The 57,671-nt window shown below is 39.2% G+C and carries 63 protein-coding genes and 3 tRNA genes (2 of these 66 cut by a window edge); 61 read left to right on the top strand and 5 right to left on the bottom strand.

All coding sequences use genetic code 11. The features are described 5' to 3' along the window. The 11 genes from AN619_RS03165 to AN619_RS03110 form a co-directional block, all read left to right on the top strand. Window positions 1–180 carry the 3' end of a M56 family metallopeptidase gene (locus tag AN619_RS03165; protein WP_068555022.1) on the top strand. Its footprint begins 2,370 nt before the window's first position, so only the last 180 of its 2,550 coding nucleotides appear in the window; its start codon lies off the left edge, out of view; its stop codon occupies window positions 178–180. A 593-nt stretch (window positions 181–773) separates the two neighbouring features. Continuing rightward, window positions 774–1,316 carry an RNA polymerase sigma factor gene (locus AN619_RS03155; protein ID WP_068555018.1) on the top strand — a complete coding sequence of 181 codons (543 nt, stop codon included), beginning with the start codon at window positions 774–776 and terminating at the stop codon, window positions 1,314–1,316. Beyond that, a complete protein-coding gene (locus tag AN619_RS03150) occupies window positions 1,306–2,001 on the top strand; it encodes a DUF4367 domain-containing protein (protein ID WP_068555016.1) in 696 nt (231 codons plus the stop codon). The genes AN619_RS03155 and AN619_RS03150 overlap by 11 nt, the downstream gene beginning before the upstream one ends. Before the next feature lie 100 nt (window positions 2,002–2,101). After that, window positions 2,102–2,533 carry a hypothetical protein gene (locus tag AN619_RS03145; protein ID WP_068555015.1) on the top strand — a complete coding sequence of 144 codons (432 nt, stop codon included), beginning with the start codon at window positions 2,102–2,104 and terminating at the stop codon, window positions 2,531–2,533. A gap of 184 nt (window positions 2,534–2,717) precedes the next feature. Continuing rightward, a complete protein-coding gene (locus tag AN619_RS03140) occupies window positions 2,718–3,521 on the top strand; it encodes a thioredoxin family protein (RefSeq protein WP_068555013.1) in 804 nt (267 codons plus the stop codon). A gap of 116 nt (window positions 3,522–3,637) precedes the next feature. Then, complete coding sequence (locus AN619_RS03135; protein WP_198153223.1) at window positions 3,638–4,240, top strand: DUF2599 domain-containing protein; 603 nt, start codon at window positions 3,638–3,640, stop codon at window positions 4,238–4,240. A gap of 289 nt (window positions 4,241–4,529) precedes the next feature. Continuing rightward, entirely contained in the window at window positions 4,530–4,850 is a 321-nt protein-coding gene (locus AN619_RS03130; protein ID WP_242867297.1) for a hypothetical protein, read from the top strand. An 898-nt stretch (window positions 4,851–5,748) separates the two neighbouring features. After that, on the top strand, window positions 5,749–6,147 hold the full coding sequence (locus AN619_RS03125) for an RNA polymerase sigma factor (RefSeq protein ID WP_068555009.1): 399 nt from the start codon (window positions 5,749–5,751) through the stop codon (window positions 6,145–6,147). A 455-nt stretch (window positions 6,148–6,602) separates the two neighbouring features. Continuing rightward, window positions 6,603–7,028 carry a sigma factor-like helix-turn-helix DNA-binding protein gene (locus AN619_RS03120; RefSeq protein ID WP_068555127.1) on the top strand — a complete coding sequence of 142 codons (426 nt, stop codon included), beginning with the start codon at window positions 6,603–6,605 and terminating at the stop codon, window positions 7,026–7,028. Between the two features lie 532 nt (window positions 7,029–7,560). After that, window positions 7,561–7,782, top strand: a complete 222-nt coding sequence (locus tag AN619_RS03115) for a helix-turn-helix domain-containing protein (protein WP_242867295.1) — start codon at window positions 7,561–7,563, stop codon at window positions 7,780–7,782. A gap of 101 nt (window positions 7,783–7,883) precedes the next feature. Continuing rightward, the gene (locus AN619_RS03110) at window positions 7,884–9,359 is read left to right on the top strand and encodes a tyrosine-type recombinase/integrase (RefSeq protein ID WP_068555005.1); all 1,476 of its coding nucleotides are present in this window, start codon (window positions 7,884–7,886) and stop codon (window positions 9,357–9,359) included. Window positions 9,360–9,468: 109 nt separating this feature from the next. Here the strand turns inward: AN619_RS03110 and AN619_RS03105 are convergent. Next, a tRNA-Leu gene (locus AN619_RS03105) sits at window positions 9,469–9,554 on the bottom strand. Window positions 9,555–9,976: 422 nt separating this feature from the next. Between AN619_RS03105 and AN619_RS03100 the strand changes: the two genes are divergently transcribed. The 3 genes from AN619_RS03100 to AN619_RS03090 all read left to right on the top strand — a co-directional run bounded on the left by AN619_RS03100 (window position 9,977) and on the right by AN619_RS03090 (window position 13,084). Beyond that, the gene (locus AN619_RS03100) at window positions 9,977–10,936 is read left to right on the top strand and encodes a metal-dependent hydrolase (RefSeq protein WP_068555003.1); all 960 of its coding nucleotides are present in this window, start codon (window positions 9,977–9,979) and stop codon (window positions 10,934–10,936) included. Window positions 10,937–11,164: 228 nt separating this feature from the next. Further along, complete coding sequence (locus AN619_RS03095) at window positions 11,165–11,755, top strand: RNA polymerase sigma factor (RefSeq protein ID WP_068555001.1); 591 nt, start codon at window positions 11,165–11,167, stop codon at window positions 11,753–11,755. Between the two features lie 21 nt (window positions 11,756–11,776). Beyond that, window positions 11,777–13,084, top strand: a complete 1,308-nt coding sequence (locus tag AN619_RS03090) for a DUF4349 domain-containing protein (protein WP_068554999.1) — start codon at window positions 11,777–11,779, stop codon at window positions 13,082–13,084. A gap of 62 nt (window positions 13,085–13,146) precedes the next feature. Here AN619_RS03090 and AN619_RS03085 read toward each other — a convergent pair whose 3' ends face one another. Continuing rightward, window positions 13,147–13,611 carry an aminoacyl-tRNA deacylase gene (locus AN619_RS03085; RefSeq protein WP_198153222.1) on the bottom strand — a complete coding sequence of 155 codons (465 nt, stop codon included), beginning with the start codon at window positions 13,609–13,611 and terminating at the stop codon, window positions 13,147–13,149. 214 nt (window positions 13,612–13,825) lie between these two features. Between AN619_RS03085 and polA the strand changes: the two genes are divergently transcribed. The 6 genes from polA (at window position 13,826) to AN619_RS03055 (ending at window position 20,661) form a co-directional block, all read left to right on the top strand. Next, a complete protein-coding gene (polA, locus tag AN619_RS03080; protein WP_068554997.1) occupies window positions 13,826–16,492 on the top strand; it encodes a DNA polymerase I in 2,667 nt (888 codons plus the stop codon). 20 nt (window positions 16,493–16,512) lie between these two features. Further along, window positions 16,513–17,109 carry a dephospho-CoA kinase gene (gene coaE, locus AN619_RS03075; RefSeq protein WP_068554995.1) on the top strand — a complete coding sequence of 199 codons (597 nt, stop codon included), beginning with the start codon at window positions 16,513–16,515 and terminating at the stop codon, window positions 17,107–17,109. Between the two features lie 18 nt (window positions 17,110–17,127). Then, the gene (locus tag AN619_RS03070; RefSeq protein WP_242867293.1) at window positions 17,128–17,697 is read left to right on the top strand and encodes a lytic transglycosylase domain-containing protein; all 570 of its coding nucleotides are present in this window, start codon (window positions 17,128–17,130) and stop codon (window positions 17,695–17,697) included. Window positions 17,698–17,745: 48 nt separating this feature from the next. Beyond that, window positions 17,746–18,780: a nicotinate phosphoribosyltransferase gene (locus AN619_RS03065; RefSeq protein WP_068554991.1), complete on the top strand. Its 1,035-nt coding sequence runs from the start codon at window positions 17,746–17,748 to the stop codon at window positions 18,778–18,780. A gap of 57 nt (window positions 18,781–18,837) precedes the next feature. Next, the gene (locus AN619_RS03060; protein ID WP_068554989.1) at window positions 18,838–20,463 is read left to right on the top strand and encodes a peptide ABC transporter substrate-binding protein; all 1,626 of its coding nucleotides are present in this window, start codon (window positions 18,838–18,840) and stop codon (window positions 20,461–20,463) included. 112 nt (window positions 20,464–20,575) lie between these two features. Continuing rightward, window positions 20,576–20,661: transfer RNA gene (locus AN619_RS03055), tRNA-Leu, on the top strand. Between the two features lie 110 nt (window positions 20,662–20,771). Here the strand turns inward: AN619_RS03055 and AN619_RS03050 are convergent. Beyond that, entirely contained in the window at window positions 20,772–20,990 is a 219-nt protein-coding gene (locus AN619_RS03050) for a hypothetical protein (protein WP_068554987.1), read from the bottom strand. Window positions 20,991–21,380: 390 nt separating this feature from the next. Here AN619_RS03050 and AN619_RS03040 point away from each other — a divergent pair, with 390 nt between their 5' ends. The 6 genes from AN619_RS03040 to AN619_RS03020 all read left to right on the top strand — a co-directional run bounded on the left by AN619_RS03040 (window position 21,381) and on the right by AN619_RS03020 (window position 24,634). Further along, window positions 21,381–21,701, top strand: a complete 321-nt coding sequence (locus AN619_RS03040) for a hypothetical protein (protein ID WP_157064888.1) — start codon at window positions 21,381–21,383, stop codon at window positions 21,699–21,701. A 216-nt stretch (window positions 21,702–21,917) separates the two neighbouring features. After that, window positions 21,918–22,199, top strand: a complete 282-nt coding sequence (locus AN619_RS03035) for a hypothetical protein (RefSeq protein ID WP_068554981.1) — start codon at window positions 21,918–21,920, stop codon at window positions 22,197–22,199. A gap of 58 nt (window positions 22,200–22,257) precedes the next feature. Next, window positions 22,258–22,333, top strand: a tRNA-Val gene (locus tag AN619_RS03030). Between the two features lie 173 nt (window positions 22,334–22,506). Next, entirely contained in the window at window positions 22,507–22,920 is a 414-nt protein-coding gene (locus tag AN619_RS03025) for a bacteriohemerythrin (RefSeq protein ID WP_068554979.1), read from the top strand. A 225-nt stretch (window positions 22,921–23,145) separates the two neighbouring features. Then, window positions 23,146–23,292, top strand: coding sequence for a hypothetical protein (locus AN619_RS15820; RefSeq protein ID WP_157064887.1), 147 nt, complete (start codon window positions 23,146–23,148; stop codon window positions 23,290–23,292). 226 nt (window positions 23,293–23,518) lie between these two features. Beyond that, entirely contained in the window at window positions 23,519–24,634 is a 1,116-nt protein-coding gene (locus tag AN619_RS03020; protein WP_068554976.1) for a C40 family peptidase, read from the top strand. A 33-nt stretch (window positions 24,635–24,667) separates the two neighbouring features. Here the strand turns inward: AN619_RS03020 and AN619_RS03015 are convergent, their stop codons facing one another. After that, window positions 24,668–25,222: a lytic transglycosylase domain-containing protein gene (locus AN619_RS03015; RefSeq protein WP_068554975.1), complete on the bottom strand. Its 555-nt coding sequence runs from the start codon at window positions 25,220–25,222 to the stop codon at window positions 24,668–24,670. A 159-nt stretch (window positions 25,223–25,381) separates the two neighbouring features. Here AN619_RS03015 and dinB point away from each other — a divergent pair, with 159 nt between their 5' ends. From dinB to mgsA, 27 genes are all read left to right on the top strand, one after another. After that, a complete protein-coding gene (gene dinB, locus AN619_RS03010) occupies window positions 25,382–26,476 on the top strand; it encodes a DNA polymerase IV (RefSeq protein WP_068554973.1) in 1,095 nt (364 codons plus the stop codon). Continuing rightward, window positions 26,457–27,326, top strand: coding sequence for an SPOR domain-containing protein (locus tag AN619_RS03005; RefSeq protein ID WP_068554971.1), 870 nt, complete (start codon window positions 26,457–26,459; stop codon window positions 27,324–27,326). The genes dinB and AN619_RS03005 overlap by 20 nt, the downstream gene beginning before the upstream one ends. 13 nt (window positions 27,327–27,339) lie before the next feature. Beyond that, window positions 27,340–27,702, top strand: a complete 363-nt coding sequence (locus AN619_RS03000) for a DRTGG domain-containing protein (RefSeq protein WP_198153221.1) — start codon at window positions 27,340–27,342, stop codon at window positions 27,700–27,702. Between the two features lies 1 nt (window position 27,703). Further along, complete coding sequence (locus AN619_RS02995; protein ID WP_068554967.1) at window positions 27,704–28,144, top strand: ATP-binding protein; 441 nt, start codon at window positions 27,704–27,706, stop codon at window positions 28,142–28,144. 85 nt (window positions 28,145–28,229) lie between these two features. Next, complete coding sequence (locus AN619_RS02990; RefSeq protein ID WP_068554964.1) at window positions 28,230–28,565, top strand: DRTGG domain-containing protein; 336 nt, start codon at window positions 28,230–28,232, stop codon at window positions 28,563–28,565. Between the two features lies 1 nt (window position 28,566). Then, window positions 28,567–29,292: a PHP domain-containing protein gene (locus AN619_RS02985; RefSeq protein ID WP_068554962.1), complete on the top strand. Its 726-nt coding sequence runs from the start codon at window positions 28,567–28,569 to the stop codon at window positions 29,290–29,292. A gap of 4 nt (window positions 29,293–29,296) precedes the next feature. Then, entirely contained in the window at window positions 29,297–29,845 is a 549-nt protein-coding gene (locus AN619_RS02980) for an ATP-binding protein (protein WP_068554960.1), read from the top strand. Between the two features lie 560 nt (window positions 29,846–30,405). After that, window positions 30,406–31,728: an electron transport complex subunit RsxC gene (gene rsxC, locus AN619_RS02975; protein ID WP_068554958.1), complete on the top strand. Its 1,323-nt coding sequence runs from the start codon at window positions 30,406–30,408 to the stop codon at window positions 31,726–31,728. Between the two features lie 15 nt (window positions 31,729–31,743). Next, window positions 31,744–32,685 carry an RnfABCDGE type electron transport complex subunit D gene (locus AN619_RS02970; RefSeq protein WP_068554956.1) on the top strand — a complete coding sequence of 314 codons (942 nt, stop codon included), beginning with the start codon at window positions 31,744–31,746 and terminating at the stop codon, window positions 32,683–32,685. A gap of 1 nt (window position 32,686) precedes the next feature. After that, the gene (locus AN619_RS02965; RefSeq protein WP_068554954.1) at window positions 32,687–33,250 is read left to right on the top strand and encodes an RnfABCDGE type electron transport complex subunit G; all 564 of its coding nucleotides are present in this window, start codon (window positions 32,687–32,689) and stop codon (window positions 33,248–33,250) included. Window positions 33,251–33,268: 18 nt separating this feature from the next. Continuing rightward, window positions 33,269–33,871: an electron transport complex subunit RsxE gene (rsxE, locus tag AN619_RS02960; protein ID WP_330382012.1), complete on the top strand. Its 603-nt coding sequence runs from the start codon at window positions 33,269–33,271 to the stop codon at window positions 33,869–33,871. A gap of 14 nt (window positions 33,872–33,885) precedes the next feature. After that, window positions 33,886–34,467, top strand: a complete 582-nt coding sequence (gene rsxA, locus AN619_RS02955) for an electron transport complex subunit RsxA (protein ID WP_068554951.1) — start codon at window positions 33,886–33,888, stop codon at window positions 34,465–34,467. 18 nt (window positions 34,468–34,485) lie between these two features. Beyond that, window positions 34,486–35,469, top strand: a complete 984-nt coding sequence (locus AN619_RS02950; protein WP_068554949.1) for an RnfABCDGE type electron transport complex subunit B — start codon at window positions 34,486–34,488, stop codon at window positions 35,467–35,469. A gap of 236 nt (window positions 35,470–35,705) precedes the next feature. After that, window positions 35,706–36,044: a NusG domain II-containing protein gene (locus AN619_RS02945; protein WP_278279838.1), complete on the top strand. Its 339-nt coding sequence runs from the start codon at window positions 35,706–35,708 to the stop codon at window positions 36,042–36,044. Between the two features lie 15 nt (window positions 36,045–36,059). Further along, entirely contained in the window at window positions 36,060–36,593 is a 534-nt protein-coding gene (locus AN619_RS02940) for a Gx transporter family protein (protein WP_068554945.1), read from the top strand. A gap of 20 nt (window positions 36,594–36,613) precedes the next feature. Continuing rightward, a complete protein-coding gene (locus tag AN619_RS02935; RefSeq protein ID WP_068554943.1) occupies window positions 36,614–36,862 on the top strand; it encodes a DUF4321 domain-containing protein in 249 nt (82 codons plus the stop codon). Between the two features lie 9 nt (window positions 36,863–36,871). After that, window positions 36,872–37,450, top strand: a complete 579-nt coding sequence (locus tag AN619_RS02930; protein ID WP_068554941.1) for a Maf family protein — start codon at window positions 36,872–36,874, stop codon at window positions 37,448–37,450. Window positions 37,451–37,527: 77 nt separating this feature from the next. Further along, window positions 37,528–38,226, top strand: a complete 699-nt coding sequence (radC, locus tag AN619_RS02925) for a RadC family protein (protein ID WP_157064886.1) — start codon at window positions 37,528–37,530, stop codon at window positions 38,224–38,226. Between the two features lie 35 nt (window positions 38,227–38,261). Next, window positions 38,262–39,296 carry a rod shape-determining protein gene (locus tag AN619_RS02920; protein ID WP_068554939.1) on the top strand — a complete coding sequence of 345 codons (1,035 nt, stop codon included), beginning with the start codon at window positions 38,262–38,264 and terminating at the stop codon, window positions 39,294–39,296. A 44-nt stretch (window positions 39,297–39,340) separates the two neighbouring features. Continuing rightward, window positions 39,341–40,138 (top strand): rod shape-determining protein MreC, encoded by a 798-nt coding sequence (gene mreC / locus AN619_RS02915; protein WP_198153219.1) that lies wholly within the window; start codon window positions 39,341–39,343, stop codon window positions 40,136–40,138. 19 nt (window positions 40,139–40,157) lie between these two features. After that, window positions 40,158–40,658 carry a rod shape-determining protein MreD gene (mreD, locus tag AN619_RS02910; RefSeq protein ID WP_068554935.1) on the top strand — a complete coding sequence of 167 codons (501 nt, stop codon included), beginning with the start codon at window positions 40,158–40,160 and terminating at the stop codon, window positions 40,656–40,658. Between the two features lie 4 nt (window positions 40,659–40,662). Next, complete coding sequence (locus AN619_RS02905; RefSeq protein WP_068554933.1) at window positions 40,663–43,416, top strand: penicillin-binding transpeptidase domain-containing protein; 2,754 nt, start codon at window positions 40,663–40,665, stop codon at window positions 43,414–43,416. A 186-nt stretch (window positions 43,417–43,602) separates the two neighbouring features. Beyond that, the gene (minC, locus tag AN619_RS02900; protein WP_068554931.1) at window positions 43,603–44,244 is read left to right on the top strand and encodes a septum site-determining protein MinC; all 642 of its coding nucleotides are present in this window, start codon (window positions 43,603–43,605) and stop codon (window positions 44,242–44,244) included. 32 nt (window positions 44,245–44,276) lie between these two features. Then, window positions 44,277–45,074, top strand: coding sequence for a septum site-determining protein MinD (gene minD, locus AN619_RS02895; RefSeq protein ID WP_068554929.1), 798 nt, complete (start codon window positions 44,277–44,279; stop codon window positions 45,072–45,074). A 23-nt stretch (window positions 45,075–45,097) separates the two neighbouring features. Next, window positions 45,098–45,376, top strand: coding sequence for a cell division topological specificity factor MinE (gene minE, locus AN619_RS02890; protein ID WP_198153218.1), 279 nt, complete (start codon window positions 45,098–45,100; stop codon window positions 45,374–45,376). Window positions 45,377–45,608: 232 nt separating this feature from the next. Next, window positions 45,609–46,715, top strand: a complete 1,107-nt coding sequence (gene rodA, locus AN619_RS02885; protein ID WP_198153217.1) for a rod shape-determining protein RodA — start codon at window positions 45,609–45,611, stop codon at window positions 46,713–46,715. 17 nt (window positions 46,716–46,732) lie between these two features. Further along, window positions 46,733–47,149 (top strand): methylglyoxal synthase, encoded by a 417-nt coding sequence (gene mgsA / locus AN619_RS02880; protein WP_068554927.1) that lies wholly within the window; start codon window positions 46,733–46,735, stop codon window positions 47,147–47,149. 52 nt (window positions 47,150–47,201) lie between these two features. On the opposite strand, the gene AN619_RS02875 is transcribed toward mgsA, so the two are convergent. Continuing rightward, window positions 47,202–49,028, bottom strand: a complete 1,827-nt coding sequence (locus tag AN619_RS02875; protein WP_068554925.1) for an NAD(P)/FAD-dependent oxidoreductase — start codon at window positions 49,026–49,028, stop codon at window positions 47,202–47,204. Between the two features lie 307 nt (window positions 49,029–49,335). On the opposite strand from AN619_RS02875, the gene AN619_RS02870 reads away from it, so the two are divergent. The 8 genes from AN619_RS02870 to AN619_RS02835 all read left to right on the top strand — a co-directional run. After that, on the top strand, window positions 49,336–50,133 hold the full coding sequence (locus AN619_RS02870; RefSeq protein WP_068554923.1) for an FMN-binding protein: 798 nt from the start codon (window positions 49,336–49,338) through the stop codon (window positions 50,131–50,133). 92 nt (window positions 50,134–50,225) lie between these two features. Further along, entirely contained in the window at window positions 50,226–51,266 is a 1,041-nt protein-coding gene (locus AN619_RS02865; RefSeq protein WP_068554921.1) for an FAD:protein FMN transferase, read from the top strand. After that, entirely contained in the window at window positions 51,241–52,260 is a 1,020-nt protein-coding gene (locus AN619_RS02860) for a polyprenyl synthetase family protein (RefSeq protein ID WP_068554919.1), read from the top strand. Before AN619_RS02865 ends, AN619_RS02860 begins: the two co-directional genes overlap by 26 nt. Window positions 52,261–52,622: 362 nt before the next feature. Next, window positions 52,623–53,369 (top strand): M23 family metallopeptidase, encoded by a 747-nt coding sequence (locus AN619_RS02855; protein WP_068554917.1) that lies wholly within the window; start codon window positions 52,623–52,625, stop codon window positions 53,367–53,369. A gap of 19 nt (window positions 53,370–53,388) precedes the next feature. Continuing rightward, the gene (locus tag AN619_RS02850; protein ID WP_068554915.1) at window positions 53,389–54,267 is read left to right on the top strand and encodes a M50 family metallopeptidase; all 879 of its coding nucleotides are present in this window, start codon (window positions 53,389–53,391) and stop codon (window positions 54,265–54,267) included. A gap of 106 nt (window positions 54,268–54,373) precedes the next feature. After that, window positions 54,374–56,212: a TIGR03960 family B12-binding radical SAM protein gene (locus AN619_RS02845; protein ID WP_068554913.1), complete on the top strand. Its 1,839-nt coding sequence runs from the start codon at window positions 54,374–54,376 to the stop codon at window positions 56,210–56,212. After that, the gene (locus AN619_RS02840) at window positions 56,212–56,928 is read left to right on the top strand and encodes a TIGR03936 family radical SAM-associated protein (RefSeq protein ID WP_068554911.1); all 717 of its coding nucleotides are present in this window, start codon (window positions 56,212–56,214) and stop codon (window positions 56,926–56,928) included. Before AN619_RS02845 ends, AN619_RS02840 begins: the two co-directional genes overlap by 1 nt. A 28-nt stretch (window positions 56,929–56,956) precedes the next feature. Then, window positions 56,957–57,671, top strand: the 5' portion of a protein-coding gene (locus AN619_RS02835; protein WP_068554909.1) for an Rne/Rng family ribonuclease. The gene runs 782 nt beyond the window's last position; only the first 715 of its 1,497 coding nucleotides appear in the window; the start codon lies at window positions 56,957–56,959; its stop codon lies off the right edge, out of view.

Below are 57,671 nucleotides of genomic sequence, written 5' to 3'. Positions count from 1 at the left end.
AGAGATCCGCGTTTTTTAGGGGTAGAAAATTCTGAACCGGTTTTAGTATTTAATGTATCAGTTGATATGGAAACTGTAAAAACATCTGCCCAATATCCAGCAACCCAAACCAGTTTCTATGTTGTGCTTATTAAAGGTGATGATGGCAGTTGGCATGTGGATAGCTATACAACCGGATAAAAACAGAACGATTTTAGTATTCATTTGCCGTGTATTATATGACCAACGGCACTGAAAATAGAATTGCAAAATGACGCTTAAAAGAACTGCTGAAAGAAAAATGAAGCAAATTTGCAAGATATGTGGTGGTAAATAGCACTATAATTGCCTGTTGTCGCATTGATTAAAATCTTAAACCTGTCCGTTTTTTCGCGGCAGGTTTTTGCATTTAACATATATTTTTAAGGATACTTATATACTAACATCAGGCATTATGTCTGCTGCAATAATACTGAAATAAGGTTAGGATGCCTTAAAACTTTATGAAACTTGATATTATTCGTTTAGACGTATATAATATGAATTGCTAATAATTGTATGTTTGGGTGAATGTATGGTAACTGATTACATGTCTGTAAATGAAGCTTCAAAAAAGTGGGGCATTTCCGTCAGGCGCATACAAAAGCTGTGTGCGGAAAACAGAATAGACGGCACTGTGCGTTTCAGCCGTGTATGGGCAATACCGAGAGACGCCCAAAAACCCATTGATGGCAGACTTAAGTCACAAAGAGAGAGGAAACAAAACAGAGCATGAAAATGTGGGAGGTGACAAAATGCTTCCAATATATCTGGCGATGATTGACGGCGAAGAGGATAAAAATAAATTTGAATTGCTTTATGTTACATACAGGAAGCTTATGTTCTATGTCGCCAACCGCATCCTAAATGATGAACGGCTCGCCGAGGACGCTGTACATCAGACGTTTTTGAAAATTCTTGAGAATTTCGATAAAGTGGGGGAAATTTCCTGTCACAAAACTAAGAGCTACATTGTTACTATGGTTAGAAACACCGCCATCAATTTATATAACCAAAGAAAAAGGCATACAACAATTCCCCTTGAGGATGTGGAATACTGTATAACGACCGAACCAATAAGCGTTGCGGAGGATTTGGATCATCTTGCAAGGGCGGTATTGAAGTTGCCTGTTATATATAAAGATGTGCTGACACTGAAATATGTTCAAGAATTTTCAAATGAAGAAATAGCAAAGATGTTGGATATATCTGAGGCGACGGTTAGGAAGCGGCTTGAGCGTGCAAAACGCAGGCTCGAGGAAATTCTGGAAATGGAGGAGAGTGCCGATGACAATTAATTTTACAGACGACATGCTGAAGAAAGCCGTCATTAAAGCGGACATATATGAGATAGAAACCCTGCCTACAGACGATGAAATAGAGTATGAGTTCTCAAATGAGTTTAAACGAAAGATGAAAAAGCTTATACGCCAAAGCAAAACAAGAAGCCCGGTTGGAGCAATGGCTTTTTTGCGTAGGCGTGCGGTCGCTTTTGTTGCTGCAATCATTATCCTGTTTGCGTCCGCAATGAGCGTATCGGCTGTGCGTGCCGCGGTATTTGAATTCATAACCGAGGTGTACGAAAAATTCACTCATATATTCTTTAATGAAAGCCGGTCATCTCAGGATGCGGCCGATGGATTTGCCATATATGAACCAGCCTATATACCGGAAGGCTTTAAACTGGTCAACAAAAACACCGACGGCCTTGTTCTGCTTGAATATGAAAAGGAAAATGATTTTATATCCTACAGCCAACAGTGCCTTGAAAACGTCTCAATCAACATAAATACAGAAGGTGTAAAACTGGAAGAACTTGAGTTCAAAGGTTTACCGGCCAAGTATTATTCCAATCAGGGCGTTCAAAACCTGCTCTGGTACGATGATAAGTATATGTATATGGTGTCATCAACACTGGATAGAGACATCGTGTTTAAGATTGCGGAAAGCGTTGAAATTACAGGCACGGACTTAAGTCCATAAAGTTCAGAAAAATTTTCTAAAAAATTTTTTATTTCCTGTCACAAAAGCCTCTTTTGATTTGTCTTATTTTATGAAGACAAAAAACAAAGGAGGTTTTTCAATGAGCAAAAAGAGGTTTTTATCTTTTGCATTAAGTATCCTGCTTATTTTGTCTGTATTAACATCGACAGCATTGGCCACAGGAGAAACAAGTGCAACGCCGGAGTCAGTGGTGTCCATTCAGTATGTTTACATCAACCAGGCAAGCACCTCGCTCACTATTTCAGCAAGCGGAACGGCCACTGTGTATGGGTATGTGCAAAAAACACCGGCCGGAAAAAACATTTATCTCACGTCTACTTTGCAGCGTTATTCTAACGGATCATGGACAGATGTGAAAAGCTGGTCTAAATCTTCAACATCTTCGTCAGCATCCATACTGGAAACATATCAGGTATCCAGTGGGACTTACAGGGTTGAGACATATTACTATGTATCTGGTGATGGCGGCTATGAATCAGATACGATTTACAGTAAAACTGTAACTTATTAAATATTGTATTGTATTTTGAAACATCCAAATCAATAAGGAATAGTGTCACAAGTTTTATGAAAGAATTTGTTTGGGTGAATATTATTTTCATTCTATGACAGAACTAATCTGCGTTCCCAGATTTAAGTTATGCAGCAAAACACACTTTATAGTAATAACTTTTGAGGTTAGGGAGGCTACTATGATGAAGTATATAAAAAAAATAGCCATTGTAGGGTTTTTTATAATTGTAATTATACTTGTGAGCTTTTATCTTAAATCCCTTAGTGACGAATATGTGATAGATATTAAAGATGCAAACACATTTTATGAAATATCTGATGGATATGTTTACTTTGGCAGACCTACATGTCCTAGTTGTGAACTTTTTAAACCTTTACTTACAGAAGTGGCAAACAAGGAAAAAGTTCAAGTTTATTATTTTAATACTGATTATTTTAGGGATAATTCTCTTCTTACCGAAGAAGAATTGCGAGAAATTTTTGAAAAATATAAGATTGAACAAGTACCTATATTGATAAAATTAGTAAACGGCTCGCTTGATAGTAGTTTTGGAGCTAATTTTGTTGAAAATGAAGCAGAAAAAATAAAAAAGGAAATAAGAGATTTTATTACATTTAAAGAATTCCCCGTGGAGTATATACCTCATTATTCGATAGTTATAGTTTTATTTATTATTTCAACATTAATAATTCTAATGCTATTCTTGCTGAGATATAAAATTAAATCAATAAATGCTGTTTTTACTACATCAATGGCTAATATATCCATAATTACTATACTAATACTATCCATAAAACCAATTTTGGATTATATAGAAAATAATCATCTTTCTGGAGACCCTAGGATAGTTGCGCTGTTCTTGATGGCAATAGTTTTTAACCTTGTTTCACTTATAAATCTAATAGTAATGTACAATAAATTTAAAAATAAGAACAAACCTGGAAGTCTAGAGTCAGATTCTATTAGCGAGATTGATAGGATTTGACTCAACTGTAATTAGTATGTAACGAGACGAAAGGAGGATGTGTTATGCATTAAACTAAATAAACGGTCCGGTGGAAACCAATAATGAAATATCAAAATTTGAAAGGAGTCTTTGGAATGAAAAAAATTAAGAAAGTATTTTCACTGTTGCTTGTGGTTATAATGGCTATAACCTCCACATCAACCGCATTCGCTATAAGTGATTCAAGTGAGAATGAACCGCTTAGCGAGCATGATCAACTTCAAGCAGACATAGCAGTAATTGAGAGCGTTGGTCTTGATAATTTGCAAGAGTTTTATAATCAAAATAAGGACTGGATTGAAGATGTAAACAATAGGCTTGAAGCATACCTAGCAAACATTCCTGTAGATCAAAGAGACGCTGTATTGAAAGAATTACGAGATGGTGAATTTTCTGCACGAGCTGCTTCTGATTATTTTACTTCGTATACATATCATTATAGGAGCGGCTGGTGGACATACAGTATGACCCCAAAACTCTCTACTCGTTTATTAAGACCTTATGCTCAGGCTGGTTGGGATGAGTTGGCAGCAATTTATTCTGGCATACGTAATGATAACGGAAGTCTAAGTAATCAATATTGGTGCCATTTTGATTTGTTTGTTGAAGCAGATTGGGATATAGAAGAAGGGAGACCACTTGTAAGTTATGCCGATACTCTTTTAGCTTTATGTAATCCCGGCGGAGGTGGTGATTAAATTTATTTTGATAAGGTGAACTGAAGCGTACTGAAGTATTATAACATGTTATGAGTTGTTGCGCTTGGTAGCATGATCAATTGCTGTATGACGCTACCAATAAGCGCGAACAGATAGCGCCAGCGAGGATATTAATCTTGTTGGCGCTATACATTAACTATAAATTTTGGATTTGACGATAAATGAATTAATATTTGATAACGTCCTAGACCATACAAACTATGACTTGCTATCGTTACAATTTACCATATAATTACTATTGAAATAAATTTAATTAGGAGGGATATAAATGCCTACACTACTTATTATGGGATTAATATTAATGGTATTATGCATTTGTTTTGTTGTGTTCTACATAAAAAAGACAGGGAAAGACGTCGAACTTGAAAAAAAGGGCCTTGGCCTTAATATAGTAATCTTTACCTTGAGCTTAATCTCTTTAATCATTTCTTTGAAGCTGTTTTGGAATCTGGGTGAGTATGCAGATGAATATGGCTCATCCCCTGTCCTTGTGTCTGGCGGGGAGTTTTGGCTTTGCATGGATTGGATCAGGCAGGGGTTACTTTTCATTCTCTGTGTAATTTCCGGATTAAAATTATTTAAGCGGTAAAATTAAGTATATACAGGGTAAGCGAAGGATTAATGTAATATCTGAACAAATGCAATTTTTCAAAGCATAGCGAAACATACCAGCTATGATGGATAAAGAACTGGGCGGCAACAGTTGACATAATATTTAATCTCGCAAAACAAGCACAGCAGTAATAAACACAGTCATTGTAATTTTCACTAATTATAACAGTAAATATATGCAGTAGTACTTTAGGACAAGGAAGTACCGCTGCTTTTTATTTTGTATTGATACCGTATTAATTGCAAGGAAAAGCCTGAGGCATTGTAATAAGTGTGTTAATTGTCACAAAATAGCCCTCCATATTGTTTTTATTGATAATTGTTTTTATTGATAGAGAGAAATATCTGGTTGTTAGCTTATGGAAAAGCCTCAAGGTTTTTTCTTCCGAATATTTTAATAAAACGCGACAATGCCAGTTAAATCGAAGGGCGGTAATCACGTTGCACTACATAAAGGCGGGAGTGTTCTTGATAAAAAACAAAATAAACAACCAAAAGAAAAATTCGGCATGACAACACCTGCCGAACTTAAATAGAAGCTGAGCGTATGGCGGGTGCTGACGTGTAGGTTGGAGCTGACGAGGTTGATATTGTATGGTCCGGACTTCATACAATATCAAGCGGTTCTCTGCCAATATACATAAGGCAAAAGCTATACGCCGGAAAAGATACCATCACCGTATAAAAAAGCAATACAGCGCAAAAAGCGATGACGACCCTACTGGCAGGGCGCTGCTTGATAGAATAGTTTTTGCGGCCGAGTTTACGAATTTCAGTAAACTCGGCCGCTTTTGTCTTTGCGCTATTTTGCCTTGGTGCCGCGGTCCTCCATTCCCTCCTTTCCCATGAGTTTTCGGGAAAGGAGGTGAAATTGGATGGACAAGGAGTATAACATCAAGCTCAACGGAAAGTTGATCCCCGTTACTGAAGAGGTCTACTATGCCTTCAAGCGCCCTGCTTGGAAAGAACGCAAGCGCAGGCAGGTTCGCGCGGAAAAGGAGCTGTCGCTTGAGGCGTTTGCGGACGCAGGGTTTGAGATTCCTTCCGGTCAGGCGCTTGTTGACGAGATCGTCGAGGACAAGCTGTTATTGGACATGCTGTTCAGGGCACTTTCGGAGCTGACCGAGGATGAGCGTTTTTTGATTAACGAGCTATTCTTTAACGATAAGTCAGAGCGTGAAGTCGCTAAAGAAATTGGCCGGTCAAAAACAGGCATTCACAAGCAAAAAGAAAAAATTCTATCCAAGTTAAGGAATTTATTAAAAATATGGTGACCACCTGTCCCTTAACTTTCCTTTGGATTGTGAGGGGGTTTTTCTTTTCCCCCGGTAGTGAGGTGCTTATAGATGAAAAACGAATTTGTGTTAAAGAAGCTAAAATAGCAGAAATAAAGGATTATAGAAGCTATATCTATGCTGATATTGATTTCTCCAAAATGGATATTTATGCTCCATCCTTTTGTGATAAATTACGTCCTCCAATTATCCCTCAATCCAATACGTGCCAAATAATCCGGAAAACCGCAATTTGTAAAAAGCAAATTGCGGTTTTCTTATTGACAAAAAAACTATATTTTCGACTGATATGTCGAAAAATCTATTTCTTTTATAAGCAACTTTTTGAATTGGATAAGCCCGGCTTTTTTACATATTTGAGATATACATCAGGGTGCCGCTCCCCTCCCTCTGTTTTGGTTTTTTCACAAAAAAATCAAAGCGGAGGTTCATATATGGTAAGGATCAATTTGCGGGATTACTACCCGTTCTATAAATCTGACTTTTTCGTTGAAGTGACAAATGAAATTTTAGAACTATTTAAACAGCTTAGCCGAAAGGAACATGCAGACTTTGAGCGCAGACGTGTCTACAAAGCATACTATTCCCTTGACGCTGACGACGGTATTGAAAAGGATGTCATCTTGTTGGTTTTATCCCCGGAAGAAATCTATGAGTGCAAAATGAGTAAGCAGGAGTTGTATGCCGCTATCAACAGCATGCCGGAAAAACAGGCGAAGCGCATCTATGCCCATTTCTTCCTTGATATGAGCAAAGCAGAAATAGCCAGGATTGAAGGCGTGAGTAAATCTGCTGTTACACATTCCATTGAACAAGGCTTAAAAAGCATAGAAAAATTTTTAAAAAATAATTCCTGGTAGGGTTAACTTTTGCCCAAAAAATCTGCTGATTAATAGAGGGACATGCTCTACCCCCCCTCAACAGAACCTTGACAATTGAATAGGTGTTTTATCCGGTACGTTCCCCGTATGTCCTGTGAAGGAAAGCCAGATTGCAGGTACGCCAGGACCACCTGTTCGGCATTATGCCGGATTGTAAGCGAAGGATCAATGCTATCTACGGATTGAATGAAGTAAAGGTGCGAGCGATCGATACCCGTGCAATAAATAAATGCTGGTTGCAATTAAGGCGATGACACATACGGAGGGATAATGATACTTGCGCATAGTCGAGGTTAGGTCCCAGAGTGCGCCCCGGTCGCTGACGGGGAGGTGAAATTCCTATGAGGACGGTCAACCGCTGCCCGCCGGATAAACCCATAATTATATATAAAAACCAAAACAGAGATGCAGACTAAGGGTGCGCCACATTGTACGAGCGTATATGCGCACCCAAATAATGGCGTACCCTTAATTCTGCATGTTTAACATTGCGTGGAAAGGGGCTGATACTTTGTTAAAGAGTAATGAGGCATATAAACTGGTCTTTCGGGAATATCCGGATGTTGTGAACGTAGAACAGATGTGCGAAATGCTTGGAGGTATCAGCACAAAAACCGGATACCGTCTTTTGAAACAAAATAAAATCAAGCATTTTAAGATAGGCAGATCCTATAAAATTCCGAAGCTCCATATTTTTGAATACTTAGACGTCGTACAGGAATCTAATGCGTAAAATTTTGTTTGCACATTTGAACTATATTATAAAGCCTGCTACACTCTAATCGTCAGTGGTAGGTGAATTTAAACTGTTACTTTTCAAGGAGGTTAATTATTATGGTAGCAGGACATCTACGGGAAAAAAACGGGTATTTCCATATTATCCTCAACTATAAAGATATTTATGGAAAACGCCAAACAAAGTCCATCAGCACAGGACTTCCCATAAAGGGTAACAAAAAACGTGCGGAAGCGATGCTTTTGAAAATCAGGAAAGAGTTTAACCCCGATACTGCAATGAGTGACAAAAACGCTTTGTTTGCAGACTTCCTATCAAAGTGGCTGAAAGATGTTATAAACAAAGTGGATGCTGAAACATATGCACTCTACTCATACGATGTTAAAAACTGTATCATCCCTTACTTTAAGAATACCTCCATTAGGCTATCAGAAATGAAGCCAAGGGATATAGAAAGCTACTATCAGTATGAGAAAACAGAAAACAGTGTATCAAACAGTACCCTTCTCCAATATCACGAAGCCATCAAAGAAGCCTTGCAATACGCTGTGGAGCTTGAATTGATTCGGGATAATCCGGCGGATAGAGTGAACCCGACCTCTGGTGAAGTACAGATATTGTTTACCGACTTCCTGCTGGAATGGCTGGAGATGATGAAAAACAGTGTTGAGATGACTACATTTGCGTCTTATTCCTACTGTATTAAGAGCAGCATTATTCCTTATTTTGAAGGGAAAAAGATAAAACTGAAAGACCTGACCCCAAAGCACATACAGGATTATTACCGGTATGAGCTTAATGAAAAAGGATTGAGCGCCAACACAGTTATTCATCGTCATGCAAACATCCGCAAGGCTTTGCAGTACGCTTTCAAGATTGGACTGATTAATTTCAATCCTGCCGACAGGATTGAGCGGCCCAGAAAGGAAAAATTCGTAGGCAGTGTTTACGATGCAAGCGAACTGGAAACCTTATTCGCTATCGTAAAAAATAAACGGATTGAACTGGCCGTGATTTTAGGCGCGTTTTATGGACTGCGCCGGAGTGAGATCGTAGGGCTAAAGTGGGACGCTATTGATTTTGAAAAAAAGACATTGACGATTAAACATACGGTAACCGAGGTAACACTGGATGGGAAAATTACTACCATAGCAAAAGACCGTACAAAGACAAAATCAAGCTACCGTACACTGCCGCTGGTTGCGCCCTTTGAAGAATTACTCCACAGGCTGAAAGCAGAACAGGAGCTAAATCAAAAGGTTTGCGGAAAAGCATATTGCAAAGATTACATGGATTACATTTATGTGAATGAAATCGGAGAAAGAATCAAGCCAGGTTACATTACACAGCACTTTGCAATTGTCATTAAAAACAACGGATTGAAGAAAATCCGTTTCCATGATCTGCGCCACAGTTGCGCCAGCTTATTATACGCCAATGGGGTCAGTCTTAAGGAAATTCAGGAATGGCTTGGGCACAGTGATATTTCAACAACGTCGAATATTTACACCCACCTGGATTTTAGCTCGAAGGTCGCTTCGGCCAATGCAATTATCGGCGTATATCCCACTTAAGCGGGAGGTACGCCAATACGGCAAGGAGGCGAAAGGCAAGTATGAATGAAACTAAAGAAAAAAGCTCTCAAATCGGCCTGGACAGCGTTTTAAGAGCTATTGGTTTCTATGGTGCCGAAGGCCGGACTCGAACCGGCATGGGGAGTACCCAACGGTTTTTGAGACCGCCGCGTCTGCCAATTCCGCCACTTCGGCAAGTTTATTTTAATTTCCCTGCCTTTAATCCGCCTTTAGAATTAGGAGGGACATTTAGGAGGGATATTAAAACCAAAACAATTATTCTGTTTTCAAGAACCCCGTATTATCAGGGTTTGCACACACCGACGGGTGAAAGCACGAAGTAGATTTTGAGTCCGGTGCGTCTGCCAATTCCACCACTTCGGCGCGTTACAAATAATATATTAGCATAAAGCAAAATGGATTGCAAGCATTTTTTATAAATTTTTTAATACAAAAAATTTGCAAATAGAAATCATTTTTTTATAGTTATTGCGATTTGTTGCAACAAAAATTTATCTGAAATTTTAGTCTGATAAAATTGTCGAAAAATATTGATGCAGATAAAGCATTATGGTAAACTAAAAAAGTGCATAAAATATATCACGGTGGTGAATAAAATGGATCCAGTTACCCATGGTGTTATTGGATTGGCCATATCTGCTTTTAGTGGCAGTCCGGTAACACTGAACAATCCTGTAAGCTTGGGTTGTGCCATTGGGGCAATGTCTCCGGATATAGATATTGTAGCCAAAATTTGGGGAGATTATGTATATCTGAAGCATCATAGAGGAATTACCCATTCTATACCGGCTTTACTGGGGCTTGCCGGCATTATCACAGGGGGGTTATCCCTGCTCTATACGGATTTTCCTTTGATACAGGTATTCCTATGGACCTTTATCGGATGCTTGTCCCATACGCTCTTTGATATACTAAACTCCTACGGAGCCAAACTCTTCATGCCTTTTACAAAGAAGAAAAGCATGATAGGTATTTTGATGCTCTATGACCCCGTTATTACTATACTGGCGTTTCTGCTGATATTTGTAAAATATAAAACCATTGGATTCTATACCATGATTACTGTGTCCTTTGTTCTATACCTTATGGCAAGATGGTTGATGAAGAAAAAAGCGGGGCAAATCGTAGTGCAGCATTATTCCCACGGTTACAAAATCAACAATATTGAGATTTTGCCATCCTTAATGGCATTCCATAAGTGGGATTTCATTATCAATACCAATAGTCACAATATTGTTGGGCAAGTGAATATGATCAACAAAAAAGTCATAGAACGAAAAAAATTTAAAAAACCTGATCAAGAGAGTATTTATTTATTTGAAGATACCAATATAGGTAAATATTTTAAAGAATTTACGCCGAATTATCATATTGTCCGATTTGAAGAGATGGAAAAGATTATCCTAAAATCCATTGATTTACGATATTATTTGCGGGACAATTTTATGCATCATGCCACGGCTGTTTATGACCGGGAGAAGAATGTCATCATCTCCTTCTTCCATCCATATAAAATCCATAGAAGTATACCGATAACGGAAGCAGAGCCCATGTAATCTTATGTAATCTACTGGAAACAGTAGATTATTTTTCATTTATTTGATATTCAAACAGCATTCCTATGTATCAGTATGATCGGTTGTTCTTCTTTCTTGTTTATGGTTCATCCATCAAGGTATATTATAATTAAATTGCAATTTAAAAAAGATAGCAATTGTGGAACTTTACGAAGAAATGATACGTCTAAATATTTACGAATTTTTTGGGGAAGGGAGTGAATCCGCGTGCATGACCATGAAAACAATCTTATTGAAAAAAGCAAACAAGGGGATGTTGAAAGTTTTGAAACACTCATAAGGGAGTATCAGACTGTGGCTTTCAATATTGCTTTTAGAATGCTGGGCAATATGGAGGATGCAAATGATGTAACCCAGGAGGCCCTGATAAAGGTATACAAATCTATAAAAACTTTTCATGGACAATCAAGCTTTTCAACTTGGCTCTATAGGATTGTTACGAATACCTGCCTAGATGAATTAAGAAAAAGAAAAAGGCAGAAAGCCTATTCCTATCATCACCCGATAGAAACGGAAGATGGGGAGATAGAAAGGGATATGGAGGATTACGGGAACAGTACGGAGGAGATCGTTGAAAGAAAAGAAACGATCAAAAGTATTCAGGATGCAATCAATGCCTTACCGGAACAGCATAAAACGGTTATTGTTCTACGGGATATCCGCGGTTTCAATTACGAACAAATTGCAGAAATACTGGATTGCCCCCAGGGAACGATTAAGTCAAGAATCAGTCGGGCGAGGATATCACTAAAGGAGATTATAGAGAAGAAGGAACTTTACAAAAATCCATACGTCTAAATCGTAGAAAGGAGGGATCATATGAGGTGCGCAGAAATCACAGAGTTAATATCTCTTTATATAGATAATATGCTGGACGAACATACGACCCATATATTGGAAGGCCATTTTAAGGAATGCGAAGTTTGCAGGCAGGAGTATGAGGAAATGCTTTCTATACAAAACATGTGTCGTGAACTTCCTTTAATGGAATTGCCTGTCGATTTTGAAAGCAGTTTGCATGAAAAATTGCAGAGAGTCCTGAAAGATGAACAAAATTCAAATGTTGCAAATATTTCTTCTGATGGAGAAGGAAGAAAGAAAATTCACTGGAAAAACTGGAAGGTCTTTATATCGGCAGCAGCCGTGTTGGTCCTATTGGTGTTTTCGGTTTCTATGAACGATTTCAACATCATCAATGACCTGTCAAAATCACAAATGTCTATGGAATCGGCAGATATGAGACAATCGGAGGGGAGTTTCCCGCTGATGGCACCAGAGCTGGCGAAGGATTCGGTTGAGAATAGAGGCGTAGCTGTTGAGGGAAATAATACTGAAGGGGCCAAGTTTCAATACAGCGGTGATAATGTAGCGGTAAATGGCAAAGAAGTGCAGGATGTGCAGGCACAACAGGGTAGAAAAGTAATCAAAAATGGGTATATAGATTTGGATGTGGAAAATTATGATGAAAAATTTAGCCGAGTTGCACAAATTGCCTTCGACAACGGAGGATTTGTTGAAAATACCAATACCCAATATAAACATTATAATGACCAAAATCCGAAGGAATCTCTCAAAGTGGGAAATATTTCGATTCGTATCCCTGAGGACCGATTTTTAGCTGTGATTGAGCAGATTAAGGCTTTAGGCAGGGTTACCAACTTTGGTATCAATGGTCAGGACATTACAAAGGAATATAGAGATACGGCAAATGAAATTGAGAATCTAAAAATACAGGAAAAACGGTTAAGGGAGATTATGGAAAAGGCGAACAATGTAAGGGACATACTAGAGATAGAAAGGGAGTTGTCTAGAGTTCGCGGGGATATTCACCGGTTGTCAGGGGATATTCAGCGATGGGATGAGTTGGTAAGCTTATCCACGATCTATGTGAATTTGAATGAGGTAGAACCAAAAGATAAGCAAATTCAACCCATTAGCCATAATATATGGGAAAAGGCGAAGAAGGAATTTATAAAAACCATCAATGGGATGATTCAATTTTTAGAAAACCTGTTTATTGCTGTGGCAAGCAAGCTGCCCATTGTCTTGACCCTTAGTATGATTGGTATTCCCATGGGATGGTACTTCGTAAAACGGATAAAAAAAGAAAATCATAAAAATGAATAAATGATGAAAATAGAGAATTCTCTTTTCTTGCATGAGAATTCTCTTTCTTTTTCCTTTTTCCATTATTTTCTTATGTCTGCAACTTTTCCGCCATTTGCCCGCAAAAGTTCTTGAGGAGATATTTTCACCAATGAATTCTGGGAGCCACCACCGGAGTAGACGATATCTTTTTCCATAACCATGGCATCGATGAGATAGACAGCCGCATATCCAAAAGAGGGTACCCCGCCGCAAATATATCCTGTTTTTTCAAGGATTTCTTCAGGCTTGGCTGTTCTAGGTTTTTTGATATTTAAAAGTTTGCTGATCTTTGCAGGATCCACTTTGTCCTCGCCTTTGACGATGGCCACAATTAAATTGTCATGTTCATCGATCAAACAAATATTTTTTACAAGATCTTCAGGAAGAGCATTTGCGGCCCTGGCCGCTTCTTCCACGGAATGACAGGATTCTTGGAATGTCAGATGCTTAGCTGCGATATGATGATGGCACATATATTGAATTAGTTTTTCTTCAAAATTTCCCATTGGTGGACCTCCTTTTTCAGATGATTTTGTGTTATTTATTATTATACACCAAGTCGGCTAAAAATTTATAGTTTTGTTAATCCCGTCTTTGCACGGAAAAGAAGGAATTTGAGAATGAGTTCAGAATATAGTAAGGTGGATTGTTGGGGACATATTTTGGGCAGTATAAGGATAGGCTGTTTGAGAAGGGTATGGTAAAAAAGGAGAGGATTGTATGGAATCTAAAAAAATTGTTATTATAGATGGAAACAGTTTAATTCATCGGGCTTACTACGCATTGCCACTGCTGTCTAATAAAAGCGGTGAATATACCAATGCTGTCTATGGGTTTGTAAACATGCTCTACAAAATATTAGATGATTATGCACCTGATTACATCAGTGTTGCTTTTGATCGAAAGGCACCGACTTTCAGGCATTTGGAATACGATGACTATAAAGCTGGAAGAAAAAAAATGCCTGATGAATTGGCGCAGCAATTGCCGGTTCTGAAGGAGGTTTTAGATGCTTTTCGGATTCACAGGATGGAACTGGACGGATTTGAAGCTGACGACCTGATTGGAACACTAGTGAAATTCTGTGAAGGACAAGGCATCGATGTGATCGTCGTAACAGGAGATAAAGATGCCCTACAATTGGCTTCTCGAAAAACAAAAGTCCTGATAACGAAGAAGGGCATTAGTTCTTTGGAAGAGTATAATGCCGACGGGGTAATGGAAAAATATGAAATTACACCGGAACAATTTATTGATTTGAAAGGGCTTATGGGAGATCCATCAGATAATATTCCGGGAGTACCGGGCGTGGGCGAAAAGACAGCCATTAAGCTTATCAAGGAATTTGGCAGCATAGAGGAATTAATTCGCAATACAGACAAAATTTCAAGTACAAAACTAAGGGAAAAAATTGAAGCATATGCACAGCAGGCAGTACTCAGCAAGCGGTTGGCTACTATCATGGTGGATGTGCCTTTGGAAATATCCTTAGAGGAATTAAAAAGAGAAGAGCCTGACAGGGAAACATTGCTGGCGCTCTTTAAAAAACTAGAGTTTCACAGCCTAATGGGCAAAGTTGTGTCGAAAGTAACCGGTGAAGAAAAAGAAAATAAGGATGGACAAAAAGATATTTCCGCCATTCAATATGAATGGGGAGATCTTAAAAATAAAATCAAGAAAAAAGGTGCCTTTTGTCTGAAAACTTTTACTGATGGATTGGATATCATCAATGATGAGATGGTTGCCCTTTCTATTTTGTGCGATGGAGAAAATTATTTTATAGAAAATCCAGGAAAATCCGGGGTATTGGAAGAATTCAGGGAGGTTTTTGAGGATCCGGACATCAAAAAATATGGCCATTATCTGAAAAAGGATAGGACGGCCTTAAGAAAATATAATATTTTGCTCAACGGCTTAGCCTTCGATTCTGCCATTGCCTTATATCTGATAGATCCCACAAGGTCAGCCTATGAAATCCATGATATTTCTTTAGAATATTTAAATAGAAAAATCGCTGCCGAAGAGGAAATCCTCGGAAAAGGAAAAAATCGAAACAAGTACAGTGAACTAGCATTGGAACAGCTTGCAGAATTCGGACGAAACTGGTGCAGAACTGTCATGGATGTGAAGGATCTATTGATGAAACAAATACAGGAATACAATTTGACAAAATTATTTAATGAAGTAGAAATGCCTTTGGTGGAAGTACTGGCAGATATGGAATTTCATGGATTTAAGATAGACCGGAATATTTTAGAGGAATTAGGACTGCAGTTGGATGAAAAGATCGATCATATTACAAAATTGATTTATGATGCAGCGGGTGAAACTTTTAATATTAATTCCCCAAAACAGCTGGGAGAGATATTGTTTGAAAAACTGGGGCTTCCTTCTGTAAAGAAAACAAAGACAGGCCATTCCACCAATATTGAAGTCCTAGAGAAACTGCAAAAAAAACATCCCATGATTCCCTTGATCATGGAGTATAGGCAGTTGGTAAAATTGAAATCTACTTATATAGACGGATTGAAGGCGGTCATCAATGAAACGACCCATAAGATTCATTCCAACTTTCATCAGACGGTTACATCTACGGGAAGAATCAGTAGTACAGAGCCTAATTTGCAGAATATACCCATTAAACTTCCTATGGGCAGGGAAATACGCAAGGTATTTATTCCCTCTAGCGAAGAATATTTGCTTCTGGATGCCGATTACTCCCAAATTGAATTACGGGTATTGGCCCATATTTCCAAAGACAGCAATTTAATGGAGGCATTTCACAAGGATTTAGATATTCATACTACTACGGCGTCCAAGGTGTTCCATGTTCCTATGGAGGAGGTTACACCGTTGCAGCGGAGCAGGGCAAAGGCCGTAAATTTTGGAATTGTCTATGGTATTAGCGATTACGGGCTGGCGGAAAACCTTCAAATTACCAGAAAAGAGGCCCAAAAGTATATTGATGAGTATTTCAGCAAGTATACGGGGGTAAAAAAATACATGGAGCAAATCATAAAAGAGGGAAGAGAAAGGGGATATGTCACTACGATTCTAAATCGGAGGAGGTATATTCCTGAAATTAATTCCAGTAATTTTAATTTGCGTTCCTTTGGTGAAAGAACGGCTATGAATACCCCGATTCAGGGGAGTGCCGCCGACATTATAAAGCTTGCCATGATCAAAGTAGATAGAGAATTGAAAGATAAAAATTTAAGATCAAGATTAATTTTACAGGTGCATGATGAATTGATTGTAGAAGTACACAAGGATGAATTGGAACACGTACAGGAAATTGTCAGGATACAAATGGAAAATGCATTGAAGCTGGATGTTCCTTTGAAGGTGGACATGCATGTAGGAAAAAGCTGGTATGATACGAAATAGGGAAAGGATGTTATAATGAGATGAAGGTAATTGGTCTTACGGGAGGGATTGCTTCCGGGAAAAGCACCGCATCTGCTATCATTAAAAAATTTGGTATTCCGGTGATTGATGCGGATCTGATTGCCCGAGAGATTGTTGATGTGGGACAGCCTGCCTTGGACGAAATTGTAGGATACTTTGGGAAAGAAGTATTGAATCCAGACGGAACCTTGAATAGAAAATTGCTAGGGAGCATTGTTTTTTCGGATTCCAAGAAATTAGAAATTCTAAATCATATTACCCATAGGAGAATAATTGAAAGAATAGAGAATAAAATAGCTATGTGTAAAGAAAGGGGAGACCATCCGATAGTATTCCTAGATGCTGCTTTACTTATTGAAATGAATATGAGAAAATTAGTAGATGAAATATGGCTTATATCTGTTGAACATGATATTCAGTTAAAGAGATTAATGAAAAGGGATGGGCTCAGCATTACAGAAGCAGAAAACAGAATCCATTCGCAAATGCCTTTAGAAGAAAAGAAAAAATATGCGGATGTAATTATAGATAACAGCAAGGATTACCATCATCTGGAAAAACAGATAGAAGGGCACTTGATGGGGATACATAGTTGAATTTGCGGAGGGATGGCATTGGCGGTTCTGAATCTGAGAAAATATAGAAGACTCATCATTGTAATGCTTGTGGTAATGGTCCTGGGTGTTGCAGCAAACAGCACCCATTGGCTTTTAAGAATATTGTATCCTATCCATTATAGACAGCTGATTGAGAAGTATTCGGCAGAATACAATTTAGATCCTTATTTGGTTGCAGCAATTATAAGGACTGAAAGCAGATTTAATGAAAAGGCTCGTTCCAGGAAGGATGCAAAGGGACTCATGCAAATAGCGCCCATAACGGGAGCGTGGGCAGCAAAGGATTTAAGTTTGGAAAACTATAGTGAGGAAATGTTGTATGTCCCTGAAATAAATATTAGGATAGGCTGCTGGTATATAGATAAATTAAGGACAGAGTTTAACGGCAGATTGCAGTTGATGCTGGCGGCGTATAATGGGGGAAGCGGAAATGTAAATAAGTGGCTGAAAGACCCTAAATATAGTGCCGATGGGGTGACATTAAAAGAAATACCTTTTGGGGAAACAAAACTGTATGTGGAAAAAGTGTTAAAAAGCTATAAGATTTATAGTATTATATATAGGTAATAACAATTCCCGGCGGAATGACTGAAGTAAAGAAAGGAAAGTGATTTCATGAAACATATGACAAGCCTTGAAGATATTAAGGATATTACCATAGACCAGGATCGTCGGCTTCATTCCAGTACCCATGAGGAAATATTACAAGGTTTGACGACAGATGTTTATTTTTTAAGAACGATGGATATTTTGAGGCATATGCATTTGGACTCTCAAATGGTTACGGCGGAAATATTCGCAAGAAAACCCGGTGTACTTGCGGGGATGCAAGAGGTAGTCAATATGCTCAAGGATAAAAATGTAAAGGTCTGGGCAGTTGATGAGGGAGAATCCTTTGCACCCAAAGAAACCCTAGTAAGAATTCAAGGACCTTATAATGAATTTGGGGTATTTGAAACAGCCATCTTAGGAAGTCTAGCTAGTGCCAGCGGTTGGGCGACGGCGGCAAGGGAAGTGAAAGAAGCTTGTGGAAATAAAACTTTTCTTTGTTTTGGAGCCAGACATGTTCATCCGGCCGTGGCACCTGTCATGGAACGGGCTGCGGTCATTGGAGGAGCCACGGGGGCAAGTTGTGTCTTGGCAGCCAAACTGATGAATATCGAAGCATCAGGGACACTGCCCCATGCGGCGATGTTAATTGCGGGGGATACATTGGAAGTAGCAAAAGTTTACGATAAAGTAATGCCCGAAAGCCATAGGAGAATTGTTTTGGTAGATACTTTCAAGGATGAAGTGGAGGAGAGCCTTCGAATTGCTGAAGTATTAGGAGACAAATTGTATGGTGTACGATTGGATACACCCAGCGAACGGGGAGGCGTAACGCCCCATTTGGTTAAGGAATTACGTTCTAAGTTGGACATCCATGGTTTCAGCCATGTAAAAATATTTGTTTCTGGGGGATTAACACCAGAAAAAATAAGGATATTGGCTGAAGCAGGAGCCGACGCCTTTGGCGTGGGCAGTTACATTTCTGGAGCATCTGCCATTGATATGACCATGGACATTAAAGAAGTGAATGGCAAAGCCGTTGCCAAGAGAGGAAGACTGCCCGGTCTTGTTGAAAATGAAAAGCTCAAAAAAGTGCTATAGCAACCAATTCCTTTAGAAACGAATCCTGTGACAACGGGAGTAGATGGGGGTATTTTGTTGATTTGTAGAAAAAAGAACATATGTATAATCTTGATTTTCCTATTGTCCATGGTCATCGCTGGTTGTAATCAGCTAAAGGGAGAAGGGGGAAATCCGGAGCAAGTGCCGGAGGAAAAAAGAAAGCCCGTTGTGGGAGGGGAATTGGCTTTGCCGATAACCCAGTTTGATATCCTAAACCCTATTCTAAATAAGAATGAAAGTGTCTATTTTTTCAACACCCTTATTTATGACAGTTTGATTCAATTGGATGGCAAGCTGCAGGCCCAACCGGCATTGGCAACGGAGTGGACGCCTACAGAGGATGGTGCCGGATGGATTTTTCAGTTGCGAAGCAACGTGTTTTGGCATGATGGGCAGCCTTTTACGGCAGAAGATGTGAAATTTACCATTGATACCTTAAAACTTAGCACAACCGGTACCAATAGATCCATTTATAGCGGATTTGCAAAAGGTATAAAAAATACAAAAATTTTGAGTGAAAATAGGATTCTCATTGAGATGGATTCGCCTGTCAACAGTGCCATTGAGATATTCCAATTTCCCATTATCCCAAAGCATAAATTTAGAAACAGCGAAGAGGTTTATAAAGCGCCGAAAGATCTATTGGTTGGGACAGGGAGATATAAAGTCGCTGCCTATATGGGATCTCAATATATAAAATTGGCTATTAATGAAGGCTATTGGGAGAAAAAGCCTTATGTTCCTACAATCATAGGAAAAATTGTGCCGGATTATGCCGCTGCCTTGACTTCCGTAGAGGCCAATGAAGCATCAGTGGCAAAGGCAACAGACTTTGACTGGGAAAAATATAGTGAAGACAAAACTTTAAAAATTTATGAATATACTACTTTAGAGTATGAATTTTTAAGCTTTAATTTCAACAAGGAACTGTTGGCAGATAAAAATATTAGAACTGCTATTGCCTACAGCATTGACAGGCCTGCGCTTGTCAATGAGGCGTATTTGGGACATGCAACGATTACCGATACGCCGGTTCATCCCCATTCATGGTTATATGATGAGAGTGCAAAGAAATATGGTAAGGAAATTGAGAAGGCTAAGAAAATTTTAGAGGACGCTAACTGGCGGGATGAGAATAAGGATGGAATACTTGAAAATGAAGGGGGTAAACGGTTAACCCTTCATCTACTCGTGAATCATGAGAATCCTCAGCGGGTTGAGACAGCGGATCTGATTGCTTCCCAGTTAAAAGAAATAGGAATGGAAGTAATTGTTGAAAAGGTGAACTGGGAGGAATACCAATATAGACTTTTTGCCAATAGATTTGATATGGCTCTAGGAGGATGGAAACTGTCAACGGTTCCAGATCTTAGTTTTGCCTTGCATTCAGCCTATAAAGGCAGTACAAACTTTACGGGGTATGCCCATCCGGAAATGGATCGTTTGCTGGTGGAGGCGGCGATGGCAAAGTCTCCGGAGGTACGGAAACAAAAATATAGGGAAATTCAAAAGAGATTTATAGAAGACTTGCCGTACTTTAGCTTGTTTTTCAAAAATAGTGCCTTAATTGTCAAGGATTATGTCAAAGGGAATGTGGATCCGAGGCCATACAATATTTATTATTCTATAGATCAATGGTATGTGCTGGATGAGGCGGAATAGGTTCTTTAAGAAAATTCATAGATAGAAAACTAGCGATTTTTGAAACATTATGAATATGTGAGAGGTATTGACACCAGAAAAAAAAAGTGTTATTATATAAAAGTCGCTAAATGCGGATGTGGTGGAATTGGCAGACACACTATCTTGAGGGGGTAGCGGTCCACGGCCGTGCGGGTTCAAATCCCGCCATCCGCACCAATGGAAATTAGAGGGCTGCAAAGCCCTTTTTGTGTTTTTAGATGAAAAGATATTTTCTGACAATTCCCTATGTACTTTGGATTGGGATATAATTCCCAATCCAAAGATTACTAGTAAGTGCCGCCATAGCAGCCAGTAAAATATGGATAGCAGAATAGGATTACTAGTAATAGGAAGAAGAACAACAGCTCATCACCTGTGCCGAATAAACCGCCGAATGGACCCTGGAACAGAATCACTAGCAGCAGGAAGAAGAATAACAATGAGGCTTCTTCTCCAGGAGTACAACCAAATAAATTGCCCCAGAATGATTTTTTAGCTTCTGACATACCAGCCACCCCCTTCCCCATATTATACTTTAGGAGTTTTTACCTTGAAAAATTTTTATTTTTTGATTTTCTGTCTTTGGTAGGTATGGCCAAAGCTTTTTTTCTAATACAAATTATGCAATCTAAGGACAAGTGTTACCAATTGCGGAATGAAACTTTTCATTTCTTCATGGGATTCATCACTTTATATGTCCTTCTCCAGATGAAGGGGAAAGCTAAGGGTGCCAGTTGTCATGTATTCCAAAAAATATCCGTTATAAAACCAACGAATTGCTTGCTTGATTAAAAGTCAATCATGGGGATATAAAATAGCGTATAAACTGAAATATGGACTATATGTTTGCAATGGATATAGTTTTCAATATCATGGGAAAGGAGAGATTGAGCGCCATGGATGAGCGTATTTATTTAAGTCATTGCGATACGATTAAAAATTTTGTGAAAAACTTAGGGATAGATTCTACGGATGATTATTTGCAGCAAGAATTGAGCAGTCTTATGAAAGACGTTGTATTTCTCAGAGAAAAAATTGATGGGATGAGAAAACTTATGGAAAAAAGCACAAACTATGACGAGATGCTGCATCTTCAATATGACATAGACGATGCCCAGTGCTTGTTAGATAATTTATTGCAGAAACTAAAAACAGCAGATGAAAGATATATATGTTTTAAACAATATATTGCAAAGATAAAATCAGGACTGGTATAAAAACGCCCAAAGGAAATCTTCTTGTTTTGTAAGGTGTAGAGATTTTATGAAATATGGAGGAGACAATGTGCATCTGAATAGAAAGAAGATAGCATATAAACTATTTTCCCAGTTTAAAATTATTCAATGGGTGGTATATCTAGAGGAGATTTTGAAAAACTAAACTATGGAAATGGCTATGGGATATCTCCTATAGAATTGAGGGAATAAAGCAATATGAAGCTGATTGACCGATTAAATCAAAGAGTATCAAAATTAAACCGGGCGATAGATGACTACATGGCAATTTTGGTCCGTGAAGAGGTGCAGCATCGGCAGGAAGTCATAGAATACGTTCAGTCTAAGATCGGCAGTCTGCAGGAAAAGCGAATGGAGTATTTAAAATGCATAAAGGCTTTAAGGTACTTGGAAAATCATCTAGATGAAAAAGAGATAGAAGAAATTTTAAAGATTGAAGAATTTATCATGGCGAGGGATAAGGATATTGACAGCCTGTGAAAAATATAATAAAATAAAAAATGCAAAGAGATGGATCAAAGCGTGATCACGATCATTTGCGAGATTAACTCAGCTGGTAGAGTACTTCCTTGACGTGGAAGGAGTCAGGGGTTCGAGTCCCTTATCTCGCACCATTCATCAACGACTACTCATAGAAAATGGGTAGTTTTTTTATGCCTATTTTGGCGAAAAATATTAGATAAAAAAGAACAGAAAAAAAATTGAAAAGAAGGACAAAAATAGTATAATTTTGTTAGGAAACATTTGGACAGATATCGTTTTATTTTATGGCTGGAGGGAAATTATTATGTTTAAGTGGAAGGATATTTTTAGCTGCAATGTGGCGGAAATTGACAAGCAACACCAAAAACTGTTTGAATTGGGAACAAAATTGTATCAAATCATATCAATAAAAGACGGATCTGATCATTATGATGAAATCATGGAAGTATTAGAAGAGTTAAAAAATTATACGATTTATCATTTTCAATATGAAGAACAACTTATGGAGCAGTATGGGTATGAAGAATTAGCATTGCATAAAGAAGAGCACAAGGCATTTATAAATAAGATTCTGGCCCTTGAAGCACAGGATATCGATGAGGAACAGCGGAAAGTGACGATGGATTTAATTGTATTTATATCAAATTGGATCGAACAGCACATTTTAAAATCGGATTTTCGCTACAAGGATTGCTTGAATCGTCAAGGAGTGTTCTAGGAGGCATAATCATCCAAACACTGATGCATACATATAAAATGCTCATTTTGCAAACAATGAGCCTATGAAACTATAAATGCTTTCATGCTAAGAATAAATTTAGATTTGTTCTTAGTATGAAAGCTTATTAAAAGAAAAATTTACGATTACTTTTTGAAAAAGGAAGGATTTTTCTTTTTTTTGAAGAAAATATACAGAAAATTAAGAAAACAGGAGTGGATCAGTGTGGACAAAATGGCGGATAAGCTGGAAAGGTTCGAAGAAGAACTGGAAGCGTTAAGAGAAATATATGCTGCCTTAGATGAATTAAATCAAAAAAGATTGGAGGAAGCAATCATTATGCTTAAGACAAAATTCTCAGACCGGATTTAAATAAAAACTTTTTAAAAATTGGTGAAGGTTTTTTAAATTTTATGTAGAATTATATCATTTGTGATCCGACGGAATTGTCAAGAAAAAGCATAGGGTTTCAATGGGACCTATGTACACTATAATTCCAGTGGGTGAGAAGCAAAAACATTGCAAGGGTAATATGGTGTATCAAGAGGATGTACTATTTTTAGGGTTTTATAAGATCTATAACTGAGGAGGTTAACAAATGTTTAAAGGAATCAGGATGAGCATGTTTTTACTGATGATGCTGCTTTGTGTTTTTTTCATGGCGGCAATCTCCTATGCAGAGGAATCTACAAAAGGAGTAACCATTGCAAAGGATGTAAATGTAAGAAGTGAGCCCAATATGGGAGCATCAGTTATAGATACTTTATCTCTTGGAGAATATGTTCAGATTATAGATAGTGAAGATGACTGGTATTTGATTCAATTAAGCAACGGTAGCAAAGGATGGGTGTATAATGATTTGATTGTTCCCATGGAGGAGAATAAGGATCTTACCAAAAGAGGTATTGTAAGCGGTGAAAATGTGAATGTCAGGGAACACGCAAACGTCAATTCGAATATTGTAAGAACCTTAAACAAGGGTACTGAAGTGAAGATTGTAGGGGAAGAATCAGGTTGGTATCAAATATTATTTGATAATCAGACAAAAGGTTGGATGCATTCAGACTATGTACAAATTATGCCCAACTATTCTACCGGCAAAGTAAAAGGATCGAATGTCAACGTAAGGATAAATCCTGCTTTAGACGGCGATATTGTGACAACTCTAGGATTGGATAGTTATGTATCTATTAAATCTTATAAGGACGGATGGTACAATATTATCACCGCAAATGGGCAGGAAGGTTGGATCTATCAGGATTATGTTGCTGTAGTTCTAGACGGAAGTGCAAGTCTCAAAACAGAAATATCAAGATCTGCCAACAGGTTGACTGGCGTGAGCCGAGTAATTGAGTTTGCAAAAAATTATTTAGGGACGCCATACAAATATGGTACAAGCGGCCCCAACAGTTTTGATTGTTCAGGATTTACTTCTTTTGTATTTAAAAATGCAGGCATCGTCATATCCAGATCTTCTAAAGACCAAGCCCATGACGGAGAAAAGGTGGGCAAGGATGACTTAAGGATAGGGGATTTAGTGTTCTTTGACACCGTAGGAAAGGTGGATGGGAATATTACCCATGTTGGAATCTATATAGGAGACGGGAAATTTATTCACGCTTCCTCCGGGAAGAATGCAAAAAAAGTTGTAATTTCTGATCTGAACGAAGGTTATTATAAAGATAGGTTTGTTACGGCAAGAAGATTATTTTAATAAAAATCAACCCCCTGCGAAAAAGGCAGGGGGTTATTTGTTGGAGTCATGATAAACGGACTGCTTGGCTAAAACTTTCTGTACATAATTTTGTGTCTCGGAAAAAGGCGGAATCCCATGATATTTGTCCACATTGGCAGGACCTGCGTTATAAGCAGCTAATGCAAGCTCAATGTTCCCTCGATAACGGTTTAACATGTCCCGAAGATAGCTTACACCACCCTCTATGTTTTCTTTCGGGTTCCAAGGGTTTATAACGCCTACCGCCCGTGCTGTCTGAGGCATAAGCTGCATCAAACCTTGGGCTCCTGCCTTTGATAGGGCCTGGGGATTAAATCCCGATTCTACGTCCATGACGGCTTTAATCAAATTTTTATCAATGTTATATTTGTTTGCAGCAGCTTCAATCAAATGTTCATAGGCTGCAAGGGAAGAACCTTGGTTTTCTTTTTTTTCAATTTCTTGCTCAAAAATGTCTTGAAAGGGTGCAGAGGGCTTTTCTTTGATTAGGTCAACACCGGTGGGAAGCCTGCTCTGAATCTCTGAAAGTTTTTGCCTAAATATATCGCGAACATGGATAGAATTCATAAAAACGACTCCTTTTGCATATATAAACTTGTACATATTTATCTTAACATAATGATTATCGTCAAATCTATCGATTTTGTTTATGGTATAATAAAAGAAAGTTTTTATGAATTTATCTCAATTTCTATAGGAATTGTCTCTGTTTGAGGTGATATAAAAGTGAAGCGGCAGATTATTCATGTGGATATGGATGCTTTTTATGCTTCCATAGAGCAAAAGGACCATCCGGAATTGAGGAACAAACCGATTGCCGTTGGAGGTAGGCCTGAAGGGAGAGGAGTGATTTGTACTGCTTCTTATGAGGCAAGAAAATATGGCGTTCGTTCTGCCATGCCTTCCAAAAAAGCACAGCAACTATGCCCCAATCTAATTTTCGTTCCGGTGAGAATGGAAAGATATGTTGAAATATCTCAGAGAATATTAGAGATTTTTGAAGAATATACAGATTGCATTGAACCTTTATCAATTGATGAGGCTTTTTTGGATGTTACGGGAAAAGATGGAATCCAAATAGGAAAAGATATAAAGAAAAGAATAAAAAAAGAATTGGGCTTAACGGCCTCTGTGGGTTTATCGGTCAATAAATACTTGGCAAAGCTGGCTTCTGACAGTCAAAAGCCCGATGGATTTGCAGTGATCACGGAGGCGGAAGCAGAAAATTTTTTATTGCCATTGCCTGTGAGAAAGTTATGGGGAGTAGGTCCCAAGACGGAACAAGAATTAAATAATTTAGGAATATATTGTATAAAAGATTTGATACACTATGATCAAAGGGTGATCATAGAAAAATTTGGGAAAAGAGGTTTAGAATTATTACACTTTGCAAAAGGAAAAGATGAACGGCCTGTAGAAAATAAACATAGGAGAAAGTCTATCGGAGAAGAAAATACCTTTGAAGAAGATATTGATGATGTAAATATTTTAATTCAGTATATTGATTCTTATTGCAGCGTGCTGGCACATAGGTTGCAAAAGAATGGACTGCAGATAAGGACGATTACGGTAAAAGCAAAATATGAAGATTTTGAAAATATAACAAGAAGTATTACATTGCCTTATTTTACAAATAGCCATCAGGATATTTACAATAGTGCAGTAAATATTCTGCTCACCAAAATACGGCTTGTCAAAAAAGTGAGGTTACTGGGAGTGCAGGTATCAAATATATTATATCCGGATGAGCCGGTTCAGTTGCAGTTAGATCTGGATGGGATGTTTGCGAGGGGGAAGGAAAATGCGGTTGACAAGGAATAAAATGAGACAAGAATATAGAAAAAGAAAAATAGGTTTTTTGATGATATTTGCCATTGTGCTGCCAAGTCTATCGATTTATTTGGGATATATAGCAACAAAATTTTATATTATGCCCAATTTGCAATCCAAGGAAATTTCACAGCCGCCTGAGGGTGGGCCATCTCTTCAGTCAGTGAAAAAAGATGAAGAAAAAGGGGAGGCCATCCCTACAGGTCAAATAAGTCAAGAAGCTTTCGCAAATACATTTGAGCTGCAAGGATTAGATCTCTATTGTGTGCAGGTTGGCAAATTTACTGCTATAGAAAATGCACAGACATTGCTAAAGGAGTTGAAAAACAAAGGAATGGAGGGATACATTCATGAGCAGGACGGCTACAAGGTGATTGCGGCCGCTTTATTGGACAGGGAAGGTGCCGATCAAGCAATCCAATCCATAAGAATTCATTATCCCGATGCCTATGTAGCTAGGATGAATATACCTGTTCGTGCAGTAAAATACACAAAGGAAGATGTAAAATATGTGCTGGTGCTGCAACAACAAAATAAAAGATTGATTCATGTGTTTGATAAACTGTCAACGAGCATCAAAGAATTTAAGGGATCAAAGGAACAGATTAATCCCTTGATTAAGGAAAATGTACTTGAATTAAAAAGTATAAAGGAAGAAATAAACAAAATTACTCCATCCAAAAGCATGGAAAAAATTACAGCAGGATTCCTGAAAACAATTGATGCAACTCTGTCCACTTTGGAGGAGATGCAGCAAGACGGTCAGGCGGTACAATTGCAAAATTCTTTAAATCGGGGATTGTATGAATATTTTGTCTTTGCGACGAGCAATACGTATTAGTGGAGGGATTCTATTGAAACTGAAAGAGATTGCGGCACTGGTAGATGCAGAATGTTTGACGGGGCAATGTTTCCTGGAAGATGAGGTGGAGGCTGCTTTCGGATGTGATCTGATGAGTGATGTATTGGCCTTCATCAAAGGAAAGACGTTATTGCTGACGGGTTTGACAAATCCACAGGTGATTCGTACAGCGGAAATGTTAGATATTCATGCAATTCTGTTTGTACGAGGAAAGAAGCCGGATGAAGAGGTAATTAGAATGGCCAGGGAAAACAATATGGTTTTAATGACTACGAAACATATCCTCTATACAGCTTGTGGCATTTTACACAGAAACGGACTTCCAGGTGTTCCCATAAGCGAGGTGAAGAAATGAAATGGAAAAGAAAGAAAGATCGGAGAGCCTAAAACTGGAGTATGAGGTTTTAAAGGATGATTTTGCAAGGGCGGGAGAAGCTTCTAGCAATATTAAAAAAGTCCTTCGACAGTTAGGCATTGATGCCCAAATTATTCGCAGGGTTGCCATTGCTACTTATGAAGCGGAAATCAATATCGTTATCCATTCAGAAGGCGGAAAAATCACCCTATACATTTATCCCGATTGTATTCAAATCATTGCCAAGGACGCTGGACCGGGCATAGAAAATATTGAATTGGCCATGAAAGAGGGATATTCAACAGCTTCCCATAAAGTGCGGGAACTGGGTTTTGGAGCAGGTATGGGTTTGCCCAATATGAAAAAGTGCAGCGATGAGTTTTATATTGACTCAAAAAAAGGTGATTCTACTACTGTAACCATGGTGATCTATATGAACTGACAGAATTAGTATCACAAGCATTGTAAAAACCAAGATGAGGAAAATCAAAAAAACACCCGTTTATTTTTAAGGAGGTATGGATGATATGATAATCAAAGATTTAATTGATCAGCATGAATTCACAGTGGTTTCCGGGGAAAAGCTGATAGACCGAGAGATAAAAGGGCTATACTGCTGTGATTTATTAAGTTGGGTAATGTCCCACGGCAAACAACATGATGCGTGGATTACGGTCCAGACCCACACCAATATTGTTGCGGTGGCATCCCTTTTGGATTTAAGCTGTATCATTATTCCTGAGAGTATTGCTGTAGAGCAGGAAACAGTAGAAAAGGCTATGGAAGAAAATGTGATCATCTTGAGTACACCACTGGACAGCTATAAAATATTTTGCAAGATGTACGAGTTGGGACTTCGCTAGTATGAAAATCGCCGTAGATCTTCATATTCATTCTGCTTTGTCTCCCTGTGGAGATGAAGATATGACGCCTAACAATATCATCAATATGTGTTTGTTAAAGGGTTTGGATGCCATAGCTATTACCGATCATAACAGTGTGGAAAATTGTGAGGCTTGCATAGAGGCCGCACAAAACAGGGGTATTGTGGTGATTCCCGGAATGGAAATTCAGACGAAAGAAGAAGTCCATCTATTGTGCTTATTTCAAGATTTGTCTTCAGCCTATGCTTTTCAGGAAATCGTTTATGAAAGACTGGGGAAAGAAAATAATCTGCCGGAGTTATTTGGAAGACAGATGGTTTATGACAGCAGGGATCAGATGGTGAGGGAAAATATAAGACGATTGATTACCTCGGCAAATATCACGATAAAGGAGGTTATAAAGGAATTAGACCGTCTCCACGGGGTTGCTGTTCCGGCCCACGTGGACAAAGGTGCTTATAGCATAATAGCAAACTTGGGTTTTATACCACCGGATATGCCCATTGCTACGCTGGAGATATCAAAAAAAGCAGATGTTGCTTCCCTTTTGGCAAAATATGAATATTTGAAGCAGTACAGACTCATCAGAAATTCCGATGCCCATTATTTGTGGGATATATTAGAAAGAGAAAATTTTATTGAGGTGCAGGAAAAAAGCATAGAGGCCATATTGACTGTATTAAAAAAGAATCCTTTGGAGGCATAGATCTATGAGAGAATTATCCCTTCATGTATTGGACATTGTACAAAATAGTATTGCCGCTGAGGCAACATTTGTTGAAATTTACATTGAGGAACGAACAAAGGACGATGTACTTATCATCAAGATTATGGATAATGGTAGGGGTATGGATAAAGAGTTTTTGAAAAAGGTGACAGACCCCTTTGTAACTACCCGGAAAACTCGAAAGGTAGGCCTGGGCATTTCTTTGTTTAAGGCAGCAGCAGAGAGGTGCAACGGATGTTTTGCCATTGAATCTGAATTGAATGTAGGGACAACGATTGAAGCTGCCTTTGAGAGAAGCCACATTGACAGAGCGCCTTTGGGGAATATGGCAGAGACGATGGTTAGTTTGATTATAGCCCAAGATCAGGTGGATTACCTTTATAAACATGTTCTTGATCATAAAGAGTTTGTATTTGATACAAGAGAGATCCGTAAAATCCTAGGGCAGGTACCCCTTAGCCAGTGGGAGGTGCTGGATTGGGTGAAAAATTATATTCAAGAAGGCTTGGCAGCGATCAAAAAAGATCAATAAAATTCTCGATAGACAGCGACTGCCATCTAGAAAGTCAATTTTCTCATAAGATTTGTATATATTTTACATTTATCTTCATTTATTGACAGGATTCGCGGTACGCGATATGATATTATTATAATATTTAAAAGATAGGAAATTTTGATGGGAAGATTTTTAGCAGATATAAGGGGAAGTTAGTTTTTATGTGTTTTTACAAGTATACTGTATACAGTTTATCCCATAGAAGTGTTGTGAAAATTAGTTAGTTATTTAACAATGAAGGAAATTAAAAAAAATTATAGAACTTCTATAATTTGTTGAAATCATTGATTTTTTATTTTTGTGAAAGGTCATAGGTATGCCATGCTAAAGTTTGATTTATGCCTTTGATGGCGATAATCTTTTTTGTGCATCCAATGCTTTGTTGACAGGGCAACTGTCAGATACCAGCGCAGATGACTGGTGATTGGCAACTGGCGACTGGCAGCTATTCAAAAAATATAACCTTTCAAATAAAGTTAACTTTAAAGTTGCAAATCTATTTTCATAATTTATTTTAAAATGAGGGGTGAAAATCAATGGGTTTCTTATCCTTTAGGGGTGGAGTTCATCCGCCGCATTTTAAGGAAGCAACAGCAAGGCTAAAAGTAGAAAAAGCCAAGGAACCGCAAATTGTTACAATACCTCTTCAACAGCACATAGGGGCACCATGTGAACCGATCGTAAAAGTTGGAGATAAGGTAAAGGTAGGACAAAAAATTGGCGAGGCAACTGGGTTTGTATCTGTGCCTGTGCACAGCAGCGTGTCGGGCGAGGTAAAACAGGTAACACGTCTGCTTACACCTACGGGGGAGACAACTTGTGTAGTGATTGAATCCGATGGATTGAATACAGTTCACGAAAACGTTGTCCCAAAAGGTGACATTGGAAGTTTATCAGGAAAAGAAATTTTGGACATTATAAAGGAGGCAGGTATTGTGGGGATGGGTGGTGCTGCATTCCCTACCCATGTAAAACTTTCACCGCCACCGGAGAAGAAGATTGAAACCGTTATTTTAAACGGTGCTGAATGTGAGCCCTATTTAACGGCTGACCACCGATTGATGCTGGAAAATCCCGGAGATATTGTATACGGCTTGAAAGCAATGATGAAAGTACTCAATGTGTCGAAGGCTTATATTGGCATAGAAGACAATAAGCCCGATGCCATAGAAAACATGAAGAAAGCTGTAGAGAAAGAGAAAGGCATTGAAGTAGTAGGACTTCATACAAAATATCCTCAAGGAGCAGAAAAGCAGCTGATCTATGCATGTACAAAAAAAGAAGTTCCATCCGGCGGTTTGCCAATGGATGTAGGGGTAGTGGTAAACAATGTAGGAACAGCGGCAGCCATAGCCACTGCAATCAAAACGGGAATGCCATTGATCGAAAGGATAGCCACCATTACCGGAAAGGGAGTAAAGGAACCGAAAAATTTGTTGGTGAAAATCGGTACTTCCTTCAAAGAAATTATTGAACAATGCGGTGGATATAATGGAAATCCTGGAAAAATCATCATGGGCGGACCTATGATGGGATTAGCTCAATATACAGATGAGATTCCAGTGGTGAAGGGTACTTCTGGCATTTTAGTTTTGACACCGGAAGAAGCACGACTGCCTGAACCTAAGCCGTGTATCCGATGTGGAAAATGCGTTGAAATCTGCCCGGCATTTTTGCAACCTTTATATATTAGCGCATATGCGTTGCAAAATATGCATGAAACAGCAGAAAAATACAATGCCCTTGACTGTATTGAGTGTGGTTCTTGTTCATTTATATGTCCTTCCAAGAGGCCATTACTACAGTCAATTAGAGTATCGAAGCGTGAAATTATCGCTAAGAAAAGAAAGACGAAGTAGTGGGAGGGAATTCATATGCAGAACAGATTGATTGTATCTTCATCTCCCCATTTACGGGCAGATGAATCTATTAGCCGCATCATGAGAGATGTGGTGATTGCATTACTTCCGGCAACATTGGCAGGGATATATTTTTTTAGGATGGGAGCAGTAAAAGTGATTCTTGCGGCGGTACTTGCCGCAGTGGTTACAGAGGCTGCCGTTCAAAAAATCCGCAAGCAGCCTGTTACCATCCATGACTGGAGTGCCGTTGTTACAGGCCTGTTGTTAGCTTTTAATATTCCTGCTACGGCACCATGGTGGCTTCCGGTGATCGGTTCGATTTTTGCTATTGCAATTGTAAAACATACTTTTGGGGGGTTAGGGCATAATTTTATGAACCCTGCTTTGGCAGCCCGTGCGATGTTGCTGGCTTCTTGGCCGGTGCAAATGACCAACTGGGTAAAGCCCGGGGCAGATGCGGTAAGTACAGCAACTCCTTTGGCTATTGTTGGTGGAATGGAAGCGACAGGACAACCTTTGCCATCCTTGTTTGATTTGCTCATAGGGAATGTTGGAGGATGTATTGGTGAGACTTCGGCTATTCTATTGATTCTGGGAGGAGTTTATTTAGTTTACAGGGGTGTGATTACTCCTCGGATTCCTGTGATCTATATTGCCACTGTGGCGGTGATTACCTTTGCATTGGGTGGCTTCGACCTGCACTACATGATGTATCAGGTATTGGCGGGAGGACTGATGCTTGGTGCAATTTATATGGCTACAGACTATGCTTCTTCACCGGTAACGCCAAAGGGACAGATAATCTATGCATTGGGTTGCGGTATCATTACCAGTGTGATCCGGCTCTATGGCGGATATCCGGAAGGAGTTTCCTATTCTATACTGTTAATGAATGTGGCTGCGCCACTGATTGATAAGTATACAAGCCCGAGAGTGTTTGGGGAGGTGAAATAACATGCAAGAGGTAGTGAAATTAGGATTGATTTTGCTGATTATTACAGCTATAGCAGCATCTGTTTTAGGATGGACCAATGAAATCACGAAGGAGCCGATTGCAAACCAGATTCTCCAAGCCAATATTGCCGCCAGACAAAGTGTATTGCCTGAGGCCAAGGATTTTGCAGAGGTGCCGAAGGATCAGTTTCAAGGATACAGTAATGTTTTGGAAGTCTATAAAGGGATGAAAGATGGACAAGTGGTAGGGTATACAATTAAAACAAATCCCAGCGGATATGGCGGGCCTATTGAGGTGATGATTGGCATTACAGCGGAGGGTATTGTCAGTGGCGTGAGTGTTGGAAATCATACAGAAACCCCGGGTTTAGGCGCAAAAGCTGCAGAAGATGCTTTCAAGGGTCAATACAACGGAAAAAAAGCTGAAGGACAGCTTCAGGTGATTAAATCCGGCACACCGAAGGAAAATGAAATTATGGCGATATCCGGAGCAACAATTACGTCTAAAGCAGTTACTTCAGGTGTGAACATGGCAATACAGCTATTTCATGAGAAGTTGAAATAAATTGTGGGGGTGATGGAATTGAAGTTAGGAAATACTTTTATGCGGGGTATTCTACATGAAAACCCGACTTTTATACAGTTGCTTGGGATGTGTCCAACCCTTGCCGTAACAACTTCAGCAATCAACGGCATTGGTATGGGTTTGGCAACTATGGCCGTATTGATAGGTTCCAATGTAGTAATTGCCCTTCTTAAGAAATTTATACCCAACAAAATACGCATACCTGCGTTTATCGTGGTTATTGCCACTTTTGTTACAGTGGTGGGACTTATGATGAAGGCCTTTGTCCCTGCATTAGATAGAGCTTTGGGCCTTTTTATACCCCTTATTGTAGTGAATTGTATTATTTTGGCAAGAGCTGAAGCCTTTGCTTCGAAGAATTCAGTGGTTCAATCGGCTGTGGATGGAATTGGAATGGGATTAGGTTTTACGATTTCTTTGACAATTTTAGGTGCAGTTAGAGAAATCCTTGGCGCAGGTTCTGTATTCGGAAAGCTTGTACTTGGTACTGCCTATCAGCCTGCATTGATCATGATCCTTCCACCGGGCGCATTTTTAGCTTTAGGTTTATTGCTGGCATTGTACAATTGGATTGTATCAAGGAAAGCAAATCAATTCTAGGGAGGGATAGATGAATGTCGATAGGAGGACTATTTGTAATACTCGTGAGCGGTATTTTGGTAAATAACTTTGTATTGTCAAGATTCTTGGGGATTTGTCCATTTTTGGGTGTTTCAAAGCAGGTTGAAACGGCCATGGGCATGGGAATGGCTGTTACCTTTGTTATGACCTTGGCATCTATCATCACTTATCTTGTACAGGTATTCATATTAGATCCTTTGGGGTTGGGCTATTTGCAGACCATTGCCTTTATCCTGGTAATTGCGGCGCTGGTTCAATTTGTAGAGATGGTGATACAAAAGGTCAGTCCTACCCTTTATCAAGCATTGGGTGTGTACTTGCCATTAATTACAACAAACTGTGCGGTATTGGGTCTGACATTGCTGAATATTCAATTTCAGTACAATTTAATTGAAACTGTTGTCAATGCTATTGCCGCTGCCGTCGGATTTACATTGGCCATCGTGTTGTTTGCCGGTATTCGGGAAAGATTGGCAATTGCAGATGTGCCGGAGGTTTTTAAAGGATTCCCTATCGCACTGATTACAGCAAGTTTAATGTCTATCGCATTTTTAGGATTTACCGGACTGGTTTAGATGGGAGGGAAAATTAGGATGGATATAAATACGATACTTCTACCCGTTGTCAGTTTAGGGGGGATGGGGCTGCTGTTTGGAGCCGGATTGGCTTATGCTTCGCAAAAGTTTGCAGTAGAAGTAGACCCAAGGGTCATTGCCATCAGAGATGTTTTGCCCGGCGCAAACTGTGGCGGCTGTGGATACCCAGGATGTGATGGATTTGCGAATGCAGTGGTTGCAGGAAATGCTCCTGTAAATGGCTGTCCTGTAGGGGGGCCCGATTGTGCAAAAAATATTGCTGAAATTATGGGTGTTGAGGCAGGAGATGCCGTCAGAAAGGTAGCCAGAGTCATCTGTAAAGGCGATACGAAGAATTGCAAAGAAAAATTTGATTATTTCGGAATTCAGGATTGCAAAGCGGCTGCTATGATTTCAGGTGGAAGCAAAAGCTGTGCCTATGGATGTTTGGGCTTGGGCACATGTGTAAATGCTTGCCAATTTGATGCCATTGAAATTACCGATGGAAGAATAGCAAGCATCATACCGGAAAGATGTACTGCTTGTGGAAAGTGTATTGAAGTCTGCCCGAAACAGGTGATTCATTTTGTTCCCTTCGAACAGGAGGTAGTTGTGGACTGCAATAATGAAGAGCCGGGCAAAGTGGTGCGCCAGAAGTGCAACGTGGGCTGCATAGCATGTCAAATCTGTGTAAAAGCATGTCCCTTTGACGCCATGGAATTTTCAAATAATCTTGCAAAAATTAATTATGAAAAATGTACGAATTGCATGATCTGTGCAGAAAAATGCCCCACAAAGGCAATTTATGCAAATTTTGAAAAGAGAAGAAAAGCAGAGATTATCGCAGAAAACTGTGTAGGTTGTACCATATGCAAAAAGCAGTGCCCTGTGGATGCAATTCAAGGTGAACTCAAACAGGTTCATACTGTGATTGAAGAAAAATGCATCGGCTGTGGTGCATGCGAAGTGAAATGTCCAAAAAAGACCATAAGAATGAAATAAGATAAAATAAATAAGATAAGGAGCATACTTCTTTTCGGGAGTATGTTCTTTATTTGTTTTCCATGAAAAAAATACTACTTGTAATGCCCATATCAAAATGTTAAACTTAAACTGTATTGAAAAGACCAAGAATCATAGGAAATACTTATAACTTAAGAGGATTTTGGAAAGATTATTATAGTAAATGAGAGTTGGTTAACGTGACGAGATGGGATAAAATTTTTATAGGGAGCATTATGGTTTTCAGTATTATAGGGATTTTTTTTGTGAAAGGAATAACCGTGAATAGCCAAAATTTGTATTTGGTTATTGAGGTAGATGGGAAACCTTATAAAAAAATTTCATTGGATGAAGCATTCCCAAAGCAAGTGATTGAGATTAAAACGGCTCATGGTCATAACAAAGTGGAAATTGAAGGATTGCGGGTAAGGATTGTTGAAGCAGACTGTCAGGATCAGCTCTGCGTAAAGATGGGATGGCTTCACAAGGCAAATCAAACCAGTATCTGCTTGCCTAATAGGGTTTCCATCAAACTGGTTGCCAATACGTCGGAAGTGGACATCATCAGCTATTGAAGTGTGGGGATATCTATGAAGAGAAAAAAAATTTTATACTTATCGATGATTGTTTCTATTGGTATTGCGCTGCATATCATTGAGTCTTTTATTCCTATGCCATTTATCGCACCGGGTGCAAAGTTAGGGCTGGCCAATATTGTGAGTTTAATAACCCTTGTTGTCTTTGGTTACAAATATGCATTGGCTGTTGCGGTTGTCCGGTGTTTGGTTGCGGCTCTGGGAACCGGTGCTGTCACAGGGCTCATATATAGCTTGGCGGGAGCATTATTCAGCACTTTGATTATGGCGCTTGTGCATAAAAATTTCTCGTCTTATTTCAGTTTGATCGGTGTAAGTGTATTTGGAGCTGTTGCCCATAATATTGCTCAATTGGCAGTAGCCAGTGTGATGATCAGCAATATTTTAATTTTTACTTATTTGCCCTTGATGATGCTTGTCAGCCTTTTTACCGGTTATTTTGTAGGCTTGGCGTCTATTTATGCATCGAACCATTTGAAAAAAATCATATTATTGAATGGAAATAATTCGATGAACCTCATTATGTAATGATAAAGGAGGGAAATGTCATGAAGACAAGGACCCGAAATCCATGGCTGCTATTTGTGTTATTAGCTACAGGCGTGGTTATTGGGGGTGTGCTAGGGGAGATATTTAGGGATAGTATAAAAATATTGAGTTATGGCAAAAGCATCGGTTTTCAACCGTTTACCTTAGATCTCAGTGTTATAAAGCTTACCCTTGGGTTTATTTTACATCTGAACTTGGCCAGTGTAATAGGAATCATTTTAGCAATTCTTATTTTCAGCAGACTGTAGGTGGATCATATGCAGAGAATTATTCTGGCTTCAGCATCCCCCCGAAGGGGAGAAATTCTACAAAACTTTAATATTTCTTTTGAAATTATGCCTTCCGGCATCGTTGAAAAAATTCATGCAGGAGAAGAGGCAGAGCAAATTGCCATGGCTTTGGCTTTTGAAAAAGCGATGGATATTGCCAATCAATGCAAGGAAGGAGATATTGTCATTGCTGCCGATACAGTTGTGGTAAAGGGAGATATTCTTGGAAAACCTCAAAATTATGACGATGCATTCCGTATGTTAAAGCTTTTGGAAAATGATATACACGATGTCATTACAGGATTGGCCGTTGTTCAGGCCCATACCTTCAACCGAATTGTTGCCTATGAAAAAACAAAAGTGAAAATGAAACCTTTAACAGATGAAAAAATCAACAGGTATATAGAATCAGGGGAAGTGTGGGATAAGGCAGGCGCATATGCCATACAGGGCAAAGGGGCTGCTATTATAGAATGGATAGAGGGAGACTACTTTAATGTCGTAGGTTTGCCTGTCAATAAGTTGGAGAGCATATTGAGCAAGAAATTTGGCATTGAATTGATTTAATCGTGATTAGCTTGCGCCATAAACTGCGGATGGATATTTTATGCTGAAGGATGAATCATGTTTAGGATGTGATGGAGATGACGATAGGGAATCGTCATGTATTAATTAAAGAGATGGCGGAGAGTGAAAGGCCTAGGGAGAAAATGATTCAATTTGGAATTAAAGCCCTATCGAATGCGGAGCTGTTGGCCGTATTAATCCGTACTGGCACCAAAGAAACTTCTGCCATCGAATTGTCTCAAAGAATATTGTCCTATGATCAGGCCGGGATTCACTTCCTTGCAAATTGCACCATAGAGGAACTAAGTCAAATGAAAGGGATAGGGCCTGCAAAGGCTTGTCAGATTATGGCTGCAGTGGAATTGGGGAAAAGAATTGCAGCGGCCGGATTAAGAACGAAGCCTTGTGTAAAATCGCCAAGGGATGTAGCGAATATTTTCATGGAGGAAATGCGATATTACAAAAAGGAGCATTTTGTGACGATCCTTCTGAATACAAAAAATGAAATTATTTCATCGGAAAATGTATCTGTGGGAAGCTTGAATGCATCCTTAGTGCATCCGAGGGAAGTATTTGTCAATGCAATTAAAAAGAGTGCCGCATCGATGATTCTTTTGCACAATCATCCCAGCGGAAATCCACAGCCCAGCAAAGAAGACATTGCCATAACGGAAAGATTGGTTGAAGCAGGGAAAATTATAGGCATTGAGGTATTGGATCATATCATTATTGGTGATGGTATTTATACAAGTTTCAAGGAGCTTTCTATCATATAACATATAAGGCAAGATCAACAGGAAGGAGTATTTGTATGGGATTATTCAACTTTTTATCAAAAGACATGGGAATAGATTTAGGAACAGCCAATACATTAGTATATGTTAGAGGCAAAGGGATTGTTGTCCGTGAACCATCGGTGGTAGCAATTCAGGAAGATACTAGACAAGTTTTGGCAGTTGGGCAGGAAGCAAAGCAAATGATCGGAAGAACACCCGGCAATATAGTTGCTATTCGGCCTTTAAAAGACGGTGTGATTGCCGATTTTGATGTAACCCAAAGCATGTTAAAATATTTTATAAAAAGAGCATATCCTAAAAAATCTTTATTCTTCCAACCTCGTGTAGTGGTGGGGGTTCCATCGGGTGTCACAGAGGTTGAAAAAAGAGCCGTGGAAGAAGCGGCACTGCAGGCAGGGGCAAAGGAAGCATATCTGATCGAAGAACCAATGGCTGCTGCCATTGGAGCGGGGTTGCCTGTAGAAGAACCTACGGGAAGCATGGTGGTTGACATCGGAGGAGGTACTACGGAAATCGCCATTATATCTTTAGGGGGTATCGTAACAAGCAAATCCGTCAGAATCGGTGGAGACGAATTAGATGAATCTATTGTTCAATATATCAAGAAGGAATACAGTCTGATGATTGGGGAGAGGACAGCCGAGGAAATCAAGCTAAATATCGGATCTGCTTATCCGAGGAGTACAGAAACAAAAATGGCAGTTCGGGGTAGGGATTTGGTTTCGGGGCTGCCAAAGACATTGGAGATTTCTTCTACGGAAATATTGGAGGCACTCCATGAGCCTGTGAATGCTATTGTGGATGCGATCAAATATACCCTTGAGAAAACACCTCCTGAATTGGCTGCTGATATCATGGAGTATGGCATCATGCTCACTGGTGGAGGAGCATTGTTGGATGGACTTGATAAACTGGTTCGTAAGGAAACAGGCATGCCTGTTCGAATTGCTGAAGAACCGTTGGATTGTGTTGCCTTAGGAACCGGTAAAACCATAGAAGAAATAGAGACTTTACGAAGAGTTTTAATTTCTCCAAAAAGATTGGGATAAAGTGGTGAGTTTGGATGGGAAGATGGATAAAAAGGGGAGTGCTTATGATAGTAACGGCTGTTACTATCATTCTCATTATTTTGATGGGAATCAGTTTGGGTGGGAGGATGAAGGTTACTGCTCCGGAGAACATGGTAGGCAATATGTTTACGCCCATTCAGAAGATTTTTTACAAGGCAGGACAAGGAATAGAAAATACAATCGGTCCAATTTTTCGCTTTCGCGCCATAGATAAGGAAAACAAAAAGTTGAGGGAAGAAATAGAAAAACTTCAAAAAGAAGTAATTCAATATAAATTAACTGCCGATGAGTTAGAAGAATTGAGAAATTTATCGGGAGCCCTGGATTATACAAGAAACTATGATTACTTTAAATATACCTCGGCCAGTGTATCGGCGAAAGATCCAGGGAATTGGTACAATATCTTTACGATTGATAAAGGGAGTAGTGATGGAATCCAGAAGGACAGTACCGTGTTAAACGGTAGCGGATTAGTCGGAAAAGTATTTGAAGTAGGAGATCATTGGGCGAAGGTCATAACCATTATTGATAACAAAAGCTCTGTAAGCTTTGAAATTTTGAGAAATAATGCATATATGGGTGTGATAAGGGGCAGCGTAAAGGCCGATTTGTCAGGATATCTTATTGATCCCCAGGCGGAGGTGCTGGTAGGAGATAAATTAATAACCTCGGGGCTAAGCACATATCCTAAAGGGATTTTGATTGGAGAAGTCAAAGAAGTAGTAAAGAAGAAGGATGAGCTATTGAAGACGATCATTGTGGAACCCGCCGTTAATTTTAAAAAAATTGATAAAGTGTTGGTAATTCTATCGGACAAGTAAAGAAAAAGGAGTTATAGGTATGGGCATTGTATCGATCCTGTTGGTGATCATCATAAACTTTATATTTCAAACAACACTTTTCCAACACTTTCGCATCTTCGGGGTTTTACCCAATACAACCCTGATCATAGTGATTGTGTTTGCAATACTGTGGGGAAGAAAACGGGGAGCGATGGTCGGCTTCTTTTCAGGTGCTCTCCAGGATATTTTGTTTGGCACGATTCTGGGCCTGAATGCATTGATCTATATGTTGTTAGGCTTCTCTGTAGGTTCTTTTGAAAACAAGATATTTAAAGACAATGCCATTACTCCTATTTTTTTTACCGTTTTAGGAACGATATTTTACCATTTGCTGTACTATTTGATTATCTATGCAACCCAAAACAAAATTGACTTTGCTGTAATTTTTGGCAAAATCATTGCGATAGAAACCGTATGTAATTCTATTCTGTCCGGTTTTGCTTACAACAAATTATTTCATTATCTTTATCAATCCAAGATAAAAATAAAGATTAGGTGATAGCATGCTTGAAAAATTAAAGGATCGCTACAATCAAACAATTCTTTTTTTTGCAATATTTATTTTTGTTCTTTTTTTCAGATTATTCACCCTTACCATTGTAGAAGGAGAAAAATACAAAGAATTGTCAGATAATATTCGGATAAAGAAAATCCCTATTTCCGCTCCCCGCGGTGAAATCAGGGATCGATATGGACGTTTGCTTGCGGGCAATAAACCGAGTTTTACGGTGCAAATCATGAAAAATGAATTAATTGATGGAAAAATTAATGAAGTTGCCGTAAATTTGCTGAACATTTTGATCAATAATGGAGAAAAATATGTGGACAACTTTCCCATTGCCGTAGAAAATGGACAGTTTTATTTTACCTATGACAAAGAAATTGAAACTTGGCTTTTGGAGCAGGGCATTCAGGAAAAAAGCACTGCAGAAGAGGCCTTTAACATACTGCGGGAGAAGTTGGAAATAGATGGAAATCTCGATATTTTTGAAGTACAAACGATCATGCAGCAGGATTATGGTATTTATCCTCCTATCTCCGTCAAGACGATGAAATATATTCCTCAAATGCAGAAGGAAAATTTTTTGCAAAAATATAATCTTGGACAAGATTTGAATGCAGAGGCTGCTTTTCGTGCTTTGCGGGAAAAATTCAAGATACCGGAAGAATTTTCCGATGAAGATGCCAGAAAGATTTTGATTATTCGCCATGAATTGAGGGAACAAGGGTATAGGCAATATCATCCCGTCAAAATTGCTTTCAATGTGACGGCCAAAACCGTTGCAGAAGTAGAAGAAAAAATCATGGATATGCCGGGGGTGAACATAGAGGTAGAACCCATACGGTTTTATCCCAATGGGAATCTTGCCTCCCACCTACTAGGCTATCTCAGCAAAATATCCGACAGTGAAAAGGAAAAATACGTAAAGGAGCTAGGATATAACCCCAATGATCTTATCGGGAAAGATGGCATTGAAAGGATATTGGAGAGAAATCTAAAGGGAAAAGATGGTGCAAAATATGTAGAGGTAGATGTATATGGTCGTTTGATTAATATTTTGAGGGAGGAGAAACCAGAAAAAGGGCAGACGGTCTATCTGACCATTGATGGGAAACTGCAAAAGGTTGCCGAGGATGCTTTGGCCCATGCGTTGGAACAGATCCAGGTGGGAGGAACATTTCAGAGCAAATGGGGCAATTATAAATACAGTGAACCCTTCCGAAATGCCACTACAGGGGCTGTAGTGGCTCTAGATGCAAAAACGGGAGAGGTATTGGCCTTGGCCAATTATCCCAGTTTTAATCCCAATCTTTTTTCAACGGGTATTTCCTCAAAGGATTGGAAGGAGCTACAGGATAAAAATCCAAGGGATCCATTGTCTCCTATTCCTCTCTACAACCTCGCTACAAGGGCAGCTATTCAGCCGGGCTCTACTTTTAAAATGATTACTGGACTTGCGGCCCTTGAACAGGGAATGGATCCAAACAAAAAGTTATACGATGACGGGTATATCCGATATGGGGGCAGGAATTTTGGCTGCTGGCTGTGGAATACAAAAAAAGCCCGCCATGGATGGGTTGATTTGTATAAAGCTTTGGAAGTGTCCTGCAACTATTATTTTTATAACGTATCTACGGGCTGGGATCACTTTAAAAATCAGCCGCTGGGCATATCCATGAACGTCAATAAGCTTTTGGAATATGCCAAAATGTTTGGCTTGGATGAGCCTACGGGCATTGAAATCAGCGAAAATGCTTATGGTGTACCCAATCCTCAGAAAAAGACAGGGGCTGTAAAAGCCATGTTGAGAAATCACATCAAAGCCAGGGCAAAAGAATATTTTGAAACTGAAATTTACTCAGACAAAACGGCATTGGAAGACAAAATCAATGAAATTGTAAGCTGGGCGGAAGAAAATCCTTCAAGGGGAGAACTTATCAACCGAATCAGCAAGCTTGGTGTAAAGAAAGATAAGGTGGAAACCTTGGCGGATACGGCAAAGTTTAGCTACTTCAATCAGGCAAAATGGTCGAAGGGTGATACCTTCAACCTGTCCATAGGACAGGGAGAACACGCTTATACACCTGTGCAGATGGCCCGATATATTGCCGCCATTGCCAATGGAGGGTATTTGAATAAGGTAAGTGTTGTCAAGAAGGTTGGAAGCCAACATTCTAATGAAGAAAAAGAAAAAGGAGAACGGGTACCATTGAAGGACTATAACAACTTAAAACATATCAAACGCGGTATGTCCAATGTTACGCAAGAAGAAGGCGGTACAGGGAGGGCCGTATTTGGGAACTTTCCTGTGAAGGTTGCTGCAAAGACAGGTACCGCCCAGCGGGCAGGAAAAATTCAACCTAAGGATGAGGTTGAATATTTGAAGAAGTATGCCCGTTGGATTGCACCTTCTCTGAGGATGGAAGATATTGAAGCAAAGACAAAACAATTGATGTCAGAACATAGGGATAAATATAAAGACGAAGGGGATGCCATGAGAGATGCCATCAAACTTCTTAGCAACCATAGAATTACCAATGAACAGCTAGATCAGTTTAAAGATAATTATGATAACTTTGCATGGTTTGTCTCTTATGCGCCCTATGAAGATCCTCAAATTGTTGTGGTCAGTCTGATTTTTCAAGGGGGACATGGCGGATATGCAGCGCCTATTGCTCGGGAAATTATTGCAGAGTATTTAGGCTTAAATAAAACTTATGATCCGGTGAGTTTGGAAAATACACTTACAAGATAATATATGCTTGTAAGTTTTTTTTAAAAAAAGATAAAATTTGAGGAACTATTTAGGCTTTTTAGTGTTTTTTCATGCTGAAAATGTTTTCAAGGGACTTTTTTCAGAAAAAAAAAAGGATTTATTTTCGTGATGAAGAATAAATATAATGTCGCAGATTTATTCGTGTTCAGTGGAGGTAATCCTATAATGTCTAAAAATACTTCTGTATCCTTCAAGGGCAATAGGGATGGCATATGCATCCATTTCAATCCCCTGATGGAGTATCAAGATTTGAAGCAACAGCTCTTAGACAAGTTGGAATCCGCTAGGCAATTTTTTTTAGGTGCAAAGGTAATAGGGATTGAGGGAAAAGCACTAACGGAAGAGGAAAAAAATGAAATTAAAGAAATCATCCATGCAGCGTATGGCATGATTTTGGTGGAGGAAGCTGAGGCAACCTCGCAGAACGAAAGCGAGGAAAAGGAAGGTCAAGTATTTGAAGGAATTGAAGAGGGCTGTACAAAATTTATACGGGCAACCATTCGATCAGGCCAAAGAATTATTTACAAAGGCAATGTTGTTATTGTGGGAGATGTAAACCCCGGTGCAGAGATTATTGCAGAAGGAAATATCCTGGTCATGGGAGCATTGAGAGGACTTGCCCATGCCGGCGCCAGCGGAAATGAAAAGGCTTTTGTGGCAGCCTATAGCTTGCAGCCTACACAATTGAGAATTGCTGATGTCATTGCGAGATCTCCGGATAATGAAAAAATCAGGCCAATGACTCCGGAACTGGCTGTGATAAAGGATGATGTCCTGATGATAGAGCCTTACTTGCCAAATAAATAACAAAAAGATATCGTATGTTGGGGGGAAAAAATATGGGTGAAGTTCTTGTAGTGACTTCTGGAAAAGGTGGAGTTGGGAAGACAACAACAACTGCAAATATAGGGACTGGATTGGCACTTTCTGGGAAAAAAGTTGTGGTGGTAGATGCCGATATCGGTCTTAGAAATTTAGATGTAGTGATGGGATTGGAAAACAGAATCGTATATGATATTGTAGATGTAGTAGAGGGAGTTTGCAGGTTAAGACAAGCTCTAATTAAAGATAAGCGATTTGAGAATTTATACCTTTTGCCGGCCGCCCAGACAAAGGATAAGAATGCAGTAAACCCACAGCAGATGCAGGATTTGTGCAATGAATTAAAAGAGATGTTTGACTATGTGATTGTAGACTGTCCGGCTGGTATTGAGCAGGGATTTAAAAATGCAATTGCCGGTGCTGACAAAGCAATTGTGGTCACTACACCGGAAATTTCTGCCGTTAGGGATGCCGACAGAATCATTGGTTTGCTAGAAGCTGCGGAATTGAGAAACCCACAGCTTATCATCAACAGGATCAGGGTAGACATGGTAAAAAGAGGAGATATGATGAATATCGAGGACATGATTGATATTTTGGCCATTGATTTGCTTGGGGTTGTACCTGACGATGAGGCAATCGTCATATCCACCAATAAAGGAGAACCAGCCGTGACTGACGAAAAATCTATGGCGGGACGAGCTTATCGAAATATTACAAAGAGAATTTTAGGAGAAGAGGTACCTTTCTTGCAGTTAGAAGGGGAAGAGAGTTTTATGACAAAGCTGAGAAAGCTTTTTGGTATTGGCAAATAAGTTGTTAAAGGGGGATAGCAATCATGATGGACTTATTTAAGCTTTTTAGTAAAGAAGACGCCTCCAGTAAGAATGTTGCAAAGGAAAGACTAAAGTTGGTACTTGTTCATGATCGAACAAATTGCTCACCCAATTTTCTTGAAATGATAAAAGGAGATCTATTGAATGTCATTTCCGACTATATGGAAATAGATGAAGACGGATTAGATATCAAGATTACGAAGACAAAGAAAAACACAGGTGATGCCATGGTACCAGCATTGATTGCAAATATTCCGATAAAAAAAATGAAGACAAGATAAGAGGGAAAATGGGCGAAAAACCAATAAAAAGGTTTTTCGTTTTTTTTATATGCCGAATATGATATAATTTTATTTAGGAATATTGTAGACATACAATGCTGAAGTTTGATGTATGCTTTTAGGAAGATAAGCTTTTTATGCAGCAAATGTTTTGTTGCCAGTCACCAGCCACCAGTACCGGCAACTGGTGACTGACAACTTAAAGTTGCAAATCTATAGAAGAGGTGCATACATGATTGATAAAAAATTAATAAAAAATATAGATTTCGGTTTAGTGATAACGATTGTCCTTATTTTTTGTATTGGCCTGATCATGATTAGCAGTGCAACCCATGTAACTCAAGAAGGACTGACCCGGCAGGTGAAAGTGCAAGGAATAGCTTTTTTTCTTGGCCTTATGGTGATGGCGGTCATTTTATTGATTGATTATAATCTATATGCCAATTTTGACAAAGCAATTTATGTTGTATCTATTCTGATGCTCTTGGCAGTATATATCCCGGGGCTCGGGAAAGTGCAAGCCGGTGCCAGAAGCTGGATTAACCTGGGACCTGTAGATTTTCAGCCGTCAGAAATCGTGAAAATTGGTTTTATTCTGTCCTTTGCCAAATTTCTTGAATCCAGGCAAAATCAATTAAGCACCATTCGGGATCTAATACCGGTTGGAATCTATGGGGGGCTTCCGATTCTATTAATATTAAAAGAGCCTGATTTAGGTACAGCCCTTGTGTTTGTGGTGATTGTGCTTGGAATGACCTTTGCATCCGGGTTAAGCTACAAAATTTTAGGGATGGGATTCTTGTCTGGAATCATTTCTTTGCCTATTGTATATAAGTTCCTGGCTCCTCACCAACGGATAAGGATTGATGCTTTTTTAAATCCCTCGGATCCCAGTTTGCCCGGCAACTACCATGTAATGCAATCGAAAATAGCCATTGGTTCCGGCCGACTGTTGGGAAAAGGGTTATACAAAGGGACACAAAACAATTTTGATTTCCTGCCGGTACAGGAAACGGACTTTATTTTTGCCGTTCTCGGCGAAGAATTTGGTTTTATTGGTGGAGCGATTGTGCTGTTGCTATACTTTGTATTTCTTTACAAAATGATGAAGATTGCAAAGGTATCGAAGGATATCTATGGTTCTTTGGTTGTGGTTGGCATTACCTCCATGTTTGCTTTTCAGATATTTGAAAATATAGGAATGACCATGGGGGTTATGCCGGTCACAGGGGTTACCCTGCCCTTCTTGAGTTATGGAGGGAGTTCATTGCTGACAAGTATGATGGCTGTAGGGATTGTGCTGAATATTGGCATGAGAAGACAGAAGATTAAATTTTAGAGAGGGAGGGGCTTTGGTTGAATATTGCCTTAATTGCCCATGATAAGAAAAAGGAAACGATGATTCATTTTGCCATAGCTTATAAGCATATATTGGAAAATCATACCATCATCGCCACCGGTACTACAGGAAGAATGATCCAGGAAGCTACGGGACTTGCTGTGATAAGGGTTCAATCGGGACCCTTGGGAGGAGATCAACAAATTGGGGCTGAAATTGCCAAAAATAATATGGATTTGGTGATTTTTCTAAGAGATCCTCTGACGGCTCAACCCCATGAACCGGATATTTTAGCGTTACTAAGACTGTGTGATGTTTATAAGATACCTGTGGCGACGAATATTGCTACGGCCGAAATTTTGATTCGTGCCATGGAAAAAGGAGAATTTCACTGGCGGGAAATCGTTAGGAGTTGTAATAGTTGTAATAAATAACCATCGGGGATTTATCCCCGATGGTTATTTATTGTAAAAGTTTCAATTTTTATTAGACATTTATCTTCATGCTTTTATTTCTGCTAAAATATCTCCATTGCCGCATCAACCAAGGAATGAGATAATGATCTACCCCAAAAGCACGTCCGGCCCCGCCAAGGCAAGCGATGGAGGTGACGAGATACCAATAGTCATATAGGCCTGTGGAGAGGAGGAAGTTGATGTTCATGCCAATGGATATGATTGCAGCAATAAAGGTAAAAGTACCCGTGATAAATGCAATGCCCAAACCGAGTTCTGTTAGAACGATAAGCGTTTGGAAGAACATGGCATTTGGTACAATGATATTTTCACAAATCCAAGCATACCAATCGGGCGTATGCTGACCAATAAGATTCATACCCTTTGCAATGACCTCTGCAGCCCCTTCAACCGCTTGGGAGGCCGATGCGGTGGCGTCGGCTGCCTGGGAGGCGGACGCAGTGGCATTTGCTGCAGCACCGGTGATTCTCTCGGCATAGATAGAAACCTTTGAAAGCCAGCCGTCATTATATTTATGAATGCCCTGCATGAGCCACATATAACCTAAATAGACCCTCATAATCACCATCCAGAAGGTAAAGTTTTCTGTGGTGAGGTGTTTTTTGATAATGCTGTCATCCTTGCGGCGATGTACAAACTGGTGTTTCAAATAGCGAATGACCTGTTCAAAACCGGCTACCTCAAACTGATAATGGATATTCACCATATGCTTCAACAATAAAGCCATCCAGCCGGAGGTGCGTATGCCCATAGTGTCGGCAACGGCATACTTGCGGCCAATGGATACCATTGTACCGTGGAGCTTTGGTTTGCATTTCTCCAGGGGTTTGTTGCGGATGAGGTTCACCACATTTTTTGCGGCGGCTCTACCGGTTTGTATTGCAGATTCTACCAGCAGGGGGAGAGGTTTGCCATCTTCTTCCACAAAATAGGAGTTATCTCCTACCAAGAATACATTGGGGTATTTGGTGGATTGGGCATATTCATTTACCTCAACTCTGCCCCTTCCTCTCTGGGCAGCAGGAAGTCCCAATTTTTCCACAAAACTGTTCACCTTGATGCCGCCGGTCCAAATCACTGTATGGGTTTTGATAAGGGCTCCGTCTTTTAATTCTAAATGATCGGGGGCAACTTTGGTGATAGGGGAATTGGTGAATACTTCCACCTTGTTTTTTGCTAAATATTTCATTGCTTTATCTATTAAGCTTTGGTGGTAGACGGCTAAGATTTTGTCCATGGCTTCCACCACAATCAAACGTACTTCGTTTCTTGAAATATTGTATTCTTTGCAAAGAACGTCCCGCCATTGAATCAGTTCCCCAACCATTTCAATACCTGTAAAACCGCCGCCACCCACTACAAAAGTCAGATATTCTTTTCGTTTTTCGAAATTTTTCTCCTGGGAAGCCAGTTGGAACATGGTGCGAATATGACGGTTGATTTTTTTAGCATCTTCTAAAGACCAAAGAGTGAAAGCGTTTTCTTCCATCCCTTCAATGCCGAAATAAGCAGGTTCGCTGCCGCACCCAATGATAAGATAATCATAGGGATAGGCGTTGTTATCAGAAATGAGCGTCTGTGATTCAAAGTCAATGGATTGGATTTCATCTTGAATGACGTGGACTTTTGTGTATTGAAATATATCCTTGAGATATATTTTTACACTTTCCTCGTCGACCCTATTGCCTGCCACCTCGTGGAGCTCTGTCAATAGGGTATGGCGATCATTTTTGTCAATAATTGCAATGGAAACATCTTCTTTCTTCAATTTCTTATGCAGTGTCAATGCAGCATCGATGCCGGCATATCCGGCACCTAATACGATTACACGTTTCACCGATAGTCCCCCCTTTTAAAATCATGATAAATTCAATTGCTGTTTCATTTTAAAATTTTAAATTAGATGTTAAAAATGCTGTTATTGGTATTATAGCAAAGATGTCAATGGATGCATAATAAAACAATGTATAGCATATAAAAGAATTATGGCGATATTAAGGGATAATATTCGATAATGCCAAATATCAAATAATTTTTTGGAAAAAATGAAAAGAATTCACTTTATGAAAAAATTGACAAGGCTAAAATAAAATTATAAAATAATTTTATAATGTGATTAAGAATCAAATAAAGGGGGAAACGATGTGAAAAGAATCTTGTCATTGGTTGTAGCAGTATTGCTGATTTTAGCATTAGCCGTGGGATGCGCAAAGCCTGCGCAGCAACCAGCACAGGAGCAACCGGCTGCAGAATCTAAGTATAAGGATGGAACATACAAAGCTACCTATGATTTTATTGATGGGAACGGTTGGAAGCCTCAGGTTGAGCTTGTGATTGAAAGCGGAAAAATTACGAAAGCAAATTTTGATTATGTAAATCCTGAAGGCAAGTTGAAGAGTCAAGATACGGCTTATGCTGAGAGAATGAAAGCAAAGACAGGCATAACGCCTGCAGAAGCTGCTGCAAAGATGAATGAAGGGTTAGTGGCGGCCCAAGATATCGAGAAAGTGGATGTGGTAACGGGAGCTACCGGTTCCTTTGAGCATTTTGTGGAGTTGAGTAAAGCCGCTTTAGCCAATGCAGCAAAAGGTGATACCGCTGTTGTAGTCTTGCCGATGAACGCTACATATAAGGCTGCCGAGGCTGCTCCTGATGAAAGAGGATGGAAAGCAGAGATTGCGGTGACTTATGAAAATGGAAAAATCGTAAAGGTTGTCTACAATGAAGTGAAAGAAGATGGAACCAAGAAAAGAGAAGATGCGGAATACAACAAAAGTTTCAAGGAGAAGTCAGGTATTTCAGCAGAGGAAGCTCATGCTGCTTTAGAGAAGGCTTTAATTGAAAAGCAAGATCCCAGTGCCGTTGACGTTGTCACAGGGGCCACAGGAACTTCTAATAAATTTAAAGCTTTAGCAGCAGAGGCAATTGGAAAAAGAAAATAATCACCGGTAAGTCCCAATACAACATGTATTGGGACTTATAGTTATTCATGAATGAATTTGACACTAAGAAAAATATCAAGAGAGGGAAAAATATGAAGAAAAAAACTTTTCTATTGGCCGCACAGGCCTTTGTCATCATTTTTGTATTTTTGCTGCCCGCCTGTAATCCACAAAAACAAATGATAACGGATTCAGCTTACATGCTGGGAACTCACCTGCAACTAAGCCTTTGGACAGAAGATAAGGCAGAAGGGATGGCTGTGATTCGAGAGTGCTTTCAACGGATTTACCAAATTGAGCAGAAAATGAGTGTCAATATTGCGAATAGCGAGGTTAATGAAATTAATCGCTACGCAGGAAAGGAATATGTTGCGGTAAGCGACGATACAATGACAGTACTTCGAAAAGGTTTTGCATATGCGGCGCTGACCGACGGAGCCTTCAATCCTGCCATAGGACCTTTGGTAAAACTTTGGGGAATAGGAACGGAAAAGGAGAGGGTTCCCAGACTGGATGAAATCCAGGAAGTACTGAAATATGTGGACTATAAAGGCATAAAGTTTCAAGATGAAAACAAGGTCAAGCTTGATATCGATGGTATGCAATTGGATTTAGGCGGCATTGCAAAAGGATACGCAGCAGATGCGGTTACAAAAATAATAAGGGAAAAAGGGATAAAGCATGCTATAATTAATCTTGGAGGGAATGTGGTAGCCGTAGGGAAAAAAACGGATGGTACGCCATGGAAGATTGGCATACAGGATCCCTTTGAACCTACAGGGACCCACATGGGCGTTATAGAGATTACAGATCAGACGGTGGTAACATCGGGAAATTATGAGAGATATTTTATGAGGGACGGAAAGAGGTATCATCATATCATAGATCCCAAAACAGGATATCCCTCTGAAAATGGCGTGATTAGCGCCACTATTATCACAGACAGCTCCATTGATGCTGATGCCCTTTCTACCAGTGTATACGTATTGGGATTAGAGAAGGGTATGAAGCTGATAGAAAGTATGGAAGGTGTGGAGTGCATTATCATTACAGAGGGAAAAAAGGTTTATCTATCTTCCGGTTTGAAAGGAAGATTGAAGATTGCCAATGACGGATTTGAGATCGTCGATTAATGTACAGCATGAAGAAGGTGATGAATTGAGTTTTTGGAGTAAATATCCCAACGTACAAAAAGAAATGGACAAAGTAGAAGATGTACTAGAAAAAACAGTAAAAACCAGAAGAAAAATCGTGGAAGAAGCTTCCATGGACCTGCTAAAGGCGGGGGGCAAGAGGATCAGGCCGGCCCTAACCATCATATGCGCCCAATATGGGAATTACGACAGCAGTAAAATCGTGCCTTTGGCAGCAGCATTAGAATTATTTCATATGGCTACATTGATCCATGATGATATTATTGATAATGCGAAAAAAAGGCGAGGTATTGAGACTGCACAGTCAAAATACGGAAAGGATGTAGCTGTTTATACAGGAGATTACTTGTTCAGTAAAGCATTTTTATTGGCTGCTACGGTGAATCATGGGGAAAAAATTTTACACCTGTCCAGATTTGTAAAAGCAATATGCGAAGGGGAAATCGAGCAGCATGTTTCAAAATACAATTATCATACCTCTGCCAGCACCTATTTGAAGAGAATAAAATATAAAACTGCCTTATTGTTTGGTCTTTGCTGCCAAGTAGGGGCAGAAATTTCCGAATGTGATCCCTATATCATTAGGAATCTCAGAAAGTATGGCATGGCTCTGGGGACTGCTTTTCAGCTAAAGGATGACCTGCTGGATGTGACAGGCAATGATGAAACCGTTGGGAAGCCCACAGGGAATGATATTTTGGAGGGTGTCTATACACTGCCTTTTTTATACACCATCCAAAATACTGCCTATGGCCAAGAGGTGCTGAATATATTAAAGAGACATCATTTTACAAAAAAAGATGTTACTGAAATCATTCATATCATAAAGCAGTCCGGTGGGATTCAATATACGAAAAATTTAGAGGACAGATATTACGATAAGGCTGTTTCCAGTTTAAAAAGGATACCGGACCATGAATGCACCCATATATTATTGGATTTGATAGAAATGATGCGGCATAGAATGAGTTAAAACCTGAAAAAATTTGATGGATGCCATAGGCATGCTACAGAAGATAAGGGGAAAGGGAATACTTTCCTCTTTTCTTGTAGACAAACCCTTGAGATTTGCCTTCCTGCTCAGACCTGCGCCGCTTTTCTAAATAAAAAAAATGGGGGAAAAAAGCGGCTTGCTGATTCGCGACGAAGCCTAAATCTCAAGGGTTTTTACTTATCCCATTACTTTTTCTACAGACTGAGAGAAAAGGGAATACTTTCCTCTTTTCTTTTTTTGAGAAAAGCCTTCTATTTTTATCTCTTGATTCCTCCTTTTGTAATAATTGCACCTATGAAACAATATATTATATTAATTACAATAGCATAAGGAGGGTATTTATGAACAAATCGTATGGAAGAATGGGTTTTGATAGACCAAAGATAAATATATACACCAGAAAAATAAGCTCACCTTTTTATGGAATGCGTAAAGGAAATGATTTTTATAAAAAAATATTGAGACAAATTGTTCTCTGTATGATCCTTGTCCTTGTTGTGATCCTCATCAAGAATATTAATACACCCATTACAAATAGGATAACGGAAATGATGAAAACAACGCTCAACCAGGAAATGGATGTAAAAAAATCAATGAAAAAAATTGTAAGATATGCCCAAGAAATTCCTGCTCTCCCCAATAAGATGATCAGTGTATTTCATGGATTTGGCAAGGAAGAAATTGAGGGACTCAGTTTTGTTGCGCCCATTCAGGGAGAGATTATTTCCCCATACGGAGAAAATATTGATCCTGTGCTGAACACAAAAAGTTTTCAAATAGGAGTTAATATATTGCCCGCCAAAAATCAGCCCATTGTATCCATTGCCGATGGGGAAATCATAGAAATTGGTGAAAGCGAAAAGTTTGGAAAATTTATCAAAATCCAGCATAAAGCAAACGTAAGCTCATTTTATGGAAATTGCTCCGAGATCATTGGAACAAAAGGAGAAAAAGTAAAACAAGGACAGGAAATCGCAAGATGGAATTACGAGCAAGGAAAGGATACTTATATGCATTTTGAACTATGGGTAAATGACCATGTGGTTGACCCGACCCACTATATCAAATTTGATAAAAAGAAGCTTTAGGATAGAGGGTGGCCCATCCATGACCTTTATAAAAATATATGGTATAGAGATCAAAATAAACCTGTTGATGTGTATTGCATTTGCTTTATTTTTTATTTTTGGATATATAGAAAATGCCCTTCTTTCTTTTATCGTTGTATTGCTTCATGAAGGGGCCCATACCATTGTGGCAAAAAGATTGGGATATCAGATTTATGATGTAGAGATATTTCCCTTTGGAGGGGTTGCCAGAATGGAAGGATCTATTGGTGTAAATCCACGACATGAGATGATAATTGCGGCGGTGGGACCTTTCTCAAATTTGTTGATGGCCTTTGCAGGATATCAAATTTACTGCCGGCTGATGACAAAACATGAATTGCTTCTTTTTTTTGTTTATTCGAATATGATGATCGGGATTTTCAATCTACTGCCTATGATTCCATTGGACGGAGGGAGAATATTTAGGGCATATATGGCCTGTCTTGTAGGATTGAAAAGGGCAACAAAAGCAGCGGTAGCGATTTCAAAAATTCTTAGTGTAGGAATATTCATATGGGGGCTATATATTCGTCGATATCATATTCTAAATTTATTCGTCTCTTTGATCGCTGTTTTTTTATACATTGCTGCCCACAGAGAATATAAAATGGCAGCTTTTATTTTTATGAAAGAAATTATGCAAAAGAAACAATGTCTTATGAGAGAAGGTGTGTTAAAGACGAGGCATTTGGCAGCGATGAAAAATACGCCGCTAAAAGAAATTATCGATCAATTTGTTCCGAAGAAGTATCATATTGTTGTGGTGATGGATAAAAAATGCAATATTCTAGGCTTTGTAACAGAGACGGAGGTAATGGATGGAATGGTCCAATACGGTTTAAATGTTACTTTAGAAAAGTTGTTAATGTATAGGTAAAATGATACAATAGTAATGCGATACAAAGGATGAAAATACAGGTATCGATGTCAGGATCTATACAAATACTAGAGAAGAAATCAATGGATGTATAGGAGGATCAGAGATGCACAGAATCAATTTGGATACATTGCTTTATCAAGTTGAAAAGCCTGCCCGATACATTGGCAATGAGGTGAACAGCATCGTAAAAAACTTAGATACAATTTCTATTCGATTCGGTTTTGCGTTTCCTGATGTATATGAAGTAGGTATGTCCCATCTGGGGATGCATATTTTATATAATCTTTTAAATGATCAAGAGGATGTTTTCTGCGAAAGAATTTTCGCCCCTTGGATTGACATGGAGGAATTGTTAAAAAAAGAAGGGATGCCATTGTTTACCCTTGAAACCCATAGTCCTATCAAAGACCTGGATTTTATCGGATTTACTTTGCAATATGAGTTGAGTTATTCTAATTTGTTAAATATGCTTGCCTTGGGGCATATACCAATCAAAAGCAGCCAAAGGGGGGAAGACGACCCTTTTATTATCGCAGGAGGACCTTGTGCCTATAATCCGGAACCTTTGGCAGACATCGTGGATATATTTGTTCTTGGTGAGGCTGAAGAGGTCATTTTGGAAATATTGGATAAATATCGGCAATGGAAAAGTTCAGGAAAGTTAAAGGCAGAGTTTTTAGAATCTATTGTCCATATACAAGGTGTTTACATCCCTTCTTTTTATGAAGTGAAATATAAGGATGATGGTACTATTCAGGAATTTATCCCTAAAAAAACAAGCTATCCCCAAAAAATATCCAAGCGCATTGTCAAAAATCTGGATGAGGCCTACTATCCTCAAAAAATGATCGTACCCTTTATTGATATTGTTCATGACCGTGCCATGGTGGAAATTTTTAGGGGATGTACCAGAGGCTGCAGGTTCTGTCAAGCGGGTATGATTTACAGGCCCATTCGGGAGCGATCTGCATATACAGTCAAAGAATTGGCCCATCGGCTTATAAAAAATACTGGTTACGAAGAGTTATCCCTTGCATCCTTAAGTACCAGCGATTATTCTTCCCTGTACCCATTGGTACGTGATTTGATTGATCAATATGGAGAGAAAAAAGTCGGTTTATCTTTGCCCTCCCTAAGATTGGATTCTTTTTCCCTTCAATTGATTGAAGAGATTCAAAAAATAAGGAAAACAGGATTAACTTTTGCTCCCGAGGCAGGGACCCAAAGGCTTAGGGATGTCATTAATAAAGGAGTTACGGAGGATGATCTGATGCAAGCTATGGAAAATGCCTTTTCTTTAGGGTGGAATCATGTAAAGCTGTACTTTATGATCGGATTGCCTACGGAAACTTATGAAGATTTGGACGGGATTGTAGATTTGGCTTATAAGGTAGTGGATACTTACTATAAGGTGCCAAAGGAAAAAAGAAGCAGAGGATTGAGTGTTACCATCAGCACTTCTTCTTTTGTTCCTAAAGCTTTTACGCCTTTTCAATGGGAGGCGCAAGATGCAACGGAAATACTCAAGGAAAAGCAGGCTTATTTGAAGAGCAAATTAAGACATAAAAATATCAAATATAATTACCATGATACGGAGACCAGCTTCCTGGAAGGTGTCTTTGCCAGGGGAGACAGAAGACTTGGAGATGTGCTGGTGAAGGCATGGCAAGCAGGCTGCAAATTTGACGGATGGCAGGATTATTTTCAATATGACAAATGGTGGAAGGCTTTTGAGGATTGCAATATAGACCCCCATTTTTATGCCAATCGAAAGAGGAATTGTGATGAAATTCTTCCCTGGGATCATATTCAAATCGGCGTAACAAAAAAATATCTGATCAAAGAAAACGAAAAAGCACAACAAGGACTTCTGACCCGGGATTGTCGGATGAACTGTACAGGTTGTGGAATCAATGAAGGATTTATAGGTGGTGCATGTTGATGTATAAGTTAAGAATACGATTTACGAAAACAGATTTCATGAAATTTATTTCTCATTTGGATTTGCTTCGATTAATGGAAAGAGCCCTTCGGAGAGCCGATATAAAACTTGTATTTTCCCAAGGATTTAATCCCCACCCGAAAATAGCTTTTGCTACTGCTGTTCCCATCGGATTGTCCAGTGAAGGAGAGTATATGGATATAGAAATTGAAGAAAAGGTAGATATCCCGTCTTTTATCCATAGACTGAATGGGCAATTGCCGAAGGGGATAAGGGTGGTAGCCTGCAAATATATTGATCACAGGGCCACGGCATTGATGGCAATGATCGATGCTTCTGCCTATATTGCCAAATGTGTCTTGGAACATCCTGTGGAGGAAGGTGACGTGAAGAAATGGTTGGCTCAATTTATGGCGCAGGAGGAAATATTGCTTTGCAAGACGACCCACAAAAAAAATAGAGAAACAAAGAAAGAAATCAATATAAAGCCTTATATTTATCATATGGATCTTGTACAGTATGATCCATTGTATTTCATCCTGAAAATGACCTTGGCAACGGGCAGTAAGGGAAATTTAAAACCAGAAATATTGATCGAAAAATTTAGGGAATGCACAGGAGCACCCATCCTATCGGATCAGGTGAGGGTTCATAGACTGGATCTCTATACTTTCATGGATGACAAATTGGTCACGCCATTAGAAATCAATGCGTAAAATTCTAGCCATATAGGGGGATGTCGGAATGAATGAGATTATTGTAGATTCAAGTTTAAATCAGACAAGGGTAGCATTGATGGAGGATAGAGAACTGGTTGAAATATATGTGGAAAGGGAAGACAATAAAAGAACTGTGGGGAACATTTATAAAGGAAGAGTAACCAATGTATTGCCGGGAATGCAGGCCGCCTTTGTTGATATTGGATTGGAGAAGAATGCTTTTTTATATGTAAAGGATGCGATTCCAGCCCATATGTTGGAAGACAGTGACGTGTCCTCCAAAGATATTTCTATCCGGGATGTAGTAAAGAACGGACAGGAAATTATTGTGCAAGTGATGAAGGAACCCATTGGAACAAAGGGGGCCAGAGTCACGACCCATTTAACTTTGCCGGGCAGATATTTGGTTTTAATGCCCTACGTGGATTATATAGGGGTTTCCAGAAGGATTGGAGCCGAAAAAGAGCGGGAGAGGCTTCGAGGGGTAGTAGAAGAGATTAAACCTAAAAATATTGGTGTTATTGCCAGAACGGCAGCAGAGGGAAAAGAGAAAAAGGAACTAAAGGAAGATCTAAAGTTTTTGCTGAAATTATGGCAAAAAATAGATAAAGAAAGGCATCTAGGATTTGCTCCCCGCATTGTTTATAGGGATTTAGATTTGCTGCAAAGAACCGTTCGCGACATGTTTACCAATGATATTGATCGATTTTTGATCAACGATAAGGAGAAATATAAATATA

It is taken from the genome of Thermotalea metallivorans (assembly GCF_001562415.1).
GTDB lineage: Bacteria > Bacillota > Clostridia > Peptostreptococcales > Thermotaleaceae > Thermotalea > Thermotalea metallivorans.
This window is presented reverse-complemented; position numbering and strand designations above follow the sequence as displayed.

Bases quoted from the DNA above. Each gene is read 5' to 3' on its own strand.
- AN619_RS03155 (WP_068555018.1), top strand. From the start codon at position 774: ATGCTTCCAATATATCTGGCGATGATTGACGGCGAAGAGGATAAAAAT.
- AN619_RS03150 (WP_068555016.1), top strand. From the start codon at position 1,306: ATGACAATTAATTTTACAGACGACATGCTGAAGAAAGCCGTCATTAAA.
- AN619_RS03145 (WP_068555015.1), top strand. From the start codon at position 2,102: ATGAGCAAAAAGAGGTTTTTATCTTTTGCATTAAGTATCCTGCTTATT.
- AN619_RS03140 (WP_068555013.1), top strand. From the start codon at position 2,718: ATGAAGTATATAAAAAAAATAGCCATTGTAGGGTTTTTTATAATTGTA.
- AN619_RS03135 (WP_198153223.1), top strand. From the start codon at position 3,638: ATGAAAAAAATTAAGAAAGTATTTTCACTGTTGCTTGTGGTTATAATG.
- AN619_RS03130 (WP_242867297.1), top strand. From the start codon at position 4,530: ATGCCTACACTACTTATTATGGGATTAATATTAATGGTATTATGCATT.
- AN619_RS03125 (WP_068555009.1), top strand. From the start codon at position 5,749: ATGGACAAGGAGTATAACATCAAGCTCAACGGAAAGTTGATCCCCGTT.
- AN619_RS03120 (WP_068555127.1), top strand. From the start codon at position 6,603: ATGGTAAGGATCAATTTGCGGGATTACTACCCGTTCTATAAATCTGAC.
- AN619_RS03110 (WP_068555005.1), top strand. From the start codon at position 7,884: ATGGTAGCAGGACATCTACGGGAAAAAAACGGGTATTTCCATATTATC.
- AN619_RS03100 (WP_068555003.1), top strand. From the start codon at position 9,977: ATGGATCCAGTTACCCATGGTGTTATTGGATTGGCCATATCTGCTTTT.
- AN619_RS03090 (WP_068554999.1), top strand. From the start codon at position 11,777: ATGAGGTGCGCAGAAATCACAGAGTTAATATCTCTTTATATAGATAAT.
- AN619_RS03085 (WP_198153222.1), bottom strand. From the start codon at position 13,611: ATGGGAAATTTTGAAGAAAAACTAATTCAATATATGTGCCATCATCAT.
- polA (WP_068554997.1), top strand. From the start codon at position 13,826: ATGGAATCTAAAAAAATTGTTATTATAGATGGAAACAGTTTAATTCAT.
- coaE (WP_068554995.1), top strand. From the start codon at position 16,513: ATGAAGGTAATTGGTCTTACGGGAGGGATTGCTTCCGGGAAAAGCACC.
- AN619_RS03065 (WP_068554991.1), top strand. From the start codon at position 17,746: ATGAAACATATGACAAGCCTTGAAGATATTAAGGATATTACCATAGAC.
- AN619_RS03050 (WP_068554987.1), bottom strand. From the start codon at position 20,990: ATGTCAGAAGCTAAAAAATCATTCTGGGGCAATTTATTTGGTTGTACT.
- AN619_RS03040 (WP_157064888.1), top strand. From the start codon at position 21,381: ATGGATGAGCGTATTTATTTAAGTCATTGCGATACGATTAAAAATTTT.
- AN619_RS03035 (WP_068554981.1), top strand. From the start codon at position 21,918: ATGAAGCTGATTGACCGATTAAATCAAAGAGTATCAAAATTAAACCGG.
- AN619_RS03025 (WP_068554979.1), top strand. From the start codon at position 22,507: ATGTTTAAGTGGAAGGATATTTTTAGCTGCAATGTGGCGGAAATTGAC.
- AN619_RS03020 (WP_068554976.1), top strand. From the start codon at position 23,519: ATGTTTAAAGGAATCAGGATGAGCATGTTTTTACTGATGATGCTGCTT.
- AN619_RS03015 (WP_068554975.1), bottom strand. From the start codon at position 25,222: ATGAATTCTATCCATGTTCGCGATATATTTAGGCAAAAACTTTCAGAG.
- AN619_RS03005 (WP_068554971.1), top strand. From the start codon at position 26,457: ATGCGGTTGACAAGGAATAAAATGAGACAAGAATATAGAAAAAGAAAA.
- AN619_RS02995 (WP_068554967.1), top strand. From the start codon at position 27,704: ATGGAAAAGAAAGAAAGATCGGAGAGCCTAAAACTGGAGTATGAGGTT.
- AN619_RS02990 (WP_068554964.1), top strand. From the start codon at position 28,230: ATGATAATCAAAGATTTAATTGATCAGCATGAATTCACAGTGGTTTCC.
- AN619_RS02985 (WP_068554962.1), top strand. From the start codon at position 28,567: ATGAAAATCGCCGTAGATCTTCATATTCATTCTGCTTTGTCTCCCTGT.
- AN619_RS02980 (WP_068554960.1), top strand. From the start codon at position 29,297: ATGAGAGAATTATCCCTTCATGTATTGGACATTGTACAAAATAGTATT.
- rsxC (WP_068554958.1), top strand. From the start codon at position 30,406: ATGGGTTTCTTATCCTTTAGGGGTGGAGTTCATCCGCCGCATTTTAAG.
- AN619_RS02970 (WP_068554956.1), top strand. From the start codon at position 31,744: ATGCAGAACAGATTGATTGTATCTTCATCTCCCCATTTACGGGCAGAT.
- AN619_RS02965 (WP_068554954.1), top strand. From the start codon at position 32,687: ATGCAAGAGGTAGTGAAATTAGGATTGATTTTGCTGATTATTACAGCT.
- rsxA (WP_068554951.1), top strand. From the start codon at position 33,886: ATGTCGATAGGAGGACTATTTGTAATACTCGTGAGCGGTATTTTGGTA.
- AN619_RS02950 (WP_068554949.1), top strand. From the start codon at position 34,486: ATGGATATAAATACGATACTTCTACCCGTTGTCAGTTTAGGGGGGATG.
- AN619_RS02945 (WP_278279838.1), top strand. From the start codon at position 35,706: ATGGTTTTCAGTATTATAGGGATTTTTTTTGTGAAAGGAATAACCGTG.
- AN619_RS02940 (WP_068554945.1), top strand. From the start codon at position 36,060: ATGAAGAGAAAAAAAATTTTATACTTATCGATGATTGTTTCTATTGGT.
- AN619_RS02935 (WP_068554943.1), top strand. From the start codon at position 36,614: ATGAAGACAAGGACCCGAAATCCATGGCTGCTATTTGTGTTATTAGCT.
- AN619_RS02930 (WP_068554941.1), top strand. From the start codon at position 36,872: ATGCAGAGAATTATTCTGGCTTCAGCATCCCCCCGAAGGGGAGAAATT.
- radC (WP_157064886.1), top strand. From the start codon at position 37,528: ATGACGATAGGGAATCGTCATGTATTAATTAAAGAGATGGCGGAGAGT.
- AN619_RS02920 (WP_068554939.1), top strand. From the start codon at position 38,262: ATGGGATTATTCAACTTTTTATCAAAAGACATGGGAATAGATTTAGGA.
- mreC (WP_198153219.1), top strand. From the start codon at position 39,341: ATGATAGTAACGGCTGTTACTATCATTCTCATTATTTTGATGGGAATC.
- mreD (WP_068554935.1), top strand. From the start codon at position 40,158: ATGGGCATTGTATCGATCCTGTTGGTGATCATCATAAACTTTATATTT.
- AN619_RS02905 (WP_068554933.1), top strand. From the start codon at position 40,663: ATGCTTGAAAAATTAAAGGATCGCTACAATCAAACAATTCTTTTTTTT.
- minC (WP_068554931.1), top strand. From the start codon at position 43,603: ATGTCTAAAAATACTTCTGTATCCTTCAAGGGCAATAGGGATGGCATA.
- minD (WP_068554929.1), top strand. From the start codon at position 44,277: ATGGGTGAAGTTCTTGTAGTGACTTCTGGAAAAGGTGGAGTTGGGAAG.
- minE (WP_198153218.1), top strand. From the start codon at position 45,098: ATGATGGACTTATTTAAGCTTTTTAGTAAAGAAGACGCCTCCAGTAAG.
- rodA (WP_198153217.1), top strand. From the start codon at position 45,609: ATGATTGATAAAAAATTAATAAAAAATATAGATTTCGGTTTAGTGATA.
- AN619_RS02865 (WP_068554921.1), top strand. From the start codon at position 50,226: ATGAAGAAAAAAACTTTTCTATTGGCCGCACAGGCCTTTGTCATCATT.
- AN619_RS02860 (WP_068554919.1), top strand. From the start codon at position 51,241: ATGACGGATTTGAGATCGTCGATTAATGTACAGCATGAAGAAGGTGAT.
- AN619_RS02855 (WP_068554917.1), top strand. From the start codon at position 52,623: ATGAACAAATCGTATGGAAGAATGGGTTTTGATAGACCAAAGATAAAT.
- AN619_RS02850 (WP_068554915.1), top strand. From the start codon at position 53,389: ATGACCTTTATAAAAATATATGGTATAGAGATCAAAATAAACCTGTTG.
- AN619_RS02845 (WP_068554913.1), top strand. From the start codon at position 54,374: ATGCACAGAATCAATTTGGATACATTGCTTTATCAAGTTGAAAAGCCT.
- AN619_RS02840 (WP_068554911.1), top strand. From the start codon at position 56,212: ATGTATAAGTTAAGAATACGATTTACGAAAACAGATTTCATGAAATTT.